Source organism: Microbacterium sp. GQ128 (assembly GCF_059758615.1).
In genome coordinates this window covers 283,189-339,275 of record NZ_JCAXDY010000003.1, presented here as the reverse complement: position 1 = coordinate 339,275, position 56,087 = coordinate 283,189, and the positions used below count along the sequence as shown (strand labels likewise).

At 69.1% G+C, this 56,087-nt stretch carries 59 protein-coding genes (1 of these 59 running past the window's edge); 19 read left to right on the top strand and 40 right to left on the bottom strand.

Going from position 1 to position 56,087, the window contains the following annotated elements; genetic code table 11:
• Positions 1-107 precede the first annotated feature (107 nt).
• Complete coding sequence (locus tag AC6CHX_RS11845; RefSeq protein ID WP_498272975.1) at positions 108-1,028, top strand: sugar kinase; 921 nt, start codon at positions 108-110, stop codon at positions 1,026-1,028.
• A gap of 100 nt (positions 1,029-1,128) precedes the next feature.
• Here the strand turns inward: AC6CHX_RS11845 and AC6CHX_RS11840 are convergent, their stop codons facing one another.
• From AC6CHX_RS11840 to AC6CHX_RS11820, 5 genes are read right to left on the bottom strand one after another with little or no spacing between them, the layout of a single operon-like run.
• Positions 1,129-1,998: a MurR/RpiR family transcriptional regulator gene (locus AC6CHX_RS11840; RefSeq protein WP_498272974.1), complete on the bottom strand. Its 870-nt coding sequence runs from the start codon at positions 1,996-1,998 to the stop codon at positions 1,129-1,131.
• Positions 1,999-2,013: 15 nt separating this feature from the next.
• Complete coding sequence (locus AC6CHX_RS11835; protein WP_498272973.1) at positions 2,014-3,522, bottom strand: glycoside hydrolase family 3 protein; 1,509 nt, start codon at positions 3,520-3,522, stop codon at positions 2,014-2,016.
• Complete coding sequence (locus AC6CHX_RS11830) at positions 3,519-4,352, bottom strand: carbohydrate ABC transporter permease (protein ID WP_136042923.1); 834 nt, start codon at positions 4,350-4,352, stop codon at positions 3,519-3,521. Before AC6CHX_RS11830 ends, AC6CHX_RS11835 begins: the two co-directional genes overlap by 4 nt.
• Complete coding sequence (locus tag AC6CHX_RS11825; protein WP_498272972.1) at positions 4,349-5,323, bottom strand: carbohydrate ABC transporter permease; 975 nt, start codon at positions 5,321-5,323, stop codon at positions 4,349-4,351. Before AC6CHX_RS11825 ends, AC6CHX_RS11830 begins: the two co-directional genes overlap by 4 nt.
• A 15-nt stretch (positions 5,324-5,338) precedes the next feature.
• The gene (locus AC6CHX_RS11820) at positions 5,339-6,625 is read right to left on the bottom strand and encodes a sugar ABC transporter substrate-binding protein (protein ID WP_091035297.1); all 1,287 of its coding nucleotides are present in this window, start codon (positions 6,623-6,625) and stop codon (positions 5,339-5,341) included.
• A 206-nt stretch (positions 6,626-6,831) separates the two neighbouring features.
• Between AC6CHX_RS11820 and AC6CHX_RS11815 the strand changes: the two genes are divergently transcribed.
• The 4 genes from AC6CHX_RS11815 to AC6CHX_RS11800 all read left to right on the top strand — a co-directional run bounded on the left by AC6CHX_RS11815 (position 6,832) and on the right by AC6CHX_RS11800 (position 10,196).
• Complete coding sequence (locus AC6CHX_RS11815) at positions 6,832-8,097, top strand: LCP family protein (RefSeq protein WP_498272971.1); 1,266 nt, start codon at positions 6,832-6,834, stop codon at positions 8,095-8,097.
• Positions 8,098-8,126: 29 nt separating this feature from the next.
• Positions 8,127-8,987: a spermidine synthase gene (locus tag AC6CHX_RS11810; RefSeq protein ID WP_498272970.1), complete on the top strand. Its 861-nt coding sequence runs from the start codon at positions 8,127-8,129 to the stop codon at positions 8,985-8,987.
• 145 nt (positions 8,988-9,132) lie between these two features.
• Entirely contained in the window at positions 9,133-9,660 is a 528-nt protein-coding gene (locus tag AC6CHX_RS11805) for a hypothetical protein (protein WP_498272969.1), read from the top strand.
• Positions 9,661-9,707: 47 nt separating this feature from the next.
• A complete protein-coding gene (locus AC6CHX_RS11800) occupies positions 9,708-10,196 on the top strand; it encodes a SprT-like domain-containing protein (protein WP_498272968.1) in 489 nt (162 codons plus the stop codon).
• Between the two features lie 6 nt (positions 10,197-10,202).
• Here the strand turns inward: AC6CHX_RS11800 and AC6CHX_RS11795 are convergent, their stop codons facing one another.
• From AC6CHX_RS11795 to AC6CHX_RS11740, 12 genes are all read right to left on the bottom strand, one after another.
• Positions 10,203-10,637: a DUF3054 domain-containing protein gene (locus AC6CHX_RS11795; protein ID WP_498272967.1), complete on the bottom strand. Its 435-nt coding sequence runs from the start codon at positions 10,635-10,637 to the stop codon at positions 10,203-10,205.
• Positions 10,638-10,801: 164 nt separating this feature from the next.
• On the bottom strand, positions 10,802-11,461 hold the full coding sequence (locus AC6CHX_RS11790; protein ID WP_498272966.1) for a 2-phosphosulfolactate phosphatase: 660 nt from the start codon (positions 11,459-11,461) through the stop codon (positions 10,802-10,804).
• An 18-nt stretch (positions 11,462-11,479) separates the two neighbouring features.
• Complete coding sequence (locus AC6CHX_RS11785) at positions 11,480-12,940, bottom strand: ABC transporter permease (RefSeq protein ID WP_452326082.1); 1,461 nt, start codon at positions 12,938-12,940, stop codon at positions 11,480-11,482.
• Positions 12,937-13,698: an ABC transporter ATP-binding protein gene (locus AC6CHX_RS11780; protein ID WP_136042932.1), complete on the bottom strand. Its 762-nt coding sequence runs from the start codon at positions 13,696-13,698 to the stop codon at positions 12,937-12,939. The genes AC6CHX_RS11785 and AC6CHX_RS11780 overlap by 4 nt, the downstream gene beginning before the upstream one ends.
• A gap of 213 nt (positions 13,699-13,911) precedes the next feature.
• Complete coding sequence (locus AC6CHX_RS11775) at positions 13,912-14,547, bottom strand: response regulator (RefSeq protein ID WP_136042933.1); 636 nt, start codon at positions 14,545-14,547, stop codon at positions 13,912-13,914.
• Positions 14,544-15,722, bottom strand: coding sequence for a sensor histidine kinase (locus AC6CHX_RS11770; RefSeq protein ID WP_498272965.1), 1,179 nt, complete (start codon positions 15,720-15,722; stop codon positions 14,544-14,546). Before AC6CHX_RS11770 ends, AC6CHX_RS11775 begins: the two co-directional genes overlap by 4 nt.
• A gap of 65 nt (positions 15,723-15,787) precedes the next feature.
• Entirely contained in the window at positions 15,788-16,579 is a 792-nt protein-coding gene (locus AC6CHX_RS11765) for a class I SAM-dependent methyltransferase (RefSeq protein WP_498272964.1), read from the bottom strand.
• A gap of 3 nt (positions 16,580-16,582) precedes the next feature.
• Positions 16,583-17,659, bottom strand: a complete 1,077-nt coding sequence (locus AC6CHX_RS11760; RefSeq protein WP_498272963.1) for a DEAD/DEAH box helicase family protein — start codon at positions 17,657-17,659, stop codon at positions 16,583-16,585.
• Positions 17,660-17,682: 23 nt separating this feature from the next.
• A complete protein-coding gene (locus AC6CHX_RS11755) occupies positions 17,683-18,837 on the bottom strand; it encodes an AMP-binding protein (protein ID WP_498272962.1) in 1,155 nt (384 codons plus the stop codon).
• 13 nt (positions 18,838-18,850) lie between these two features.
• Positions 18,851-19,771, bottom strand: coding sequence for a 1,4-dihydroxy-2-naphthoyl-CoA synthase (locus AC6CHX_RS11750; protein ID WP_498272961.1), 921 nt, complete (start codon positions 19,769-19,771; stop codon positions 18,851-18,853).
• Positions 19,772-19,853: 82 nt separating this feature from the next.
• Positions 19,854-20,849: a permease prefix domain 1-containing protein gene (locus tag AC6CHX_RS11745; RefSeq protein WP_136042939.1), complete on the bottom strand. Its 996-nt coding sequence runs from the start codon at positions 20,847-20,849 to the stop codon at positions 19,854-19,856.
• Position 20,850: 1 nt separating this feature from the next.
• Positions 20,851-21,183: a PadR family transcriptional regulator gene (locus tag AC6CHX_RS11740; protein WP_136042940.1), complete on the bottom strand. Its 333-nt coding sequence runs from the start codon at positions 21,181-21,183 to the stop codon at positions 20,851-20,853.
• Positions 21,184-21,455: 272 nt separating this feature from the next.
• Between AC6CHX_RS11740 and AC6CHX_RS11735 the strand changes: the two genes are divergently transcribed.
• A complete protein-coding gene (locus AC6CHX_RS11735) occupies positions 21,456-22,439 on the top strand; it encodes an o-succinylbenzoate synthase (RefSeq protein WP_498272960.1) in 984 nt (327 codons plus the stop codon).
• A 53-nt stretch (positions 22,440-22,492) separates the two neighbouring features.
• On the opposite strand, the gene AC6CHX_RS11730 is transcribed toward AC6CHX_RS11735, so the two are convergent.
• The gene (locus AC6CHX_RS11730; protein ID WP_376103514.1) at positions 22,493-23,116 is read right to left on the bottom strand and encodes a TetR/AcrR family transcriptional regulator; all 624 of its coding nucleotides are present in this window, start codon (positions 23,114-23,116) and stop codon (positions 22,493-22,495) included.
• Positions 23,117-23,247: 131 nt separating this feature from the next.
• Here AC6CHX_RS11730 and AC6CHX_RS11725 point away from each other — a divergent pair, with 131 nt between their 5' ends.
• A complete protein-coding gene (locus AC6CHX_RS11725) occupies positions 23,248-26,034 on the top strand; it encodes an MMPL family transporter (RefSeq protein ID WP_498272959.1) in 2,787 nt (928 codons plus the stop codon).
• A complete protein-coding gene (locus AC6CHX_RS11720) occupies positions 26,031-27,995 on the top strand; it encodes a YhgE/Pip domain-containing protein (RefSeq protein WP_498272958.1) in 1,965 nt (654 codons plus the stop codon). Before AC6CHX_RS11725 ends, AC6CHX_RS11720 begins: the two co-directional genes overlap by 4 nt.
• Positions 27,996-28,114: 119 nt before the next feature.
• On the opposite strand, the gene AC6CHX_RS11715 is transcribed toward AC6CHX_RS11720, so the two are convergent.
• Positions 28,115-29,620: a leucyl aminopeptidase family protein gene (locus AC6CHX_RS11715; RefSeq protein ID WP_498272957.1), complete on the bottom strand. Its 1,506-nt coding sequence runs from the start codon at positions 29,618-29,620 to the stop codon at positions 28,115-28,117.
• Between the two features lie 119 nt (positions 29,621-29,739).
• A complete protein-coding gene (locus AC6CHX_RS11710; RefSeq protein ID WP_498272956.1) occupies positions 29,740-31,401 on the bottom strand; it encodes an AbgT family transporter in 1,662 nt (553 codons plus the stop codon).
• A gap of 96 nt (positions 31,402-31,497) precedes the next feature.
• Between AC6CHX_RS11710 and AC6CHX_RS11705 the strand changes: the two genes are divergently transcribed.
• Positions 31,498-33,066: an SLC13 family permease gene (locus tag AC6CHX_RS11705; protein WP_498272955.1), complete on the top strand. Its 1,569-nt coding sequence runs from the start codon at positions 31,498-31,500 to the stop codon at positions 33,064-33,066.
• A 16-nt stretch (positions 33,067-33,082) separates the two neighbouring features.
• Here AC6CHX_RS11705 and AC6CHX_RS11700 read toward each other — a convergent pair whose 3' ends face one another.
• The 6 genes from AC6CHX_RS11700 to AC6CHX_RS11675 form a co-directional block, all read right to left on the bottom strand.
• Entirely contained in the window at positions 33,083-33,718 is a 636-nt protein-coding gene (locus tag AC6CHX_RS11700; RefSeq protein WP_376103497.1) for a response regulator, read from the bottom strand.
• Positions 33,719-33,868: 150 nt separating this feature from the next.
• On the bottom strand, positions 33,869-34,843 hold the full coding sequence (gene ccsB / locus AC6CHX_RS11695; RefSeq protein ID WP_452326089.1) for a c-type cytochrome biogenesis protein CcsB: 975 nt from the start codon (positions 34,841-34,843) through the stop codon (positions 33,869-33,871).
• A 4-nt stretch (positions 34,844-34,847) separates the two neighbouring features.
• Complete coding sequence (gene resB / locus AC6CHX_RS11690; protein WP_498272954.1) at positions 34,848-36,695, bottom strand: cytochrome c biogenesis protein ResB; 1,848 nt, start codon at positions 36,693-36,695, stop codon at positions 34,848-34,850.
• A complete protein-coding gene (locus AC6CHX_RS11685) occupies positions 36,676-37,461 on the bottom strand; it encodes a cytochrome c biogenesis CcdA family protein (RefSeq protein WP_498272953.1) in 786 nt (261 codons plus the stop codon). Before AC6CHX_RS11685 ends, resB begins: the two co-directional genes overlap by 20 nt.
• Before the next feature lie 16 nt (positions 37,462-37,477).
• Positions 37,478-38,128 carry a TlpA family protein disulfide reductase gene (locus AC6CHX_RS11680; RefSeq protein ID WP_498272952.1) on the bottom strand — a complete coding sequence of 217 codons (651 nt, stop codon included), beginning with the start codon at positions 38,126-38,128 and terminating at the stop codon, positions 37,478-37,480.
• Positions 38,129-38,191: 63 nt separating this feature from the next.
• Positions 38,192-38,596, bottom strand: coding sequence for a MerR family transcriptional regulator (locus AC6CHX_RS11675; protein WP_376103485.1), 405 nt, complete (start codon positions 38,594-38,596; stop codon positions 38,192-38,194).
• A 56-nt stretch (positions 38,597-38,652) separates the two neighbouring features.
• Here AC6CHX_RS11675 and AC6CHX_RS11670 point away from each other — a divergent pair, with 56 nt between their 5' ends.
• Positions 38,653-39,558: an NAD(P)/FAD-dependent oxidoreductase gene (locus tag AC6CHX_RS11670; protein WP_498272951.1), complete on the top strand. Its 906-nt coding sequence runs from the start codon at positions 38,653-38,655 to the stop codon at positions 39,556-39,558.
• Positions 39,559-39,627: 69 nt separating this feature from the next.
• On the opposite strand, the gene AC6CHX_RS11665 is transcribed toward AC6CHX_RS11670, so the two are convergent.
• Complete coding sequence (locus AC6CHX_RS11665; protein WP_498272950.1) at positions 39,628-40,257, bottom strand: histidine phosphatase family protein; 630 nt, start codon at positions 40,255-40,257, stop codon at positions 39,628-39,630.
• A 1-nt stretch (position 40,258) separates the two neighbouring features.
• On the bottom strand, positions 40,259-40,657 hold the full coding sequence (locus AC6CHX_RS11660) for a DUF5684 domain-containing protein (protein ID WP_452326094.1): 399 nt from the start codon (positions 40,655-40,657) through the stop codon (positions 40,259-40,261).
• 114 nt (positions 40,658-40,771) lie between these two features.
• Between AC6CHX_RS11660 and aspS the strand changes: the two genes are divergently transcribed.
• Positions 40,772-42,553 (top strand): aspartate--tRNA ligase, encoded by a 1,782-nt coding sequence (gene aspS / locus AC6CHX_RS11655; protein ID WP_498272949.1) that lies wholly within the window; start codon positions 40,772-40,774, stop codon positions 42,551-42,553.
• A 91-nt stretch (positions 42,554-42,644) separates the two neighbouring features.
• Here the strand turns inward: aspS and AC6CHX_RS11650 are convergent, their stop codons facing one another.
• Complete coding sequence (locus AC6CHX_RS11650; RefSeq protein ID WP_498273206.1) at positions 42,645-43,427, bottom strand: sulfite exporter TauE/SafE family protein; 783 nt, start codon at positions 43,425-43,427, stop codon at positions 42,645-42,647.
• Between the two features lie 109 nt (positions 43,428-43,536).
• On the opposite strand from AC6CHX_RS11650, the gene AC6CHX_RS11645 reads away from it, so the two are divergent.
• From AC6CHX_RS11645 to AC6CHX_RS11620, 6 genes are all read left to right on the top strand, one after another.
• A complete protein-coding gene (locus AC6CHX_RS11645) occupies positions 43,537-44,052 on the top strand; it encodes a GNAT family N-acetyltransferase (protein ID WP_498272948.1) in 516 nt (171 codons plus the stop codon).
• Positions 44,053-44,278: 226 nt separating this feature from the next.
• The gene (locus AC6CHX_RS11640) at positions 44,279-45,418 is read left to right on the top strand and encodes an ABC transporter substrate-binding protein (RefSeq protein WP_498272947.1); all 1,140 of its coding nucleotides are present in this window, start codon (positions 44,279-44,281) and stop codon (positions 45,416-45,418) included.
• The gene (locus AC6CHX_RS11635; RefSeq protein WP_498272946.1) at positions 45,415-46,353 is read left to right on the top strand and encodes an ABC transporter permease; all 939 of its coding nucleotides are present in this window, start codon (positions 45,415-45,417) and stop codon (positions 46,351-46,353) included. The genes AC6CHX_RS11640 and AC6CHX_RS11635 overlap by 4 nt, the downstream gene beginning before the upstream one ends.
• Complete coding sequence (locus AC6CHX_RS11630) at positions 46,350-47,144, top strand: ABC transporter permease (protein WP_498272945.1); 795 nt, start codon at positions 46,350-46,352, stop codon at positions 47,142-47,144. The genes AC6CHX_RS11635 and AC6CHX_RS11630 overlap by 4 nt, the downstream gene beginning before the upstream one ends.
• Entirely contained in the window at positions 47,141-48,232 is a 1,092-nt protein-coding gene (locus tag AC6CHX_RS11625; protein WP_136042959.1) for an ABC transporter ATP-binding protein, read from the top strand. The genes AC6CHX_RS11630 and AC6CHX_RS11625 overlap by 4 nt, the downstream gene beginning before the upstream one ends.
• An 88-nt stretch (positions 48,233-48,320) precedes the next feature.
• A complete protein-coding gene (locus AC6CHX_RS11620; RefSeq protein ID WP_136042960.1) occupies positions 48,321-48,500 on the top strand; it encodes a YegP family protein in 180 nt (59 codons plus the stop codon).
• A 101-nt stretch (positions 48,501-48,601) separates the two neighbouring features.
• On the opposite strand, the gene AC6CHX_RS11615 is transcribed toward AC6CHX_RS11620, so the two are convergent.
• The 11 genes from AC6CHX_RS11615 to AC6CHX_RS11565 all read right to left on the bottom strand — a co-directional run bounded on the left by AC6CHX_RS11615 (position 48,602) and on the right by AC6CHX_RS11565 (position 55,028).
• On the bottom strand, positions 48,602-49,357 hold the full coding sequence (locus AC6CHX_RS11615) for an amino acid ABC transporter ATP-binding protein (RefSeq protein ID WP_498272944.1): 756 nt from the start codon (positions 49,355-49,357) through the stop codon (positions 48,602-48,604).
• The gene (locus tag AC6CHX_RS11610; protein ID WP_498272943.1) at positions 49,354-50,151 is read right to left on the bottom strand and encodes an amino acid ABC transporter permease; all 798 of its coding nucleotides are present in this window, start codon (positions 50,149-50,151) and stop codon (positions 49,354-49,356) included. Before AC6CHX_RS11610 ends, AC6CHX_RS11615 begins: the two co-directional genes overlap by 4 nt.
• Before the next feature lie 34 nt (positions 50,152-50,185).
• The gene (locus AC6CHX_RS11605) at positions 50,186-51,004 is read right to left on the bottom strand and encodes a basic amino acid ABC transporter substrate-binding protein (RefSeq protein WP_136042963.1); all 819 of its coding nucleotides are present in this window, start codon (positions 51,002-51,004) and stop codon (positions 50,186-50,188) included.
• A gap of 173 nt (positions 51,005-51,177) precedes the next feature.
• Positions 51,178-51,480, bottom strand: a complete 303-nt coding sequence (locus tag AC6CHX_RS11600; protein ID WP_498272942.1) for a Dabb family protein — start codon at positions 51,478-51,480, stop codon at positions 51,178-51,180.
• Positions 51,477-51,773, bottom strand: coding sequence for a glutaredoxin family protein (locus tag AC6CHX_RS11595; protein WP_498272941.1), 297 nt, complete (start codon positions 51,771-51,773; stop codon positions 51,477-51,479). The genes AC6CHX_RS11600 and AC6CHX_RS11595 overlap by 4 nt, the downstream gene beginning before the upstream one ends.
• Positions 51,770-52,072, bottom strand: coding sequence for a rhodanese-like domain-containing protein (locus tag AC6CHX_RS11590; protein WP_498272940.1), 303 nt, complete (start codon positions 52,070-52,072; stop codon positions 51,770-51,772). The genes AC6CHX_RS11595 and AC6CHX_RS11590 overlap by 4 nt, the downstream gene beginning before the upstream one ends.
• 78 nt (positions 52,073-52,150) lie before the next feature.
• Entirely contained in the window at positions 52,151-52,249 is a 99-nt protein-coding gene (locus AC6CHX_RS11585; RefSeq protein WP_003792170.1) for a 30S ribosomal protein bS22, read from the bottom strand.
• Positions 52,250-52,361: 112 nt separating this feature from the next.
• A complete protein-coding gene (locus AC6CHX_RS11580; protein ID WP_498272939.1) occupies positions 52,362-52,847 on the bottom strand; it encodes a hypothetical protein in 486 nt (161 codons plus the stop codon).
• Between the two features lie 18 nt (positions 52,848-52,865).
• Positions 52,866-53,057, bottom strand: coding sequence for a helix-turn-helix domain-containing protein (locus AC6CHX_RS11575; protein WP_017204627.1), 192 nt, complete (start codon positions 53,055-53,057; stop codon positions 52,866-52,868).
• Positions 53,058-53,132: 75 nt separating this feature from the next.
• On the bottom strand, positions 53,133-54,056 hold the full coding sequence (locus tag AC6CHX_RS11570) for a cyclase family protein (RefSeq protein WP_498272938.1): 924 nt from the start codon (positions 54,054-54,056) through the stop codon (positions 53,133-53,135).
• A gap of 39 nt (positions 54,057-54,095) precedes the next feature.
• A complete protein-coding gene (locus AC6CHX_RS11565; RefSeq protein WP_452327007.1) occupies positions 54,096-55,028 on the bottom strand; it encodes a TetR/AcrR family transcriptional regulator in 933 nt (310 codons plus the stop codon).
• A 103-nt stretch (positions 55,029-55,131) separates the two neighbouring features.
• On the opposite strand from AC6CHX_RS11565, the gene AC6CHX_RS11560 reads away from it, so the two are divergent.
• Together AC6CHX_RS11560 and AC6CHX_RS11555 are read left to right on the top strand one after the other, a co-directional pair.
• Positions 55,132-56,025: an ATP-binding cassette domain-containing protein gene (locus AC6CHX_RS11560; RefSeq protein WP_498272937.1), complete on the top strand. Its 894-nt coding sequence runs from the start codon at positions 55,132-55,134 to the stop codon at positions 56,023-56,025.
• Positions 56,022-56,087 carry the 5' end (the start) of an ABC transporter permease gene (locus AC6CHX_RS11555; RefSeq protein WP_498272936.1) on the top strand. 762 nt of this gene lie beyond the right edge of the window, so 66 of the gene's 828 nt are visible here — the first part of the coding sequence; its start codon is at positions 56,022-56,024; the stop codon falls past the right edge of the window. The genes AC6CHX_RS11560 and AC6CHX_RS11555 overlap by 4 nt, the downstream gene beginning before the upstream one ends.

Below are 56,087 nucleotides of genomic sequence, written 5' to 3'. Positions count from 1 at the left end.
GCGACGGTGATGACTCGACGGTACCCAGCAGATCGGCAGATGCCAAACCAATACACGTTGCAATCCGGTATCGGCGTGAGCCGCGTCGATCGGGTAGTGTCCAGACCGTGCCCGACTCCACCCCGCTCGCCGTCTGCTTCGGCGAGGGCATGGTCGCCCTCGTCGCCGCCACCGCCGGACCGCTGGAGGACTGCCGCACCTTCCATCGCTCCCTGGCCGGCGCCGAGTGGAACACCGCGATCGCCCTGGCCTCTGCGGGCATCCGGACATCGGTGCTCTCCCGCGTGGGCGACGACGGTTTCGGTCGCTTCCTCACCGCGGAGCTGCGCGCGCACGGCGTGGACGACGCGGCGGTTGAAGTCGACGATCAGGCCCCGACCGGGCTTTACGTGAAGGAGCTCTCCGCCCGCTCCGATGGGATCGTGGACGGGACGATGCACTACTACCGGGCGGGCTCCGCCGCCGCTGCTCTCTCACCCCGGACGCTGGTGACGCCGACGGCATCCGCCCTCCTCTCCGAGGCCGCGCTCGTGCACACCTCCGGGATCACGCCCGCCATCTCGGCATCCGCGCTGGCTGCCCAGGATGCGCTGTTCACGGACCGTCGTCCCGATCGGCTGGTGAGCTTCGACCTGAACTGGCGGCCCGCCCTGTGGCGTGGGCGTGAAGCGGAGGGCAAAGCGACCGTCTCGGACTTCGCCCGCCGCGCCGACATCGTGTTCTGCACCCGACCGGATGCCGAGGCCGTGTTCGGGACCGGCGACCCGCAGGAGCTGCGCGCGCTGTTCCCCCAGCCTCGATACCTGGCGGTCACCGATTCCCGCGGTGCCGTCGCCTTCGACGGCGAAGAGCGGGCGGAGAGTGACGCACTCGACGTGCCGGTGGTGGAGACGATCGGTGCGGGCGACGCGTTCGCAGCGGGATTCCTCGCCGGAGTGCTGACCGGCTTGTCCCTCACGGGGAGCGTCGCCCGCGGGCACCGCATCGCGACCCGGGCGCTCCTCAGCACTCGCGACCACGTCGACTGAGCCGCGCGCCGCGGCGGAGAACTCGCCGTGGGGCGGACCTCTGCCTCGGGCTTCTCCGCCCGACACGGGGGACTCCTCCCCACGCGGGGAGGCATGGGGTTCAGCTGCGGCGGCGGCGGGCGGGCACCGCGTCGTGGGTGCGCTGCAGCGACACGGCGACCGGTTCGCCCCGGTGCTGCACCACGCGCACGAACAGCACGTCGACCAGAGCGAGCTGGGCGATCCGGCTCGACATCGCCGCCATCCGGAACGGCGACTCGTGCGCGTGGGTGAGGAGCACCACATCCGCCGCGAGCGCCAGGGCGGACTCCGCGACGCTGGTGACGGCGACAGCCAGCGCGCCGGCGTCCCGGGCGACTTCGAGAGCACGCAGGGTCTCTGCAGTCTCACCGCCGTGCGAGAACGCGATCGCGACGTCGTCCGAGGTCCGCAGCGAGGCCGTCGTCACCGCGAGATGTGGATCCGGCGAATGCGAGACCGAGCACCCGATGCGCGACAGCTTCAGCAGCAGGTCCTGCGCCGTCAACGACGAAGCCGCCTGGCCGAAGAGATCGATGTGTCGGGCGTCGACCACCGCACGGGCGACCCGGTCAAGGGCAGCGGCATCGAGAGCGAGCGCGGTCTTCTCGATCGCGTCGATCTCCTGCGCGGCGAGTTTCGCGGCGATGGCCGTCGGCCCGTCGTCCGGATCGATGGCCGTCGTGTCCAGACCGAACCGCGCCTGCTGCGCCTGTTCCAGGGTGATCGCGCGCGCGACCGCCACGCGCAGCTCCCGGTAGCCGCTGTACCCCAGCGACTGGGAGAAACGGGCCACCGTCGACAGCGAGGTGCGGCAGAGCTGGGCGAGGTCGTTGATCGCCAGGTCGACGACGAGTGTCGGGTCGCCGAGGATCGTCTCCGCGACACGTGCCTCCGCCGCGCTCAGCTTCGAGAGCGAGCGCCGCACACGTGCCAGAACGTCATCGTCCATGGAGTGATCCTGTCCTCAGCCGGCGCTGGTCCTCTGCTGCACTGCGAAACGTCCGAGAAGCGCATCGCGAGCCATCTGCGCACCGAGCCTACTGGCCGCGGCGACCTCGACGGTCGGAAGCGGCAGCGCGTTCGCCGTCGGAAGACCGACGTTCACGACGACCGCTGCCGGATCGCGCACCGCCGCCCGCTCGACGAGAGCCCGCTGCGCGTCATCCGTGTCCGGTCGGTCGATCAGCAGCACCGTCGTGCCCGGGGCCGCGGTGACCTCTTCCAGCACGCGGTCCTGCTCGGCGAGCGGGGCGGATGCGACATCGAGCCGCACGCGCAGTCCTTCATCGGCAAGGGCGTTCGCGACATACGAGCCGGCGCTGTCGACCGCGAGCGTCGAGCGGCGACGGGCGTCGATCACGGCGAGCTCGGATGCCGTAGCGGGGGCATCGCCGGTGACCGTCAGGACGCGACGCACGATCTCCGCGGCGTCGAAGTCGTCGGCGGGTCCCTGGTCGCGGTCGGCGGCGGCCCGGAGCTTCGCAGCGAGGTCGGCGACCCGGCGGGCCGCCTCTTCGACGCGCTCGCGCGAGAGCGAGCCGTCGCGCAGTGCGGCGACGATCCCATCGCGGGTAGCGCGGAAGTCCCGTTCATCCTGGTCGGGGAGCGCGGCATCGCCCGGGTTGGTCGGGTTGCCGATGCAGAGCAGGTCGGCGCCGGCAGCGAGTGCCAGGGCCGCTCCCCCGCCGAGCCCGACCGTCTCGCGGATGGCGGCCATATCGAGCGCGTCGGTGATGATGACGCCGTCGTAACCCCAATCCCGCAGCATGCCCAGCACACGCGGGTTGAGTGTCGCGGGCTGCTCACCCCACGCGGGGACCACGATGTGCGCGGTCATCACCGCATCCACGCCGGCATCGACAGCGGCACGGAACGGCTCCAGGTGCACGCGTTCGAACTCGTCGAGGTCGAGCGTGATCTCCGGGAGCGAGTGGTGCGAGTCCATGTGGGTGTCGCCGTGACCCGGGAAGTGCTTGACGCATGCAGCGACCGCTGCGTCCTGGATGCCGTCGATCGTGGCGACGACGTGCCGCGAGACGAGTGCCTCGTCGTCGCCGAAGGCCCGCACGCCGATGACCGGGTTGCGGGGGTCGGTGTTGACGTCGGCGACCGGACCGAGCACGACGTTGGCGCCGACCGCGCGCACGCGTCGGGCGAGCTCCGCCCCGGTCTTCTCCGAGGCCACCAGGTCGTCGAGGAGACCCAGCTGAGCGGCTCCCGGGACCGTCGACCCCGTGGCGGATTCCAGGCGGGTGACGCTGCCGCCCTCCTCGTCGATGCCGATCAGGGCGTCGGGGTTCGCGTCGAGGATCGCCGCGCTGAGCGCCGGGAGGCCTTCGCCGACGTTCTGACCGAAGTACACGACCCCGGCCAGGCCGTCACGCAGCTCGGCGCGCAGCCACTCCGGCGCCTCGGTGCCGAAGAATCCCGGCCACAGCACCCCGTTCGCGAGGCGCTCGAGCTCGTCGGTCATCCCTTCACGGCTCCCGCGACCATGCCGGAGGCGAGCTTGCGCTGCACCAGCACGAAGAAGATCATGACCGGGACAGTGATGATGGTCGACGCCGCCATGATGCTGCCCCAGTCGTTGGAGTGCAGGCCGAAGAACGACTTGAGACCGATCGAGACCGTGTACTGGTCGGTCTGGGCACCCAGGATCGTCATCGCGAAGATGAACTCGTTCCACGCCGTGATGAAGCTGAAGATGCTCGTCGCGACGAGGCCGGGCATGACCAGCGGCAGCAGCACCGAGCGGAACATCCGCCACCAGCTGGCGCCGTCGATGTATGCGGCCTCCTCGAGCTCGACCGGGACGGCGGCGACGAATCCGCGCAGCATCCAGATGCCGAAGGCGAGCGACAGGGCGACGTAGACGACCATGAGGCCCAGGATGCTGTTGAGCAGTCCGAGGCTCTTGACCTGCAGGAACAGCGGGATGACGAGCGCCTCGAGCGGCACCATCTGCACCACGAGGATCATCATCAGGATCGTCGTGCGGAACTTGAACTTGAATCGCGCCACCGCGACAGCCGCGAGCAGACACACCAGGGCACTGACGAGCACGGTGACGAGGGCGACGATGGCCGAGTTGCGCAGGTAGGTGCCGAAGCCGCCGTCGGTGAGGACGAACGCGAAGTTGTCCCACGTGAACTCCTGCGGGATGAGCGACTGCCCACCGCTGGAGGCCTTGCCGTCGAATGCGCTGGAGACCATCCAGTAGACGGGGAAGAGCGTGAAGATCAGGACCGCGGCGACCGCGATGCCGAGTCCGATCCGGGAGCGGAGCCGAGGGCGCGGGTTCACAGCTCGTCCTCCTTCATGAGGGAGCGGATGTAGACGATCGTGATGCCGATCAGCACGAGCGTGAGCAGCACAGCGAGCGCCGCGCCGAAGCCGTAGCGGTTCTGCCCGAACGACTCCACGTAAGACCAGACGCCGAGGTTCAGCACCTGGCGGTTGCCGCCGCCTCCGCCGGGCATCAGGTAGACCTGCGCGAAGACCTTGAAGTCCCAGATGGTCGAGAGGATGATCACGACCGAGAACACGGGACGCAGCGTCGGGAAGATGATCTTCCAGAAGCGACGCCAGGCGCCGGCGCCGTCGAGAGCCGCCGCTTCGAGCATCTCCTTCGAGACGCCGAGGAGTCCGGCGAGCACCGTGATCGCCACGAACGGGAAGCCGTGGTGCACGACGTTGAGGAGCACAATGGCGTAGAAGGACCACTGGTTCGTGAACCAGTTGACCGGGTCGTCCATGAGCCCGAGGTCGGTGAGGACCTGATTGAAGATGCCGCGGTCGGCGTCGAAGATGAAGGTCCAGACGTAGGTGCCGGTCACGGCGGGCATCGCCCAGGCGACCATGATGCAGCTGGAGACGATGACGCGCCACGTGGTGCCGAGCCGCGCGAGCAGCAGGGCGACGAGCGTGCCGACGGCGACGGTGACGAACACCGCCACGGCGGCGAAGCCGACCGTGTTGGGCAGCACCACCGTCCAGAGAGTCGGGTTGGTGAGCGCCTCGACGTAGTTGTCGAGACCTATCCAGTTGCTCTCACCGGTGTTGATCTCGCGCAGGCCGTAATCCTGCAGCGAGTACATGAACACCTGGACGAGAGGCCAGAGCATGAGCACCGCGAGGATGACCAGCCCGGGCGCGAGAAGAAGCCAGGGGCGGGCCGCGACGATCGAGAGACCGCGTCGCTTCCGGCCGCCGGCCACGGAGGCGGAGGGGGACTCCGCCTTCGTGGCCGGCAGTGGCGCTTGCACCATCGACATGGAAGGGATGCTTCCTTACTGGTTGAGCAGTTCGGTCATCTCGGCGGAGGCGTCCTTCGTCGCAGTGGCGACGTCCTTCTGCCCGCTGAGGATGGCCTGGATCATGGAGTTGGTCGTCTTCTTCGCCTGGACGGCGCCGAAGTTCGGGGTGACCGGGACGGATGCTCCGCCGTCGACCATCTGCTCGGCGAACGGTGCGACCAGCGGGTCGGTCGAGGCGAGGGCCTCTTCCATCGCGGACTGCACGCCCGGGAAGTAGCCGGTCTCGTCCGACCACTGCTCGGCGAACTCACCGGTCGTGACGAGCTTCACGAACTCCCACGCCAGGTCGGCGTTCTTCGTCGTGTTGAAGATCGAGAGGTGCGATCCACCGAGCACCGACGGGGCGATGCCGCCGTCCTGGCCGGGGATGACCGCGGCGCCGATCTTGCCCTCGAGGTCGGGGTTCGCCTCGATGAGCGAGTTCGGCGTCCACGAGCCCGAGAGCATCATGGCGACGTTGCCCTGCGTGAACGCGTCACGAAGGTCGGTCTCCTTCCAGGTGGTGGCACCTGCGGAGGAGAAGCCGTGCTCGGTGGCGAGGCCGGTGTAGAACTCGATGCCGGCCTGCGACTCGGCGCTGTCGAGCTCGCTGGTCCAGGTGTCGCCGTCCTTCGTGGCGATCTCGCCGTCGGCGCCCCACACCCAGGGGTAGACCTGGAACTCGGCGTCGCCCGGAACCGGGAACGGCAGCATGTCGGGCTTGGCGGCCTTGATGGCGTCACCGGCTGCGACGATGTCATCCCACGTCTTCGGAGCCTCGAGACCGAGCTCCTCGAACACGTCGGCGCGGTACATGAGAGAGCGGACGCCGGCGTACCACGGCATGCCGTACAGCTCGTCTTCGTAGGTGCCGGCGACCTCGAGGCCCTCGACCAGGTCGTCGCGCAGACCCTTCTCGCCGTCGACGTACTCGTCGATCGGGAGGAGCGCGCCGGCGTCGGCGAACTCTGCGGTCCAGGTGGTGCCGGTCTCGGCGATGTCCGGAGTCGTGCCACCGGCGATGGAGGTCACGAAACGGTCGTGTGCGTCGGCCCACTGGATCTCATCGATCTTGACCGTCGCGCCGGTCTCCTTCTCGAAGGCTTCGGCGACGTCGTCATAGAAAGCCGTCGCGTCGGGGTTGGTGCCCTTCATGATCCAGACGGTGAGCTCCTTGCCCTCGCCGTCGGTGGAGCCGGTGTCACCGCCGCCGGCGCAGCCGGCGAGGGCGAGCGTGGCCACGGCGCCGAGCGCCACGGCCGGAAGAATGCGCTTGTGCATGCGGGGATCTCCTCTTTGAAAAGTCCAGGCGAATATCGGGTACTCACCGGGGGTTAGGAAAAAGTATCCACGACTAACTAATTACCTGCAAGTTCCTCTCACAATCGTCATGTGGCCGTAACATCAGCTTCAACGCGGGCTCTCCCAGGTGTTGCCCAGGCTCGACCTGCGCGGCGCCTGCAGGGTCCGCAGGTAGGCTCGCGGGCATGCGCCGCCACGACGAAGCCGACCGCTCCACGGTCGCGCGCCATGCGACTCTCCCCACTCCCGGGCCCGCCAAGGGCTTTCTCAAAATCGCCGGGATCACGCTGGGCGTCATCCTCGTCTCCGCGATCGCCGTCGCCGCGTTCGTCGTGACGGACTACTTCAACCGGTTCAGCGAGGGTGCCGTCACCCTCGAAGACGCCCCCGAGGTGGAGCCGCCCCAGATCGGCGCCTTCCCCGGTGAGTTCAGCATGCTCATCATCGGCACCGACGAGTGCGGCGAGGTCTCGACCGGGTTGCTCGGTGAGCGCTGCTCGGAGGCCGACGGCGGAATCCTCAACGACGTGAACCTGCTCGTGCACGTCTCGGCCGAGCCCCGCAACGTCACGGTGGTGTCGCTCCCCCGCGACCTGATGATCGAGACCCCGGAGTGCACCCTCCCCGACGGATCCGTCGCCTCGGCGACGAACAAGACGCAGATCAACTCGATCTTCCAGCGCGCCGGGCTCTCCTGCGTCGCGAAGACGGTCACCCAGCTCACGGGCATCGAGATCCCGTTCGCCGCGAAGATCGCCTTCGACGGAGTGATGGAGGTCACCGACGCGATCGGCGGAGTAGAGGTGTGCATCGGCGGAGAGGGCATCCGCGACCGACACACGGCTATCAACTGGGAGCCGGGGCCGCGCACGGTCTCGGGCTACGAAGCGCTCCAATTCATCCGCACCCGTCACGGTGTCGGCGACGAGAGCGACATGGCCCGCGTCTCGAACCAGCAGCAGTACATGTCTCGACTGGTGAAGAAGATCATGAGCGACGAGGTGCTCAGCGATCCGGGCAAGGTGCTGGGACTTGCCAACACCGTCGTCGACAACATCGACCCGAGCGACGAGCTGGCCAATCCCGTCCGGCTCGCTCAGCTCGCGCTCTCGATCAAGGACGTGCCCTTCTCGGACTTCGTCTTCCTGCAGTACCCGGTGTTCGGCGACCCCGACGACTCCGATCGGGTCGTCCCGAACTATGACGCGGCAGCCACCATCTGGGACGCGCTGAAGGCGGGTCAGCCCGTCCAGCTCACCGGCGACGTCAGCAACAACGGGGGCGTCGAACTCGTCGAACCCGCACCGGGCACCGAACCTGAGGTGCCGGCGACCCCGCCGTCCACGGACGCCCCGGCGACGCAGACCCCGGCGCCGCGCGCGACGCTCGACCCGGCCATCTCGGGCCAGACGGTGGATCAGGAGACCTGCGCAAACGGCAAGCTGCGCTGACCTTCTCACCCGACGCGTAGGCTCGGCCCATGGGCCGAAACCGATCGCGCGACACCGAGCACCCGCAGGTCCGCTTGGACCACGGCGGCATCGCCAGCATCGTGCCGTCGGAGTTCACCAGCGGGTTCGAGCTCATCGTGGACGACACCCCGCAGTCCCACGTCGACCTCGATGATCCGACCCACCTGCATTTCGAGTACATCGTGCGCATGGGCGCGGTGATCGATCAGCTTGCACCCGGGCCGCTGACGGCGGTGCACCTCGGCGCGGGCGCCCTCACGATCCCGCGGTACATCGACGCCACCCGACCGGGTTCCCGCCAGCAGGTCATCGAGCTCGAGGCACCGCTCGCCCAGCTGGTCCGCGAGCACCTGCCGCTCCCGAAGGGCGCGGCCATCCGCATCCGCATCGGCGACGCGCGGGAGGGAGTCAGCAAGCTGCCGAGCGCCCTGCAGGCGAGCTGCGACCTCGTCGTCTCGGACGTGTACTCCGGCGCACAGACCCCCGCCCACCTCACGAGCATCGAGTTCTACCGCGAGCTCTCCGCCCTGCTCGCTCCCGGCGGCGTGCTGCTCGTCAACGTCGCCGACGGCCCCGGACTCGCCTTCGCCCGCCGTCAGGCCGCGACGATCGCCGAGGTGCTGCCCGAGATCGGCATCCTGGCCGACACGCAGGTGCTCAAAGGACGGCGGTTCGGGAACCTCGTGATCGCGGCATCCGCCTCTCCCCTGCCGTCCGAGTGGCTGCCGCGGATGCTGGCGGCAGGCCCGCACCCGGCGAAGATCGCGCAGGGAGCCGAGGCCGAGGCTTTCCTGCAGGGAGCAAGAGTCGTCACGGATGCCGATGCCGTCGCGTCGCCTCGCCCCGACGCCTCGCTGTTCCTGCGCTGACCTCGGCCGGCTCTGCGCCCCGTGACGATCGACACGGACCCGCGCGGCGGTATGTCGCAGCTCGGATGCGCCGCCCAGGGCGCGCCGCCCCGTCGAGCACGCGACCGGAAGGCAGACTGGACGGGGACGCTGCGGAAGGAGAGCAATGAGTTTCATCCGGGGATACGACCAGGAGACGCTCCGCGAGAAGGTCGATCTCGATGAGTGCGCGGCCCGCCTCGCGGAGATCGAGTCGCAGCGCAGCCTGCCCGCTCTGCTGGAGCGCGTGTGGCTGCTGAAGGTGCTCGACCGTCTGGACGAGGCACTCGTGCTCGCCGACGAGACCGTGCGCCAGGCGCGCATGGCCGGCACGCGCAAGGATGTGCTGCGCGCGCGAGTGCTGCACGCGACGATCCTGCAATACCGGGGTGCGCACGCCGCCGCCGAGCAGGAGCTGGCCACCTGCGCGACCGAGGCCGAGGGCCAGCGCTGGCTGTCGATCGCGGCATTCGCGTATCAGCACCACGGCAAGAACGCCTTCGACGCGGGCGACTACGAGACCGCACGTGACAGCTTCAAGCAGTCGCTGTTCCTGCGGCGTGAATCCGGCGCAGAGGACAGCGAACTCGAAACCGTGCTGCTCGCGATCGAGGCGGCAGAACGCCGCCGTCCGTCTCAGCTCGTCGCGGGTTGAGCCTGCCCTCGACCACGAATGTCGGTCGCAGGGCATAATCTGGGCGCATGGCGGAACTCGACCGTGTGCGCGTCTGGGGCGAAGCACTGATCACGCTGCATCTCGATGACAGCTGGAGCTTCGGCTTCGACCACGCCAAGCGGCGGGCCGGACAATGCGACTACACGAAGAAGCGCATCACGGTCTCGCGCTACCTCGCCGCGCGCTTCGAAGACGACGAGATCCACCAGGTGCTGCTGCATGAGGTGGCGCACGCCCTCGCCGGACACGCGGCCGCGCATGGGCCGGCATGGAAGCGCGTCGCGCACGACCTCGGCTACGTCGGCGGAACGACGCACCACGGGGAGACCGCTGTCGAGCTCGCCCCCTGGGTGGGTCTGTGCCCGGCCGGCCACGTGACCTACCGGCATCGGCGGCCGACGAGGGCCACCTCGTGTGCACGCTGCTCGCGCACGTTCGACGCCCGGCACGTCTTCGCATGGACGCGGCGAGAGATCCCGTCCAACGTGCGACTCGCCGCCCAGATGCCGCGCTGACGCCGCTCAGCGCGGGAGGTCGTGGGAGTCCTCGGCCTCAGTCTCGGTCTCAGGAGCGACGGATTCCTCGTGCTCGTCCGATGCGGTGCGACGTCGGCGCAGCAGGGCGGTGATGGCCCGCCAGCCGACCAGGAACACACCGAGCACGATCGTGGCCACAATGATGAACGGGACCTCGGCGGCGTCGCCGCTGAGCACGCGGATGAGCATGCCCCCGGCGACCGTCACAACCCACACCACCGCGCCCCACAGCACCGACCACGGTCGACGGGGCCTGCCGGGGAGCAATGCCGCGAGGAGATGGCCGACCACCACGGCGATCAGGAACGGCCAGGCGGTGAGCAGGAACCCCGCCGGATTCTCATCGTGCGAGGCACGACCGATCGCAGCGAAGATGAGCACGAACACGATGTCGACGACGACGGCGGGGAGGTACCTCATGCCACGACCCTACGTCGCGACGCCCGAACGCCCGCATCCCGCGCGGTGTCGGGCGGAGATCCGCGTGTGGGGAGGAGAGTCCAACGACGGGTGGCCGCCCGACGGGGAGAAATCCGCCCGAGCGGCGAGGGCGCGTTTCGGCCGCGGAGCGAATGCGGCGCGGTTCACTCGAACCGGGTGAACGACCCATCGCGCAGCACCGGGACGACGTCGACGGCATCGAGCACGGCGGCATCCGTCGTCGATGTCGGGGTCAGGCCGGATGCCTCGATACGCGCCGTGGACACCACGCGCTCGGCCAGCTCGCGCCCGGATCCGCTCGCGCCGATCATGTGCCGCAGCGCGCCGCGGAGGGCACGGAACCCCTCGGCGGCGACCGCCGCGTCCGGCGAAGTGTGATCGATGCCCCGATCCGAGAGCGCCAGGATGATCGCCCCCGCACCGAGCTGATCCTCGACCGCAAAGCGCAGCGTGCCCGTGGCATCCGCCTCTCCCGCAGCGATGACCGCGACCGAGGTCCGCGCCTGTCGACGCTCCTGGATGGTCTGCACCGCCCGGGCGACGGCGGAGGCGTTGCGGATGCCGCCGACGAGGACGATCGCCTCCGGGGAGGCCGCGGCGGCGACCGCTGCACCGTTCCGCGACCATCCCTCGGCTTCGGCCAGACTCACGTCGCCTCCGGCGGCTGCGGCATCGATCACCGTGGACGAGAACCGCAGCACATCCACGACCACGACGATGTCGGCGGGTGCGAGACGGGCGAGGCCCGCGGTACCCCAGTCGAGACGGACCTGGTACGTGAACTGATCGAGCGGCGACGGCATCCGACCAGCCTAGAGCCGTCAGTCGGCCGCGAGCGCCTCGACCGGAGCCACCCGGGTGGCCAGGCGCGTGGGCGTGGCAGCAGCGACCAGCGTGAGCACCGCCGTGGCGACGACGATGATGGCGACGGGGATCCACGGGACCTGCGGGGCCACGAGCCCGGCGGGTGTGAAGTCCGGCAGCGTCGGCACCGAGCCGAGCAGCGACTGCGCCGCGATCCACCCGTACACGATGCCCAGCACGAGACCGGTCAGCGTCGCGGCCACCGTGATGTGCGTGGCCTCGAGCAGCACCATCCGCCGCACCTGTCGGTTCGACAGCCCGATCGAGCGGAGCAGGCCGAGCTCGCGGCGACGCTGCACCACACCGATCGTGAGCAGGTTGACGAGGCCGACGGCCGCGATGACGGCGGAGACGGCGACCAGCACCATCATGATCGCCGCGAAGGCGTCGAACGGAGCGAAGAACTCCTCCGGGATCTCGCCGGTCACCTGACTCATCATCAGACGCTTCGCGGACTCGAGCGCGACGGCGAACATGGTCACGAGCGTCACGCCCATCACCACGCCGATCGCCATCCGCGACGACCGCTCCGGATAGCGCAGCGCGTTCTCGGCGGCGAGACGGGCGGTGGCGCTGGAGCCGAACATCCGGCCCACCAGACGCAGCACCGGCGGCATGAACAGCACGGATCCGAGCGCCAGCCCGGTGAACGAGAGGACTCCGCCGAAGAAGGCGATGACGACGCCGAGCGGGGTCAGGAGTCCGACGACCACCCCCGCCGCGAGGAGCACGGCTCCGGTGATCAGCAGGATCCAGGCGCCGACGTGGCGGCCGGGCTTCCCGGACACCTCGTCGTGGGTCCGTTCGACGGATCCGCCCAGCGCCTGCAGCGGCGTCACCGACAGCACCCGGCGCGAGCCGGCCCACGCCGCAGCCCAGGTCGTGAGTGCGACACCGATCGCGGGCAGGGCGATGAACGGCTGTGCGAGCGAGAACGAATCCGGCACGTTGTCGATCAGCTGCGACCCGATCTGCACCCCGATCACGGCCAGCACGATGCCGACGAGCAGACCGATCGCGGCGCCGAGCAGACCGACGACGAGACCCTGCTTGCCGACCTGAGCCCGCTGCGAGCGCGCGGTCGCGCCGATCAGACGCATGAGGGCGATCTGCCGCGTGCGTCCGGCGATGATCGTCGAGAAGGTGTTCGCCGTGACGATCGCGGCCACGTACATCGCGACGACCGTCAGCAGCACCGACAGCAGGGCGACCACGAACGCGAGCGTCTCGCTGTCTCCGATGAAGGGATCGGCCTGCAGGACCGCGCCGATGTAGGCGGTGATCTCGACCAGAAGCACGCCGAACGCGGCCGACAGCGCGGCGACGAGGATGCTGGCGCCCATGCCCCGGTCGCGCAGCCAGGCCAGGCGGGGTCCGGTCGCCCGCGACTCGGGGACGACCGTCGCGACCGCGGTCATGCCGCCACCTCCGCGGCGAGCATGTAGGCGGAGATCTCCTCCGCGGTCTGACGCGGGTGGTCGGCGACGATCCGACCGTCGCCGAGGTAGAGCACGCGGTCGGCGTGGCTCGCGGCGATCGCGTCGTGCGTGACCATCGCGATGGATTGGCCGTGCTCACGGCTCGCAGTGGCGAGCAGGCGCAGCACCTCGCGCCCGGTCTTCGAGTCGAGGTTGCCGGTGGGCTCGTCCGCGAACACGAGGTCGGGGGCGGTCGCCAGGGCGCGGGCGATGGCCACGCGCTGCTGCTGCCCGCCGGACAGCTGGTGCGGGCGGTGGTTCAGGCGCGAGCCGAGCCCGAGCGACTCGATCAGTCCGTCGATGCGCGCGCGTTCGATCGCACTCGGGCGGCGGCCGTCGAGCTCGAACGGCAGCATGATGTTCCCGAGCGCATCGAGCGTGGGCACCAGGTTGAAGGCCTGGAAGATGAAGCCGACGCGGCGGCGGCGCAGGATCGTCAGGTCGATGTCGCCGAGGCCCGTGATCTCCGTGTCACCGATCCACGCGCGCCCTTCCGTCGGGCTGTCGAGCCCCGCCATGATGTGCATCAGGGTGGACTTGCCGGAACCGGAGGGCCCCATGATCGCGGTGAACTGTCCGCGGCGGATGCCCACGCTGACGTCATCGAGCGCACGGACGGTGCCTTCGCCCGAGCCGTAGGTCTTCTTCAAGTGCTGGACGCGGGCGGCGAGCCCCAGGTCGGTGGTCGTGATCTCCATGCCTTCGACGCTATTTCCCGAGCCTCGCGCCGGTCATCGCCCGACCGGAGCATCTGCGTACATCGCAGGGATGATCTGCAGCGCCCCGCCCTCTACGCTCGCCGACCGGCCCCTCTGTGTGCGAACCGGCCCCCTACGCACGTCCCCAAGGGGCCGGGCCGCACACAAGGGGCCGGGTCGGCATGGAGTGAGGGCGGAGAACAGCGCCGCGCGTCAGGCGAGGCCGTGCTCGAAGGCGAAGACCACCAGCTGCACACGGTCGCGCAGCGCGAGCTTGGTGAGGATGCGGCTGATGTGCGTCTTGACGGTCGCCTCGCTCAAGTACTCCCGGCCCGCGATCTCGGCGTTCGACAGGCCACGGGCGGCGAGCGCGAAGATCTCCTTCTCCCGGTCGGTGAGCGTGGAGTACTGCGGCGGGACGGGCTTGGGCGCCTCGGCGAAATGCGCGAACAGATCACGCGTCGCCGAGGCGGCGATCACACTCGAACCCGAATGCACGGTGCGGATCGCGGCGAGCAGGAACTCGGGGTCGGCGTCCTTGAGCAGGAAGCCGCTGGCTCCCTGCCGGATCGCGCGCGCGGCCGCCTCGTCGAGGTCGAACGTCGTGAGCATGACGATGCGCGGCGGCTCCGGCCGGGCGAGGATCTCTGCGGTCGCCGTGAGACCGTCCATGACCGGCATCCGGATGTCCATCAGCACCACGTCGGGCCGCGTCGCGCGGACGACGTCGAGCGCCTCCTGCCCGTTGCCGGCTTCGCCCACCACCTCCAGGTCGGTCTGCGAGGCGACGAGCATCCGGATGCCGGCACGGAACAGCGCCTGGTCGTCGACGAGCACGACTCTGATCATTCGGGGACTCCGATCGGGAGCGTGGCGTGGACGACGAACTGTGCCCCTCGGCGCTCGGCTTGCAGACTACCGCCGACGAGCTGCGCCCTCTCCTTCATCCCAATGACCCCGTGCCCTCCGGACGCGATCACGGTGTCCCGCGACACGGTGTTGCGCACATCGACGTCGACCCGATCCGGGAACCAGGCCAGGTGCACGTCGACGGCCCCGTCGCCGTGGCGGATCGCGTTGGTCAGCGCCTCCTGGAGGATGCGATACACCGCGAGCTGGATCGCGCCCGGCGGCTCGCCCGGAGGCATCGGGTCGACCGTGACGCGCGGTTCGATCCCCGCCTGCCGCACCTGTGCGAACAGGGCTTCGAGGTCGGCGAGCGTCGGCTGCGGGCCGTCGCCCTGTCTATGCCGGAGCTGCGTGAGCAGCATCCGCACGTCACTCAGCGCCCCGCGCGCCGTCTGCGCGATCGTGCCGAGCGCTTCCGTCGCCAACTCCGGTTTCGCCGCGGCCGCGTATCGCGCACCATCGGCCTGGGCGATGACGACGGCCAGGGAGTGCGCCACGATGTCGTGCATGTCGCGGGCGATGCGCACGCGCTCCTGCTCCTCGACCGCGAGGGACTCGGCCTGCAGCTGGGCGGCACGGGTGCGGCGTGCGCGCAGCACGACCCGCCACAGGAGTCCGCACACCCAGGCGAAGCCCAAGGCCATCACCGACACGACGAGAAGGAGAGTGCCGGCCGTCACCTTCTCCCATCCGGTGCCGGTGCCGAAAGCGACGCCGTTCACGACCACCATGTAGAGGGCGGCGACGAGTCCACCGACGAGAGCGGAGGCGAAGCCCCACCAGAGCACCCGCCTCGTGCCCCACGCCGCCGTGGCGTAGAGCACGAGCAGGATCGCGAAGTCGATCGGGAGCGGCCCGAAGCCGGCGATCATCTGCAGGATCGCCCCGGCCCAGGCGGCCGCCAGGGACCAGCCCGGCGCGAGTCTTCCGATCGCGACCCCGCCGAACATCAGCACGGCCGCGAACACGACCGCGACGACGGACGCGCCTCCGATCGCCGTGTTCCCGGTTCCCGGCCCGTAGAACACCAGCGACATCGGCAACAGGACGAGGAAGAGCAGCGCCGCCCCGACGATGTCGAGCGCGAGCGCCGTGCGGGAGAGCGGGCGGATCACTCCCCCACGCTACGCGAGCACACCGCACGGGACATCCGTCCGTGGATGTATCCCTGCGGTGTCGGTCAGGCGCGAGCGAGGATCTCGCCGTGAGGCACGAGGAACCAGCCGTCGCCGTCGTCGGCCCAGCGCTTCCATGCGTCGCTGATCTCCTGCAGATCGGCACGTGTGGCCATATCGCTGTCCACCAACTGCCGGGCGAGCGCGGACTCTAGGATGCGGTCCGCCCACATCCCGCCCCACCAGGCTCGCTCCGCGGGAGATGCATAGCACCAGGTGGATGCCGTCGCGGTGACGTCGTCGAACCCTGCGGCACGCGCCCAGGAGAGCAGTCGGCGACCGGCATCCGGCTCGCCGCCGTTCGCGCGGGCCGCCGCCCGGTACAGAGCCAGCCACCGATCGAGCTCGGGCAGGACCGGGAACCAGAGGAAGCCCGCGTAGTCGGCGTCGCGCGCGGCGACGATCCCACCGGGCACCGCCACGCGACGCATCTCCCGCAACGCCTGCACCGGGTCGCCGACATGCTGCAGCACCTGGTGCGCGTGCACGACGTCGAAGGAGTCGTCGGGGAAGCTGAGCGCGTGCACATCTTCGACCGAGAAGTCGAGGTTCTCGATGCCGCGGTCCGCCGCGAGGGCACGCGACAGCGACAGGGCGTTCTCGTCGATCTCGGTGGCGGTCACGTGCGCGACGACGCTGGCGAAGTCGACCGTGATCGAGCCCGGCCCCGCTCCGACGTCGAGGAGCCGGGTCGAGGCGGTGAGGTGCGGACGGAGGTAGGCCGCGGAATTCGCGATGTCGCGCACGTTGTGCGAGCGGAGAACTGATTCGTGGTGTCCGTGCGTGTACGAGGCCATGCTTCAGTCTGGCAGAGCACCCCCGTCGGCCAACTCGATCACCCTGTCGACCACCTGCCTCACCGATGGCGTCGACGCGTCGATCAGGGTCTCTCCCGCGCGCAGCGGCGATGCACGCTGACTCTCTCCGATCCCGACGATCCTCTCGATCTCTGCAGCCGATGCACCCAGCAGGTCGTCGCCGGCGAGGAGCGCGCCGTCGGCACCTTCCGCCCTCCGGACCGCATGGTCGCGGCGCGTGCGATCGTCGGCATCGAGGCGGAAGAAGCGGACGTCCGCTCGTGGGAAAGCCGCGCGCACTTCTGCCGGATCCGCTTCGAACGGCGCGACGGCGATCAGGGTCTGCGCGTCGACCGCCGCGAACACCTGGTGGAGGACGGCGGCATTCTCGACTCCGCTGAGCCGCCCCGCGTTCCAGGCGAAACTCAGCTGAGCCACGTCCACGAAGCCCGTGCGCTCGCCCGCACTCCACCGAGTGCGGGCCACTTCCCAACCCACCCGCGAGGCGCCGGAGCACCGCGGACCGGTGACCCAGATGACCCGCCCGGGCCCGTGCCCATCACGGTTCCCCTCTTCTGCTGCGGGCGCTGCGCCGGCGGCCCGGTGGTCGAGCACAGCCTCCACGATCTCCTCGATCGTCGACCGCTCCGTGTCCAGGCGTTGCCAGGCGGGGTGCGCCACCGTCGCCTCCGCAGTGCCGGCGGCGAGCGCGGCGGCGACCTGTTCGCGTTCCCACCGGCGGGGAGCCAGACGCTTCCGTCTCGTCTCCTCCCCCGCGTCGAGCCAGAGAGAAACCGTCGGATGCCCGTTCATCGGAGGCGGCTGGGTCGGATCGGCGACTCCGGACACGATGAGCCGCTCGACGCCCGCGTCGCGGAACCGTGCGGCGAGCCGGGCGAGTGCGGTCTCCTTCAGCGCCCAGCGGTCGGGGTCATCGGACGGAGCGGGATAGCACATGCCGAGCTGATCGATATCGAGATACCCGGTCGGCACTCCGTCAGACGCCAGACGCTGGGCGACAGCCCACGCGACGGCGCTCTTCCCGACTCCCGGCACTCCTGCCAGCCGCAACACATCCATGCGACCCAGTCTGGCAGCGGCTCTCAGTGCAGGTCTGCGACGGCCCGCCGGATGGCCTCGCGGTCGGGCTTGCCTGAAACCAGGACATCCATCTCGTCGACCAGGATGAGGCGGGACGGGCGGGCGTGCTTGCCGAGTTCGTCCGCCACGGCCTCCCGCGCCTGTGCGAGCTGCTCGGACTCACTGCGCCGCAGCACCTCGCCGCGCGCCGCGACGATCACCGATGCCTCGCCCCAGTGCTCGTCCTCCACGCCCACCACGACGGCCTCGTGCAGCCCCGGGATGCGCCGGACGATCCGTTCGACCCGATCGAGCGAGATGTTGATGCCCCCGGACACGATCACGTTGTCGGCGCGGCCGTGCACGCGCACCACCCCGTCTTCCACGAGCCCGAGATCGCCCGTGCGGTACCAGCGGATGCCGTGCTCGTCCCGCACGAAGGTGCGCGCCGTCAAGGAGGCGTCACCGAGATACCCCTCGGCGAGCATGGGCCCGGCGATACGCAGCTCCCCGTCGACCGTGCGCACGCCGACGGTGTCGAGCGGCACACCGTCGTAGACACAGCCACCACTGGTCTCGGTCGATCCGTAGGTGCGGACCACCCGGACACCCAGGTCGGCCGCGCGCTCGCGCAGCGGCTCCGGCAGAGACTGTCCGCCGACCAGGATCGCCCGGTACGCCGTCAGCGCGGCACGCACGGCCGTGTCGTCGGCGGCATCGAGCAACGTCGCGATCTGAGCCGGGACCAGCGACGTGTACAGATCGGGAACCCCCGCCCCCGGCGACGGACGCAGCATCGCCAGGGTCGCCTCGGCGAAGGATGCCGGCGAGAAGCGGCCGTCGAGCACGGCCGGCCTGGTGTCCGCGAGGATCGACCGCACGATCACCTGCAACCCTGCGACGTAGCCGGCGGGCAGAGCGAGCAACCAGCGCCCGCTCCCGATCCGCGCCGCGGTGGCCTCGGCACTCGCGCGCAGCGCCTCACCGCTCAGTGCGACCCGCTTCGGGATGCCGCTCGACCCGGAAGTCGCGATCACCGCCGCGATGCCGTCCGCCACGTTCTCGGGCGCGCCGGCCACCATGCCGAGTCCCAGCGCGGGTCCACCCTCGAGGGCGCGCTGCAATGCATCCCGCAGCAGATCCGGATCTTCGGCATCCGTGGGGATCAGGGCGGTCATGCGGATCTCCGACTCAGTAGTGCCAGGGGAACGACGACCAGTCGGCGTCGCGCTTCTCGAGGAAGGAGTCCCGGCCCTCGACGGCCTCATCGGTGCCGTAGGCCAGGCGGGTCGCCTCACCGGCGAACACCTGCTGGCCGACCAAGCCGTCGTCGACCGCGTTGAAGGCGAACTTCAGCATGCGGATCGCGGTGGGCGACTTGGTGAGCACGGTGCGCGCCATCTTCAGCGCCTCCCGCTCGAGTTCGGCGTGCGGCACGACACGGTTGACGGCACCGGCCTCGTAGGCACGCTGCGCCGAGTACTCCTCGGCCAGGAAGAAGACCTCGCGGGCGAACTTCTGTCCGGTCTGCCGGGCCATGTAGGCGGAGCCGTACCCGGCGTCGAAGCTGCCCACGTCGGCATCCGTCTGCTTGAACCGGGCCTCTTCGGCCGAGGCGATCGTGAGGTCGCACACCACGTGCAGGGAGTGCCCACCGCCGGCCGCCCAACCCGGGACGACCGCGATGACGACCTTGGGCATGAAGCGGATGAGCCGCTGCACCTCGAGGATGTGGAGGCGTCCGACCGCCGCGCGACTCGCGCCGTCGACGATCGCCGTCTCGGCATCCGAGTACTTGTACCCGTCGCGACCGCGGATGCGCTGGTCGCCGCCCGAGCAGAACGCCCACCCGCCGTCCTTCGGACTGGGGCCGTTGCCCGTGAGCAGCACTGCGCCGATGCGCGCATCCTGCCGGGCGATGTCGAGAGCGCGGTAGAGCTCGTCGACGGTGTGCGGCCGGAAGGCGTTGCGCACCTCCGGCCGGTTGAACGCGATGCGCGCGACCCCGCCGTCGTGCGACACGTGCGCGGTGATGTCGGTGTAGTCCTCGGCGCCGGGCGCGAGGACCCATTCGGCCGGGTCGAACAGGTCGGAGACGAATGCGGTGGTCACGGCATCAGCCTATTCCTCGGTCCGCGCCGAGCACGCAGGAAGCGCCGCCCCGATCGGGACGGCGCCTCCTCGACCGCACTGGTCAGCGGCGACCTGCGCGGACCGTCTTCCTCCAGCCGTCGACGATGTCCCAGCCGACGCCCACGGCGATGCCGAACCCCAGCAGCACGGCGAGGATGCGGAACACCCCGCCTTCGTCGGCCGATTCCGCCTGCCCTGCCGCGAATCCTTCTCCGCCGGCCGCGGTGACCTGCGCGAGGAACTCCGGATTCACCAGGTCACCGGTCAACAGCAGCACGAGCACCCAGGCGAGGAACGCGACGGCGAGGACCGTGTTCACCACGGCCAGTCCGGTGCTCCAGCGCCCCCGGCGGTAGAGCACGATCGCGAACACGGCCTCCGCGACGATGAGCAGGAACAGGACGCCGATGCCCCACGGCCACAGCTGCGGGTTCAAGATCGGCAACGTCTCGCCGTCGACGTGGACGAAGCCACGGTAGCGATCCCACAGGAGAGCGCCGATCGCGATGCCGAGGAAGACGAGCGAGGCGATCAGCTCGCTGCGCCCCACTCCCTTCTCCGTCGGCTCCGGCAGCTGGTCGACGTCCCACTTCTCGATCGCCGTCGCACTGCCGCTGCGTTCCAGGATCACGAACACGAGCGTCGTCCAGAAGCAGATGTGCAGGATCGCGCCACCGGTCGCGAGGATCGAGGTCGAGATGATCTCACCCACGGGGGCGTTGGAGATGGTCTGCCCCAGTGCGACGGCTCCGAGCACGCACACCGGCACGATCGTGAGCAGCAGCTTGAGCAGCCGCCACCAGGTCAGATAGAAGCGCGGGCCGATGAGGTACAGCGGGCGATCCGCATACCCGGCGGCGAGCGCTGCGGGGTCTCCGAGCTCGGTGAGGACGGAGCGTTCGGCGTCTTCCGGCGCCTCCCCTTGCTCGATCCGCGCCTCGATCGCATCGGCGATGGAGGCTTCGAGCTCGGCGCGGACGTCGTCCTGCGCCTCGGGCCGGAGGCTGCGGATGGTCGCGCTGATGTAACGCTCGGTGAGCGTGGCTGTGGTGGTCATGTCAGTTCTCCTCTGCTGTGAGGGACGCGATCGCCGTGGTGAGCGACCGCCATTCGTCGGTGAGGGTGTCGGCCAGGCGGATGCCGGCATCCGAGGTGCGGTAGAACTTGCGGGGCCTGGCCTCGTCGGTGTTCCACTCGCTCGTGAGGTACTCCTGCTTCTCGAGTCGACGGAGCAGCGGGTAGAGCGTGTTGGCGTCGGTCGCGAAGCCTCGCTGCTCCAGCTGCTCGAGCAACGAGTATCCGTAACCCGGCGCGCGCAGCAGCTGCAGGCAGGCGAGCACCACCGTGCCGCGCCGCAGTTCCTGCAGGTGCGTGTCGAGTGTCTCGTTCATGTCGATCACATTACTGTGCGTCACACACCATTGTCAACCACACATCTATGGCTGACACACTCCCGCTTCCCGTGATCGCCGAGCGCACGGCTTCTCCTCGAGCGCACGGCTTCGTCGCGTGCACAGGCCGTGCGCTCGACAGCAAGTCGTGCGCTCGGCAGAGGGCGGGGCGGGGGACACAGAGGGCGGGGCGGGGGCAGAGGGCGGGGCGTGCGGCGACTCACCCGAGAGGCGAACCGCGCGGGGAGGCCACGACGGAGCAGAATGGGCACATGATCCCGCCGCTCGCAGACCTGCTCGACTCGGCCAGGGTCGTCGCCCTCCCGATGCACAGCCGCTTCCGCGGAGTCGAGGTGCGGGAGGCGCTTCTCTTCGAGGGGCCGGAGGGGTGGGCGGAGTTCTCGCCGTTCACCGAGTACGACGACACCGAGGCGGCGACCTGGCTCGCTGCGGCGATCGACTTCGCGTGGCGGGAGCAGCCGGCGCCCGTGCGCGACAGGATCGGCGTGAACGCGACGATTCCCGCGGTGGATGCCGCCCAGGTCGCCGAGCTTCTGGAGCGGTTCCCCGGGTGCCGCACCGCCAAGGTCAAGGTCGCCGAACCAGGTCAGAGCCTCGCGGACGACGTGGCGAGGGTTCGCGCCGTGCGCGACGCGATGGGACCGGAGGGACGCATCCGCGTGGATGCCAACGGCGCCTGGAACGTCGATGAAGCCGAGCATGCCGTCCACGCCCTGTGCGAGTACGACCTGGAGTACGTGGAGCAGCCCTGCGCGACCGTGCCGGAACTCGCGGATCTGCGCAAGCGGGTCAAGTACATGGGTATCCCCGTCGCCGCCGACGAGAGCGTGCGAAAGTCATCCGACCCGCTCGCGGTCGCCCGCGCGGGTGCTGCCGATCTGCTCGTGATCAAGGCCCAGCCGCTCGGCGGCATCACGCACGCACTGCAGATCGTCACGGCGGCGGGCCTGCCGGTCGTCGTCTCGAGCGCGCTCGACACGGCGGTCGGTCTGTCCCAGGGAGCCGCACTCGCTGCAGCCCTCCCGACGCTGGATTACGACTGCGGACTCGGCACCGCCTCGCTGTCCCTCGACGACGTGGCGGACCGACGCCCGGTCGACGGCTCGATCTCGGCCGACCGCGTGACCCCCGACGACGGAGCGCTCGACCGACTCGCCGCCTCTGACGAACGCCGCGAATGGTGGCTCGCCCGTCTCGCCCGCTCCCACTACGAGTTGTCGAGCCGCGTGCGCTGAACTCGAAGCGGTCGCTGCGGCGAGCGCAACCGATCTCGGGCGACCTCCGCGCTCTACGACTCGATGATCAGCTGCACGAGCCGACCGAGCTGCTCGCTGCCGGCCTGCCGCAACTGGGCGTCGTCCTGGCCCGCCATCGCTCCGCGCACCGTCATGCCCTCCCAGAGGATCATGAGCATGCGCGCCGCGGTCTCGGCCGGCAGACGCAGCTTCAGCGCACTCACCGAGACGATGTCGTCGATGATCTGCGCGATGCTCGACACCATCTCGCTCTCCTGTGCGAGGTAGGCCTCGCCGAACTTCGCATCGCGTAGGGCTCGGATGCGGATCTCGCTCAGCAGCATCACGCCTAAGCGATCGTCGCCGCCGAGTTCCATGATCTGCTGCACGAGCTCGATGGGATCGCACCCCTCGACCAGGGCGCCCTCCGCCGTCAGCTCTTCGACGCGGGTGCGCACTCCGCTCACGCGCACCTCCGAGACGCTCGCGGCGAGCATGAGGAACAGCTCGTCCTTGGATTCGAAGTTGGAGTAGAACGCACCCCGGGTGAAGCCGGCTCGTTCACACACGGCCTCGACCGAGGCGCCGTCGAGACCGACCTCGGCGAAGACCTGCGCCGCTGCCTCGAGCAGCCGGGCGCGCGTGTTCTCACGGCTGCGGGTTGCGGGTGTCGACATCGAAACCTCCTGACCCTTCACTCTCGCACGATTCACACCCGGCACACAGACTCACGCGTGCGGGTCAATTTACGATACATGTATGTATCGGATACACCTGTGTATCCAATCAGCACCCCTCGGAGGAACGCGTGTCCACACTCCTGTCCTCGCTCGGCCGCTGGTCCTTCCGGCACCCATGGCGAGTCCTCGTGTCCTGGCTGCTCGCACTCGGCATCGCCGGAGCCGGAGCACTCGTGCTGGGAGCGGGAACCGACAACACGTTCTCCATCCCCGGCACGGAATCGCAGGCCGGTCTCGAGCAGCTCTCGCGCTCGTTCCCGCAGGTGAGCGGGACCAACGCGCAGTTCATCGTCGTGGCCGCCGACGGTGACGAGATCACGGACGACGACTACCGCGACCACATCGAGGATGCCGTCGACGAACTCGGCGACCTCGACGGCGTGCTCGCCGCCACCTCGCCCTACGACGAGATGGTCGAGGGCATGATCAACGACGACGACACGGCGGCCATCGTGCGCGTGCAGTTCGACGGCGAATCCACCGACGTCTCGGACGAAACGAAGGATGCGCTGCGCTCCGTGGTGAGGGACCTCGACGCCGAACTCCCCGACGGCGCGCAGACCTCCCTCGGCGGCGACCTCTTCGCGATCTCGATCCCGGGCGTCACGCTCACCGAGGCGGTCGGCCTCCTCATCGCGCTGCTCGTGCTGATCGTCACATTCCGCTCCTTCGTGGTGGCCGGCCTGCCGCTGCTCACGGCGATACTCGGCGTCGGCATCTCGATGGCGGGGATCTTCACCGCGACCGCCTTCGCCACCGTGTCCTCCACCACCCCCCTGCTCGCGCTCATGCTCGGACTCGCGGTCGGCATCGACTATGCGCTGTTCATCATGGCGCGACATCAGGACCAAGTCCGCGAGGGCGTCGACCCCGAAGAGTCCGCCTCGCGCGCCGTCGGCACGGCCGGGTCGGCCGTCGTCTTCGCCGGTGTCACGGTGCTCATCGCCCTGATCGGTCTGGGCTTCGCCGGCATTCCGTTCCTGACGACCATGGGCATCGCCGCCTCCGTCTCCGTAGCGGTCGCCGTCGCGATCGCGGTCACGCTGACGCCCGCCTTCCTCGGCTTCATGAAGGGGAAGGTCGTGGGCCGTCCGAAGCGCGCGCCGAAGGCGAAGAAGAAGGCCGACGACGACGATGCTCCCGCAGCCCCCGCCCGCGCGAAGGGCAGTGCCCGGTGGGTGAACGGCGTCACCAAACGCCCGATCCTGGTCTCGCTCGCCGTCGTGATCGGCCTCGGGATCGTGGCGATCCCGGCGCTCAGCCTCAACCTCGCGCTCCCCAACGCGGGCGTGCTGCCGAAGGACTCGGAGGCGCGTCAGACCTACGACCTCGTGGGCGAGGAGTTCGGACCGGGGTTCAACGGCCCGATGATCCTCACCGGCACGATCGTCACCTCGACCGACCCGCTCACTCTGATGGAAGACCTCGGGGACGCCGTCGCCGAGGTTCCCGGAGTCAAGGAGGTCGCGCTCGCGACCCCGAACGAGACCGCCGACACCGGCATCGTGCAGATCATCCCCGAGACCGCTCCAGACGACCCGGCGACGGCAGACCTCGTCCGCGAGCTGCGGAGCCACCACGACGAGTGGCTCGACGAGTTCGGGATCGACCTCAAGGTCACCGGCTTCACGGCCATCGGCATCGACATCTCCGACCAGCTCGGCAATGCGCTGCTGCCGTTCGGCATCTTCGTGATCGGGCTCTCGCTCATCCTGCTCACCATCGTGTTCCGCTCGCTGTGGGTGCCGATCACCGCAGCCGCCGGCTACCTGCTGTCGATCGTCGCCGCATTCGGCGTGGTCGGCGCCGTGTTCGAGTGGGGCTGGTTCGCCGACCTGCTGCACGTCGCCAAGGTCGGACCAATCATCAGCTTCATGCCGATCATCCTGATGGGGGTGCTGTTCGGCCTCGCGATGGACTACCAGGTGTTCCTCGTCTCGCGGATGCGCGAGGACTTCGTGCACGACCCCGACTCGAAGAGCCCCGATCGGGCCACGCGCCGCGCTGCCGCGCTGCGCACCGTCCGCAGCGGCTTCACCGGCTCGGCCAAGGTCGTCACGGCCGCGGGCCTCATCATGTTCGCGGTCTTCGTGGCGTTCGTCCCCGAGGGCGACTCGTCGCTGAAACCCATCGCTCTCGGGCTCGCGGCCGGCATCGCGATCGACGCCTTCCTGGTGCGGATGACGCTGATCCCCGCCCTCATGGCGATCCTCGGCGAGCGCGCCTGGGAACTGCCGGCCTGGCTCGAGAAGATCCTCCCCCGGGTCGATGTCGAGGGCGAGGCCGTGGAGCGCGAACGACACCTGGCCGAGTGGCCGGGAGACGGCTCGATCGTCGCCGCCGATGATCTCGACATCAGCGCCGATGCGCCGATCGTCGAGAACCTGTCCCTGCGCATCCCGGAAGGCGGAGCGCTCGTCGCGACCGGTGGCGATGTGCGGGCCCGACGGGCACTCGCGCTCACGATCGCGGGCCGGGTGACGCCCACCGACGGCCGACTCCGTGTCGCCGGCCACCTGCTGCCCGGCCGCGGGGCGTGGGTGCGCTCGCACGTCGGGTGCGTGCTGGTCGACGACGCCGATGCCGCCCTCGCCGATCTCGCCGAGGCGCTGCGCGGAAAGTCGCAGATCGTCGTGATCGACGGGATCGATCGCCTGACCGGCGGCCAGCGCGACCAGGCGGCCGCGATGCTGCGTGATGCCGCGGCGTCGCGCACACTCGCGGTGTTCGCCACCGCCTCCGATGCCGATGTGGCACGGACCACCCTCGCGGAAGCCGGCTGGCCCGCCCCCGAAACTCTCGACACGCGTGCTCCTCGCCGGAGCGCCGCAGAATCCACCGAGGTGACCGCATGACCCTCCCCATCGAGCGCGCGCGCTCCCGCAAGCCCATCACGTGGCTGACCATCCTCGGCGTGCTGCTGCTTCCCGCGGCGGTCGGCGGCATCCTGGTCGCGGCCCTGCAGAACCCGACCGAGCGTCTGGACTCGATGACCGCGGCGATCGTCAACCTCGACGAGCCGGTGACCATCGACGACCAGGTCACCCCGCTCGGGCGCCAGCTGGCCGCGGGTCTCGTCGAGGGGTCGGACGACCTCGACTCCAACCTGACCTGGGTGATCTCGAACGAAGAGGATGCGGCCGACGGTCTCGCCGACGGCTCGTACCAGGCGGTCATCACCATCCCCGAAGAGTTCTCCGCTGCGGCGACCTCGGCCGGTCAGGCGATCTCGGACGGCGGCGGCGAGGCCGAGCAGGCCACCATCACCGTGACCACTCCGGACGACGGTCTCGTCGCCGACGACCTCATCACCGGCCAGATCGCCGATGTCGCGGCCTCGACGATGGGCACCATGCTGTCCGAGGCGACGACCGAGAACATCCTGGTCGGCTTCACCACGATCGGCGACCAGATCGGTGAGGCGGCAGACGGCGCACTGAAGCTCGCCAACGGTGCACGGGACGCCGCGACCGGTGCCGCGGCGATCCCCGAGGGCGCGACGAAGCTGGCTTCGGGCGCGGGCGAACTCGGCTCCGGAGCGTCGTCGCTGGCCACGGGACTCGACACGATCGCCGGCAAGACGCGGGAGGCGGCGGCGGGTGCGGCGCAGATCGGTTCGGGGCTGACCGGCGGCGCCGCGACGCTGTCGCAGAACGGGCTGGTGCCTGATCGCCTGTTCGAAGGCGCGAACGGTGCCTCCCAGTTGGCGGGGGGAGTCGCGAAGGGCGTGACCGGACTCTCGGCGGGTATCGATGGCCTCGTCGCGAAGTGCGCTGCGGCAGCCACCCCGGAGTTCTGCAACGAACTCAGTGCGCTCGCGACGAACGCAGACAAGCTCGTCGGCACGGCGAACACCTCCGCAGGCGCCGCAGCCGGAACGGCCGCAGGGCTGACCGCATTCGACACCGAGGCCACATCGCAGCTCTCCTCCCAGATGACCCAGGCGGGCGCCGGGGCGACACAGCTGTCGGGTGGACTCACGCAGCTCGCCGACCAGGGCATCGCCGCATCCGCCACCGGCGCCCGTGGCATCGCCACCGGTGCGACCCAGTTGTCCGACGGTGCGACCGCCCTCGCCGACGGCACGACCGAACTCGCGACCGGGATCGACACCCTGGCGACCGGAACCGGCGACCTCGCGGGTGGGCTGCGCACGGCATCCGACTCGCTCCCCTCGTTCAGCGACAGCGACTCGAAGTCGCTCGCCTCGGTGATCGCCGACCCGGTGTCGTCGAACTCCTCGATGGACACGATCTTCGGTCCGACCGCGATCCCGCTCCTGGCTGCCGTCGTGCTGTGGTTCGGCGGACTCGCCACCTTCATCGTGATGCGCGCCCACACGGCGCGCACCCTCACCTCCCGACGCTCGTCCGCCGCGCTGACGCTGCGCGCGTTCGCACCCGCGGCCCTGATCGGCGCGGGACAGGGGCTGCTGGTGTCGCTGATCGTGCAGATCGTGGCGAGCTACGACGCCGCCGCGTGGTGGGCGTTCGCCGGAACAGCAGTGCTCGCTGGCGTGGCGTTCGCTGCCGTGAACCAGGCACTCGTCGCACTGTTCGGCGGCGTCGGACGCTGGATCTCCGCGCTCGTCGGGGTACTCGCCGTCGCGACCGGTCTCATCTCGACCGTGCCCGGGTGGCTCTCCAGCATCGGCGCCGCCCTCCCGACGGCTCCCGCGTTCGCCGGGCTGATCGCCGGAAGCGGTTCGGCGGTCGCGGCACTGGTGGTCTGGGGTGTGCTGTCGCTGATCGCCACGACGCTCGCGGTGACGCTGCGACGCACGACCTCGGCCAAGGCGGTCCTCGCCACCGCCTGACCTGCTCCTTCCTCTGCCAAAACGGAGACCATCCGCTCCCGGCCCGGCGTGTCACGTCATGACGCGCCGGGCCGACCGCGTTCCGTCTCCGTTTCGCCGCGCCTGCGAGGCCGAGGAGGTCAGGATGCCGGCGCGAAGGTGCGCGCCGCCTCCAGCAGCAGGCGTGCGCCGAACCCGGTGGCCCCGGCGGTGCGCCAGGAGTCATCCTTCTCGGTCTGCATCGTGCCGGCGATGTCGACGTGCGCCCACGGGGTGTCGCCGACGAAGTGCGCCAGGAACAGGGCTGCGGTCGTCGCCCCGGCGAACTGACCACCGAGGTTCGCGATGTCCGCGATCTCGGAGTCGAGCTGCTTGCGGTACTTCTGCTCCAGCGGCAGCTGCCACACGGATTCGTCGACGGCAGCGGACGCCGCGCGCACCAGGTCGACCGTCGACTGGTCGTTCCCGAACACCGGCGCGGTCGCGGCCCCGAGCGACACCAGCGCGGCGCCGGTCAGGGTGGCGATGTCGATGATGGCATCCACCTCGTCTTCGTTCGCGAGCACGAGTGCATCGCTCATCACGAGGCGACCCTCGGCGTCGGTGTTCTTCACCTCGATCGTCGTGCCTCCACGCGCGGTGAGCACATCACCGAGTTTGTACGCCGTGCCGGAAGGCATGTTGTCGGTGCACATCAGCCAGCCCGAGACCTTGGCCTCGACCCCGGCGTCGCGCAGCCCGACGAAGGCACCGAGCACGGCCGCCGCCCCTCCCATGTCCATCTTCATGAGCAGGTGCATCGGGTCGCTGGGCTTGAGGCTGATGCCGCCGGAGTCGTACATGATGCCCTTGCCGACGAGACCGAGATGCCGCGTGCCTCCGCCGTCGGGGGTGTAGACCAGCTTGATCATGCGAGGCTCCTCCACGGAGCCCTGGTTCACGCCGAGCAGCCCGCCGCAGCCGAGATCGATGAGCGCCTGCTTGTCGAAGAGCTCGACCTCGAATCCGAAACGGGCGCCGAGCTCCACGGCGATCTCACCCATGTTGACCGCGGTCAGGTGTCCGGGAGGCGTGTTCGCCAGGTCGCGGGCGACCACGGTGGCCCTGGCCGCATTGCGGGCGGCCTCCACCGGCGCGGCGCTCGCCCCGGGGACGTCGATCGTGAACGCGGACAGCGGGACGTGCTTCGAGGAGGCGTTGAGCACCGTGTAGCGGTACCGGGCGAGCAGGGCACCTTCGGCGAGTGCCCGCGCGGCGTCGGCCGCGTCCACACCCGCCAGGTCTTCGATCCGCAGCCCCAGTGTCGCGCGCCGCGATGCCGCACGGGCGAGCGTGGCCGCGGCGTCGCGGAGCCCCCGCACCCCCGCGTCGTCACGGGCGCCGAGTCCGACCAGCACCAGATCGGGCTCCCCGGCGCGGGGCAGGAGGAGCGACGTGCCGGGAGCCGCCGTGAAGGCCGCGTCTTCGAGGCCTGCGCGGTCGAATCCCAACCCGGCCGGAACATCGCCGTCGGAGTACACCCCGACCCCGAGGGCCTCGACATCTGCGCCGATCTCCCCCACCCGCACGTCCACGGCGTCGAGCGCGTCCAGGCCGGGGGTCGTCTTCAGATCCGCGGGGATCAGCTTGTTCGGTCTGCGGTCCATGGGCTCTGCTCCTCATGTTGCGGTTCTTCGTTGCGAGTGTTCGTCGTAGCGAGTCTTCGTCGTGGCGAGTTCTTCGTGGATGGCGCCGTCCGTGTCGGCGCCTGCCGGGCGGGGCGTGCTCAGCCGACCATGTCGACGGGCGAGCCGGGCCCCCAGGGGATGCCGAGGAGGAACCACACCACGTACAGCGCGGTCCACGACAGCAGCATCCAGACGGCATACGGGATCATCAGCGCGATGATCGTGCCGATCCCGGCTTCCTTCTTGTATCGCTGCGCGACGGTCACCATGAACGGCAGGTAGACCATGAGCGGGGTCAGCACGTTCACCGGCGAATCGCCGACGCGGTAGGCCGCGAGCAGCGTCTGCGGCGCCACATCGAGCGACGCGAAGATCGGGATGAAGACCGGCGCGAAGATCACCCACTTCGGCACCAGGCCCGGAAGGATGAAGTCGAGGATCACGATCACGACGATGAACGCGAGCAGCAGCACGATCGCGGGCACGTTCGCCTGCTCCAGCAGTTCGGCGGCCGAGATGGCGGCGACGGTGGGCAGGTTGCTCCAGTTGAACAGGGCGATGAACTGGGCGATCATCAGGAACATCACGAGCAGGCCGCCCAGGCTCCCGAACGTCTTCGCGATCGCCCCGACCGCGGCCGAGCCGCCCCGAAGCGTCTTTGCCCCGGCGCCGTACGCGATACCGCACACGAGGAACGCGAGCGAGATGATGAAGACCAGGCTCGCCATGAACGGCGTTGTCCCGATGATGTCGCCCGTCTCCGGGTCGCGCAGCGGTGCGCCGGGCGGCAGGGTGAGCGCGAGGATCAGCGCGACGAAGCCCAATAGCGCCCAGAACGAGAACTTCAGCCCGCGGGCCTCGGCATCGTTGTCGACGCCCTCGCTCTCGTCGGCGATCGTCATCTCCTTGCGATCGTAGGAGCCGAGGCGCTTCTCGGTCACGAAGACGGTCACGATCAGCGCCACTGCCGTGAGCAGGAACGTCGACACGATCCCGAAATAGAAGTTCTGCGTCACCTCGATCGGCTGCATCCCGGCGCTGGTGAGCACCTCGTTCGTGATCTCGGTGAGCATGCTGTCGCTCGGGGTGATCAGGATGTTCGCCCCGAACGCCGCGCCGACGCCCGCGAACGCGCCGGCGAGACCCGCGAGCGGATGCCGCCCGACCGTGAGGAACGCGGCCGCGGCGAGTGGCACCAGGATCAGGTACCCGGCATCCGTCGCGACCGACGACAGCACACCGACGAAGATCAGGATGAACGCGAGCCACCGACGCGGTGCGACCTTGACGACGCGGCGGATCATCGCCCCCATGAGCCCTGCGTGCTCGGCCACGCCGACACCGGCCATCGCGATGAGCACGACCGCGACCACACCGAAGCCGGCGAAGTTGTCGACGAAGGACGAGAAGAAGAAGCGGATGCCGTCGATCGAGAGCAGGTTGCGCACCTCGAACGTCTGCTCCTCGATCGTGTAGTCGGGGATCTCCGCGGGCATCCCGGTCGTGGTGTCGTAGACCTCCCAGTTGCCGCCGAAGCGCTCGTTGACCTGGGAGAACTCGTCCTTCGGGACCGGGATCACGACGTCGTCCGTGACCGACACCCCGATCCAGGACAGGATGGCGGAGAGCACCGCGATCAGGCCGATCAGGTAGACGAACATGATCGTCGGATCCGGCACCTTGTTGCCGACCTTCTCGATCCAGTTCAGAAACCCTTTGCTCTCGGCATCCGAGGCACCCACCGACTTCTGCGCAGCCATAGCCCCCATGATCGTGTCGAGCGAGAAGCTCCTGCAAGCACACCCCCTAGAACTAGGGGGGTCGCCGCGATCCGGAGCGCGCCCTATCGTGGGGCCGTGGACCCGATCGTCGCGACCCTCGTCATCCTGCTGTGCGCGGTGATCGCCTTCGTCTCCAACCGCATCCCGCTCGGCGTCGTGGCCGTCGGCGTCTCGGTGGCTCTGTACCTGACCGGGGTGCTCGATCTGGGGTCGGCTCTCGCCGGATTCGGTGACCCGACGGTGCTCTTCATCGCCTCCCTGTTCGTGGTCAGCGAGGCGCTCGAATCGACCGGCATCATCGCGTGGGCGGGGCAGGAGGTCGTCGCCCGCTCCGGCACCGGCCGTCGACGCCTGCTGTTCACGATCGGGCTGCTGACCGCCGCGATGACGGCCGTGATCAGCGTGAACGGCTCGGTCGCGTCGCTCCTGCCCCTGGTCGTCGTGGTCGCCGCCCGCGCCGGTATCCGCCCCTCGCAGATGCTGATGCCGCTCGCCTTCTCGGCCCATGCCGGGTCGATGCTCGCCCTAACCGGCACCCCGGTGAACATCATCGTGTCGGAGGTCGCCACCGACAACGGCGCCCGGCCGTTCGGCTTCTTCGAGTTCGCCCTCGCCGGGCTCCCGCTGCTCGTCGGCACACTCGCGATCATCCTGCTCCTCGGCAACAAGCTGCTGCCGGAGCGCACTCCGGCCTCCGCGCCCATCGATCTCGAACGGCTCGCGTCTACGCTGCGGGCCGACTATGCCCTCTCTCCCGACCGGGCGCTCGTGTCCGCCTCGCGCGGGGTCGCCGAGGTCGTCGTACCCCCGCGTTCGAGCCTGATCGGGCTGCATGTGTTCCCCGGCATGTGCACGCCCTCCGGGGACCTCGTCGTGCTCGGGGTGCGGCGTGGGCAGGAGGCGCTGGACGAGTCCGGCACCGATCTGCAGGCCGGCGACGCCCTGCTTCTCGACGGGTCCTGGGACGACCTGCACCGGCACACATCGAGGCGCGACGAGGTGCTGGTCGTCGACGCCCCACTCACCCTCCGCCGCTCGGTGCCTCTCGGGACGGGGGCGAAGCGCACCGCCGTGATCCTGGTCGCGATGATCGTGCTGCTCGCGACGGGGATCGTGCCGGCCGCCATCGCGGGTCTTCTCGCCGCCGGAGCACTGATCCTCACCCGTGTCGTCTCGATCACTCAGGCCTACCGCGCGATCTCCTGGACGACGGTCATCCTCGTGGCGGGCATGATCCCCCTCTCCACGGCTTTCCAGGAGACCGGCGCCGCGCAGCTGATCGCCGACGGGCTCCGCTCGCTCCTGGGCGACGCGGGACCGCACGCGGCCGTGGCGGTGATCGTGTTGATCACGCTGGTGCTCGGACAGCTCATCAGCAACACCGCGACGGTGCTCATCGTGGCTCCGGTGGCGGTCGCTCTGGCCGCCGCGATGGATGCGTCGATGCTCCCGTTCCTGATGGCGCTCACGATCGCCGGAGCGGCGGCGTTCCTCACCCCCGTCGCGACGCCGGCGAACCTCATGGTGATGGAGCCCGGCGGCTACCGCTTCGGCGACTATGCTCGCTTCGGCTGGCCGCTGATGATCTTGTTCTTCGTGGTCGCGGTGTTCTACGTGCCGCTGATCTGGCCGTTCACCGGCTGACCGGCCTGCTGGTCGGTCACAGGTTCTGCAGGACCAGCCCGTCTTCCACGGCTCGCCGGAACAGGTCGACCTTGGTCGGTGCGGCCCGATCGACGGCCGCGTACTTCACCCGGATGCGACGGATATGGTCGAGGACGGTCTCGCGCGACAGGAACAGGGTCTGCGCCACCCGCTCGGCCGTCTCCCCCGAAGCGTAGAGGGAGAGCACCTCGGACTCGCGGCGGCTGAGGTGCGCCGCGACGAACTGATGGTCGGAGTCGAGCGCGGCGGCCCATTCCGATGTCGCGAGGATGTGGCCCTGAGCCGCCCGCCGCACGGATGCGGTGATGACTTCGAGCGAGTCGGACTTGTTGATCATGCCGGCGGCCCCCGCCCGCGCAGCCTCGCGCAACTGATGCGGCTGGTCACCCGCGGTGTAGGCGACGACGCTCGCTCCGAGCGGCTCGAGGGTGCGCAGATTGTCGGCCGGTGTGGACCCGTCGGACAGTGCGAGATCCAGCAGGATCACGTCGAGTCGCCGAGAGAGGCTCGCGACCTCGGCAGCCGTCGCTCCGCTGGCCGCCACCCGGATGCCGCCGCTGCGGTTGAGGATCGTGGCCATGCCGAACAGCATCGCGGGATGGTCTTCGACGATTCCGACGAGTACGGGCATGTGGGCTCCTGCCTCCGGCGCGCTCCCCTGCGATGAGCATACAACCGCGTATCGCGGGCGTCGTCGGCATGTTTCCGCACGCGTCAGACGCACGAGACCCGTCCGGCGGCTCGTGCCGCGGACAGGTCTCGGGTCAGTCTCCGAGGAGACTCAGCTCAGGCCGGAGTAGGCGTGCAGTCCCTTGAAGAACACGTTCACGATGGTGAAGTTGAAGATCACGGCCGAGAAGCCGACGATCGCGAGCCAGGCCGAGGGGTTGCCGCGCCAGCCGCGGGTCGCGCGGGCGTGGATGTATCCGGCGTAGATGACCCAGATCACGAAGGTCCAGGTCTCCTTCACGTCGAAGCCCCAGAAGCGGCTCCAGGCGTAATACGCCCAGATGGATCCGGCGATGAGGGTGAAGGTCCACAGGATGAACCCGATGATCGTGAACATGTACGCCAGGCTCTCCAGGCGCACCGCGTTCGGGAACGTGCGGAGGAACCCGGGCCCGGTCTTCGCGGCGCCCTCTCCGACGAGACGCTCACGGCGCGACTGCATGAGCTGGATCACCGAGAGGGCGAACGCGAGCGCGAAGAACGCCGTGGCGAGCGACGCGACGAACACGTGGATGACGAGCCACACGCTCTTGAGCGGATCCATCAGCGGCGAGACGTCGACGTAGAAGTTCGTCGCCCCCAGGCCGAGCAGCACCACGACGAGCCCGGTGATGAAGGTGCCGAGGAAGCGCAGGTCCAGGCGCGTGAGGACGACGAGGAACACGGCAACGATGAGCAGCGTGCCCATCATCGCGAACTCGTAGAGGTTCGCCCAGGGCACGCGGCCCGCGGCGATGCCACGGGTGACCGCTGCCGCGAGGTGGAAGACGAAGCCGAGCACCGTCAGCGAGGTGCCGATCCGCGCCATCACGAAACGCTGCGTCGGGACCTCTGCACCGGGGGCGCCCGAGGCGGCGACGGTGGATCCCCCGCCGGCGCCGACGAGCACCGACTCGCGGACCGTCTGCGCGTCGGCCGTGGCCTGCGAGCGCCGCGCGAGATCAAAGGCGTAGGCCACGAAGGCCGCCGCGTAGATCGCGATCGCCGTCCACAGCAGGACCGGCGAGATCACGTTGAGCTCGAGCATGGTGTCAGTCTACTTTCCGGGTGTCTGGGGCCGGGGCGTCCGACGCTGCGGACTCCTCCGCGGTGTCGTCGTCGGCGGCATTCGTCTCGGTTCGCACGGTGGTGCCGCCCGCCGCGTCGAGCAGTCGTGCGTGACCTGCGACCAGGTCGTCCACGGCGGCCGCGAGCGTGGGGTCCTCACCGCGGGCGAGCGCGGCATACTCGAGAGCGATCTCGCCGTCGTGCGCGGTGGCCTTGACCCACACGCGTCGACGCGGCACGAACAGCGCGATCATGAGCCCGCCGAGGGCGAGCAGCGCGAAGCCGAGCACCCACACGCCGGACTCGTCGCGGTGGATCTGCAGCGACGCGAACCTCTTCACCGATTCGGAGGCATCCGTCGCCCCCGCCGGCGACTCGTCGTCGAAGGTGACCGAGCCGAGGCCGTTCGGCAGCTGCGCGGTCTGCCCGGGGACGAGCTCGATCGATTCGACGTCGGTGCTGCGACCGGTGAGCTTGGTCATGCCGGTGGTGTCGAGCACGTAGACCGAGCGCGGCACGCCCTCGTTGATGCCGAGGTCGCCGGTGTACACATCGAGCGTGAGCGTCGGGTTCGTGAGGTCGCCGTAGGCGGAGAAGAAGGCGCCGCTCTCGAGCACACCCGTCGTCGGGTAGAAGAACCCGACCAGTCCGACCTGCTCGGCCAGGCCGTCCGGAATCTTCAGCACCCCGAGCGAGGTCATGTTCGTGTCCTGCGGGAGGAACGGCGTGCTGTTCGTGAAGACGACGTTGCCGTCCGGGTCGCGCACGGTCACGGTCGGCGCGTAGCCGTTGCCGAGCAGGAACACATCGTCGTCGGCGACCCCGAGCGGCTCGTTGACCTTGACGGCTCCTGTGCGCTTTTCGCCGTTCTCCTGCACGGTGACGTTGGCCGAGAAGTCGCCCGCCTGGCCCGAGCCCGGCTCGCCGAAGGGCTGGTAGGTCACGTCGAACGAGTCGAGCCGCATCGAGTACGGCGAGAAGGCGTCGTCGCCGACGAAGCGGCCGCGGTTCATCGAGTCGTAGTCGAGCAGGGTGTTCGCGAAGGTCTCGCCTTCGACCAGCACGCGCTGGCCCGTGTACGAGAAGCCGCCCCCGACGCCGACTGTGACCAGCACACCCACGAGCGCGAGGTGGAAGAGCAGGTTGCCGGTCTCGCGCCAGTACCCGCGCTCGGCGGAGACCGAGAACGTGCGGCCGCGGTCGTAGCGCTCGACCCGGTAGCCGAGAGCCTTGAGCTGCTTGGTGGCGACGTCGATGGATGCCGCAGCCTCAGGTTCGGCGTCCCCCGTCTTCGTCCCCGAGTCGGCGGCGGGATCGCGGGTCACGGCACGGTAGTCCTCGAGCCGCTGCAGCCGTGCGGGGGTGCGCGGCGGACGGGCGCGCAGCGCCTTGGCGTGATGCTTGATGCGCGGGATCACGCAGCCGACGAGCGAGGCGAACAGCAGCAGATAGATCGCCGAGAACCACGGCGAAAGGTACACGTCGAACATCTTGAGTCCGTCGAGCACCGGGAAGAGGTCGGGGTTGTCGCGCTCCCACTGCGTGACGCCGTTCGGGTCGGCCATCCGCTGCGGGAAGATCGAGCCCGGGATCGCGGCGATCGCGAGCACGAGCAGCAGGATCAACGCGGTGCGCATCGAGGTCAGCTGACGCCAGCCCCACCGCAGCCAGCCGACGAACCCCAGCCGCGGCTGGGTGATCGAGTCGTCGCCGTCGACGTGGTCGGACGGGCGGAGCGGATCGCTGGAGTCGCTGTTCACGGCACCCTTGTTCTTCGTGGTGGTCTTCTCGGGGCGGGTCTTCTCGGAGTGGTCAGAGCGGGAGGATGACACTGCCCATCACCGCCGTCAGTCGAGACATGATGTCGGTCCACAGGCCGGTGACCATCAGGATGCCGAGGAGGATCAGCAGCACCCCTCCGATGACGTTCACCACACGGATGTGGCGGCGGAGGAAACCGATCGCCTTCGTCGCCCAGCCGAAGCCGAGTGCGACGAGCAGGAACGGGATGCCCAGGCCGAGCGAGTAGGCGAGCCCGAGGAAGCCCGCGCGCACCGGGTCGCCGGCGTTGAACGACAGCGCGAAGATCGCCGTGAGCGTCGGGCCGAGGCAGGGCGCCCAGCCGATGCCGAGCGCGATGCCGAGCAGCGGAGCGCCGATGATGCCGGCCTTGGAATCGACGTGGAAGCGGAGCTCGCGCTGCGCGAAGCCGAACAGGCCGAGGAAGACCAGGCCCATGGCGATGATCACGACACCGAGGATGCGCGTGATGATCTCGCCCCACTGCAGCAGGAACACGCTCGCCACGCCGCCGAGTGCGGTGATGGAGACGAACACCAGGCTGAAACCGAGGATGAACAGGAGTACGCCCAGCACGAGTCGGCCCCGTGTCGTCGTCTCGGCCGCCTGGGTCGTGGTGCGTCCTTCGCCGTCGGCGATGACGGCAGGGCGCGGCGCGACCGCACCGCCGAGGAATCCCAGGTAACCCGGAACGAGCGGCAGCACGCACGGCGACAGGAACGAGACGAGTCCCGCGAGCATCGCGACCGGGATCGCGATCCAGAGAGCGCCGGAGCCGATGATCGCTTCGGGGTTCACAGCACTACCGGCCAGGTCACGAGTCCTCCGCGAGCGCGTCCTTGACGAGCGTCGAGAGGATCGAGGGGCCGTCGATCGGACCGATGATGCGCGCGGCGACGCGACCCTGCTTGTCGAGCACGAGCGTGGTCGGTGTCGCGGCGATCGGCGTGACCTTCGCGAAGGCGAGCTTGGCCTCGGCGGTGTCCACGTCGATCAGACTCGGGTACGTGATGGCGTACTCCTCGGCGAACGCGACGGCGGTGTCGGCCTGGTCGCGGGTGTTGATGCCGACGAACGAGACGTCTTCGTCGCCGAACTTCTGCCACACGGCTTCGAGGTCTGCGGCCTCGAGCCGACACGGTGCGCACCCGGCGTACCAGAAGTTGACGACCGTGACGTTGCCGGCGATGTCCGCGCTGTCGAACTTCTCCCCGGTCTCGGTGACTCCACCGAACGCCACGGGCTCGCCGCGCTCGGCGACGGGGATCTCGACGACCGCTCCGTCGGCGGCGACGTAGCCGGTGTTCTCACCGTTCAGGAACGATTCGCTGACCGGATCGGGAGCGCAGGCGCTCAGACCGATGGCGAGCACCGCAGCGAGCGCGGCACCGACCGCACGGCGTGGAAGCCGGGTGCGGGAGGAGCGGCCGCTGCGGATCTGACGGACCGTCGAATCGCGTGGCACGACTCCGAGTTTACGCAGAGGAACCTATGCGCGAGGTGGATGCAGGACGGCCTGCGAGGGGCGTCAGAACCGCGCCAGGACGTCGTCGACACCGGCCCGGAACCGCGGGCAGGTCGCGATGTCGTGGGCCCGGCACCCCATCGCATGCTCGGTCATTTCTCGCGACCGACGCATCTCCTCCATGCGCCGATCGAGGTCGTCCAGGTGCTGTTGCAGCACCTGATGCCGTCCGGCGCTTCCGTCGTCCAGCAGCACGGCGATCTGCTCGAGGGTCATCCCCGCCGCTTTGCTTCGCTGGATCACGGCGATGCGCACGACCTCGTCCTCGCCGTATCGGCGGCGTCCGGCCGAGTCGCGCGGCGGCCGCAGCAGACCCACCGATTCCCAGTGCCGCAGGACGTTGGTGGGCAGCTCGAATCGGGCGGCGACGTCTCCGACGGACCACGGATGCTCAGCGCTTGACTTCATGTTGACATGAAGTCACAGACTGACGGAGAACGCAACCTCCATCGGGAAGGACACCCATGTACGACGCCATCGTGATCGGCGCAGGACCGGCAGGACTGCAGGCCGCTCTGACCCTCGGACGCATGCACCGCTCGACGCTGCTCCTCGATTCGGGCGAGTACCGCAACGGCACCGTCCTGCACATGCACAACATGGTCGGCGAAGACGGCGCACCGCCGGCGGAGTTCCGCGCCACCGCCCGCGCGGAGCTCTCCGCCTACGCCGACGTCGAGATCCGCGACACCGGAGCGACCGGCATCTCCGGAAGCGAGGGCGCGTTCCGAGTCGCCCTCGCCGACGGCTCGACGGTCGAGGGACGTCGGGTCATCCTGGCCACCGGCGTCGCCGACGACCTCCCCGACGTCCCCGGACTGCAGGGCCTGTGGGGAACGCTCGCGTTCAGCTGCCCGTTCTGCGACGGACACGAGCATGCGGACAAGCCCATCGGCATCCTCGGCGCACCGCCGCGGGCCGCCCATCTGATCGGGCTGCTCGGGCGCATCGTCGGCGACATCACCGTCTTCCCCGTCGACGAGGTGTTCTCCGACGAGGACATGCGGATGCTCGAAGCGACGGGCGCACGGGTGAGCAGCACCCCGGTGACCTCGGTCGAGAAGGACACCGACGGTGTGCGGATCCGCACGGACAGCGACGAGCGCGCGGTCGCCGGCATCTTCGTGGCCTCGGGGGCGATGCGCCAGCGGGCACCCTTCGCCGCGGACCTCGGGCTGGCCATGCTCGAGTCCGGATCGATCGAGATCGACGACTTCGGCCGCACCTCGATCCCGGGTGTCTTCGCCGCCGGCGACCTCGCCCACCGCGCCAGCCTCCCCGCCCCAATGGCCTCGGTGCTGCTGGCAGCGGCGGCCGGTCAGCTCGCCGCGGTCGGCATCATCCAGTCACTCCTCGCGGCCGAGCACTGACCCGCCTTTCGAATCGCGCAAACGGTCGCATCCCAGACGCGAGAAGACCATCTGCGCGATTCGAACGGGTCAGACCGCGCCGACGTCGATCGCGGAGCCCGTCGCGGCGGGCTCCGCGTAGGCGACCTCGCGCCAGACATCGCCGACGCGCTCGAACGAGGTGACGCTCGACAGAGCGCAGCGCCGGGTACGCGGGTCGTGCCGCAGCGGCAGACCCGCGACGCGGAGGTGCGTGATCCAGATCGGGGCCTGGTGCGACACCATCACGACATCGCCGTCCGGCGCTGCGTCCCACGCTTCGTCCATCACTCCGAGCATCCGCTCCGCGATGGAGGTGTACGGCTCACCCCAGCTCGGCACCGAGGGCTGACGCAGGTGCCACCAGTTGAACGGGTTGAGGAGGGAGCGACGCATCTGCGTGCCCTCGAACACGTTGGCCGGCTCGATCAGGCGGATGTCGATCTCGGGCACGAGGTCGAAGCGCTCGGCGAATGGCTCCGCCGACTCCTGCGCCCGCTCGAGCGGCGAGGCGTACAGGGCGACGACGGGGCGATCGAGCGATCCCACGTGGTCGGCAGCGGCCGCAGCCATCCCCCGGCCGGCCTTGCTCAGGTGATAGTCGGGAAGCCGACCGTAGAGCACGCGAGCCGGGTTGTGCACCTCGCCGTGTCGGACGAGATGCAGTCGAGACGCCGTCATGTCACGCCTTGCGGTAGCGGGAGTCGCCGAAGCCGAGGATGAAGTACCCGATGAACGAGAACACGAAGAGCAGGAAGAAGGAGAAGAACCCGCCCTTTCCGAAGCGGGCGCCGACCTTGACGGCGACGACGATCGCGAGCACCACGTTGGCGATCGGCACCAGGTAGAGCAGCACCCACCAGCCCGACATCCCGGCGATGCGCAGCAGGAAGATGGCGTTGACGATCGGGATGAGGGCGAGGATGCCCGGGTAGCCGGCCTTGGTGAACACCTTCCACCAGGCGACGGCCAGGAGGATGTAGAAGATCAGCGCCACCACGCCGGTGGTCCCGGAGAAGAACTGGCTGAGGAAGTCGGGGACGACCGGGACGTCGGCCGCGGGGACGAGGGCGAGATTCATGGGGCACCTTTCGTTCACAGCCACCCTACTGACCGACGGACCCCCGCCGGGAGGAGTCGCACACCCCCGTAGAATGGCCGGGTTCCCCATTTCCCAGATCAGAAGGAATACTCCGTGCTTCGCACCCACTCGGCAGGCTCTCTGCGAGCCGAGCACATCGGTCAGACCGTCACCCTCTCGGGTTGGGTCGACCGCCGTCGTGACCACGGAGGAGTCGCTTTCATCGATCTGCGGGATGCCTCGGGCATCGCCCAGGTCGTCATCCGCGACGAGGAGATCGCCCACCCGCTGCGCAACGAGTTCGTCCTGAAGGTGACCGGCGAGGTGTCGCTGCGCCCCGAGGGCAACGCGAACCCGAACCTGCCGACGGGCGAGATCGAACTCATCGCGACCGACGTCGAGGTGCTGAACGAGTCCGCACCCCTCCCCTTCCAGGTCTCCACGGCTGTCGCCGACACCGAGACCGTCGGCGAGGAGGCGCGCCTCAAGTACCGCTACCTCGACCTGCGTCGTCCTGCCCAGGCCGCCAACCTGCGCCTGCGCTCGAACGTCTACAAGGCGATCCGCGACGTGCTGCACGCCGAGGACTTCACCGAGGTCGAGACACCGACCCTCACCCGCTCGACGCCCGAGGGCGCCCGCGACTTCCTGGTGCCGGCCCGCCTGAGCCCGGGCAGCTGGTACGCCCTGCCGCAGTCGCCACAGCTGTTCAAGCAGCTGCTGATGGTCGGCGGTGTGGAGAAGTACTTCCAGATCGCGCGCTGCTACCGCGACGAGGACTTCCGCGCCGACCGCCAGCCCGAGTTCACGCAGCTCGACATCGAGATGAGCTTCGTCGACCAGGAAGACGTCATCACGCTGATGGAGTCGCTCATCGTGGCGATGTGGAAGACGATCGGTGTCGAGGTCGCCACCCCGCTCCCGCGCATCACGTACGCCGACGCCATGGCCAAGTACGGTTCCGACAAGCCCGACCTGCGCTTCGGCCTCGAGCTCGTCGAGGCGACCGAGTACTTCCAGGACACCCGGTTCCGTGTGTTCCAGGCGGAGTACGTCGGTGCGGTCCGCATGCCCGGTGGCGCGAGCCAGCCGCGCAAGCAGCTCGACGCCTGGCAGGACTGGGCCAAGCAGCGCGGCGCCCGCGGTCTCGCCTACGTCCTGTTCAACGAAGACGGTTCGCTCGGCGGCCCCGCGGCCAAGAACCTGTCCGAGGCCGAGCAGGCCGGACTCGCCGCTTTCGTGGGCGCCGAGCCGGGCGACTGCGTCTTCTTCGCCGCCGGTTCCACCAAGGAGAGCCGTGCGCTGCTCGGTGCCGCCCGCGTCGAGATCGGCCGTCGCCTCGGCTACCTGAACCCGGACGAGTTCGCGTTCACCTGGGTCGTCGACGCTCCGATGTTCGAGCCTGCGGCCGACGCCGTGGCCTCGGGTGACGTGGCTGTCGGCGCCGGAGCGTGGACCGCCGTGCACCACGCGTTCACGGGTCCGAAGCCCGAGTTCCAGGACACGTTCGACACCGACCCCGGATCCGCTCTCGCCTACGCGTACGACATCGTGTGCAACGGTTCCGAGCTCGGCGGTGGCTCGATCCGCATCCACCGCGAAGACGTGCAGAAGCGCGTGTTCGAGGTCATGGGCATCAGCGACGAGCAGGCCGACGAGCAGTTCGGCTTCCTGCTCGACGCGTTCAAGTTCGGCGCTCCGCCCCACGGCGGGATCGCGCTCGGCATGGACCGCGTGCTGCAGCACCTGTCGAAGACCGAGTCGATCCGCGAGGTCATCGCGTTCCCGAAGTCCGGAAACGGCTTCGACCCGCTGACCTCCGCTCCCGCGCCCATCACCGACGCGCAGCGCGCCGAGGCCGGCGTCGACTTCGAGCCCGAGGGCGACGAGGCCTGACGCCGAGACCCCGCTTCACCGCCGAGACCCCGGGCAACCGCCATCCGCAGCCCGGGGTCTCGGCGCGTATCCGGGGCCTCGGTGGTGAGGGTCAGCGCATCGCCGCGAGCGCGGGGACGATGTTCTCGTTCCACACGTCGATGCCGAGCTTCGCGATCAGGGCGACCACGACCACGAGGAACACGACGCGGATGAAGGTCGTGCCGCGCGAGATGGCCATCCGCGAGCCCAGGTAGCTGCCTGCGACGTTCGCCACCGCGAGGATGCCGCCCAGCAACCACAGCACCGCCCCGTGCGGGATGAACAGCATCAGGGCACCGGCGTTGGTGGCGAGGTTCACGATCTTCGCCTTGGCGCTCGCCTGCAGGAAGTCGTAGCCGAGCAGCGCGACCAGCGTGATGACGAGGAAGGTCCCCGTGCCCGGGCCGATCATCCCGTCGTAGAAGCCGATGCCGAGCCCGGCCGCTCCCGCCATGATGTGGTGCTTGTGCCCGTGGAAGCGCAGCTTCGTCGCCGCGCCCATCTGCGGCCGGAACGCGGTGAACAGGGCGACGACCAGCAGGGCGATCACGATGATGGGTTTGAACGCGGCGGGCGGCAGCACCGTCGCGACGGCGGCGCCCCCGAACGATCCGATGAAGGCGATCGCCGCCATCGGCAGCGCCGTGCGGATGTCCGGTTTCGCGCGGCGGTAGTAGGTGACGCTGCTGGTCGCGGTGCCGAAGACGGAGGCGAGCTTGTTCGTCGCGAGGGCCTGCACCGGTGAGATGCCCGGGATCAGCAGCAGCGCCGGCAGCTGCAGCAGGCCTCCCCCGCCCACGACAGCGTCGATCCATCCGGCGCAGAACGCGGCGATGACGACGAGGAGGAGCATTCCCCACGTGAGGTGCTCCAGTCCGAGCACGGCGCCGATATCCACCCGGCCATGATTCCAGAGAGTCGGACCGACCGGCATCCGCCCCGCCCGCTGGCAGACTGGTCGCATGCTCGACGCCCTCCCGCTGCCCCACTCGTTCGAATCGCGCATCGGCACGGCGGTGCTCCGGCGAGCGACGGTCGACGACGCGGATGCCGTGATCGGCCTACTCGCGGACGACCCGATCAGCGCGGCGCGCGGCGATGTGGCATCCGACGAGGACCGCCCCGTCTACGCGCAGGCGCTCACCGAGATCCTGGCCGAGCCCTCGAACGACCTGCTCGTCGTCGAACTCGACGGGGCGGTCGTCGGCACGCTGCAGCTCACCTCGATCCCCGGGATGTCCCGCCGTGGTGCGCGGCGCCTTCTGGTCGAGGCCGTCCGAGTCCACAGCAGTCTGCGCTCGTCGGGCATCGGTTCGGCGGTGATGCGCTGGGTGGGTGAGGCGGCAGCCCCCGCGGTCGGAGCCGCGATGGTGCAGCTCACCTCGGATGCCGCCCGCACCGATGCGCACCGTTTCTACGAGCGCCTCGGCTACGTGGGCTCGCACCGCGGCTTCAAGTACAACGTGCCCTCAGCCTGACACCGCCCCGTTCGCGCGGCCAATCGCAGCATCCGCGGCCCGATCCTCGGATTCCGGCCGAGCGAAGCGCAGAAAGCCGAGTGAACTGCGCGCCGTACTACCCCCGTCCCGCCACCGCCGCGTCATTCCCCGTTCACCCGACCCGGGACGGTCGGCAACCTGCGCCTCATAGTGTCCTCTCGCAACCCGAAACCGGCTCACAGCGCCGGACACCGAGAGGACACTCATGGCTCGCTTCACCCGCCGCGCGCGCATCGGCGCCGGCATCGCCCTGGCCACCACGGCCGCACTCGCGCTGACCTCCTGCGCGTCCGCAACCGATGCGCCCGCTTCGAGCAGCGAGACGGTCGATGCCGCTGCCGCCACTTCCGTCGAGGACTTCGGCACGTTCGCCGACCTCGAGGCCGCCGCCAAGGAGGAGGGTTCGCTCAACGTCATCGCGCTTCCTCGCGACTGGGCGAACTACGGCGAGATCCTCGACCTGTTCGCCGAGAAGTACCCGGAGATCACGATCAACGAGGCCTCGCCCGATGTCTCCAGCGCCGAGGAGATCCAGGCCGCCGAGACCAACAAGGGCCTCGACACCGCTCCCGACGTGTTCGACCTCGGTCTGACCGTCGCGCTGCAGAGCACCGACACCTTCGCTCCCTACAAGGTGCAGACGTGGGACGAGATCCCGGACGAGCTCAAGGAGCCGACCGGCCTCTTCGTCGGCGACTACGGCGGGTACATGTCGATCGGCTACGACTCGTCGAAGTTCGAGGCGCCGACCGAGCTCGCCGACCTGCTGTCCGCCGACTACAGGGGAGCCGTCGCGATCAACGGCGACCCGACCCAGGCCGGCGCCGCGTTCGCCGCCGTCGGTCTCGCGACCGTGCAGTCCGACGGCACGCTCGACGACTTCCAGCCCGGCATCGACTTCTTCGCCGACATGCAGAAGGCCGGCAACCTGCTCAAGGTCGACGTCACCACGGCGACCATCACGAGTGGAGAGACCCCGGTCGTCTTCGACTGGGACTACCTGAACGCTTCGCACACCGCCGACAACGAGGACTGGAAGGTCGTCGTGCTCGACGGCACCGGGTACGCCGGCTACTACAACCAGGCCATCAACGTCGACGCCCCGCACCCGGCGGCGGCTCGCCTGTGGCAGGAGTTCCTCTACAGCGACGAGGTGCAGAACCTCTGGCTGAAGGGTGGAGCGCGCCCCGTGCGCATGGAGGCGATGACCGAGGCCGGCACGATCGATGCCGACCTCGCGAGCGCACTGCCCGAGGCACCCGAGGAGACCGTCGTCCCGACGGAGGAGCAGTCGACGAACGCCGGCACGCTGCTCGGTGAGAAGTGGGCCGCGGCGGTCCAGTGACCACCCTCACGGCAACGGGAGCGGATGCCGCGGCATCCGCTCCCCCCTCCCCCGCCGGGCCCTCGCCGCATGCGAGGGCCCGGCGGTCCGCTCCGACTCTCGCCTGGCTCGGGCTCGTCCCGTTCGCGGCCTACATCGTCCTGTTCCTCGCCGTCCCGACCATCCTCGCGATCGGCTCGGGGTTCTTCACGAAGGACGGCTCGTTCACGTGGGCGAACATGTCGGCCCTCGCCGACCCCGTCGTATTGAACACGTTCGCGAACTCGGCCGGACTCTCGCTGCTCACCGCCGTGGTGGGCGCCCTGGCCGGAGCGCTCGTCTGCTACGCGCTGCTCGGCATGGACCCCGAAGGGCGAACGCGCTCCGCCGTGGATGCCGCGGCCGGAGTGCTGGCCCAGTTCGGCGGCGTCATGCTGGCGTTCGCGTTCATCGCGACCATCGGCATCCAGGGCGTCGTCACGGTCTTCCTGAAGGATTCCTTCGGGGTCGACATCTTCGAGAACGGCACCTGGCTCTATGAGCTGCCCGGGCTGATCCTCCCGTACATCTACTTCCAGATCCCGCTCATGGTCATCACGTTCATGCCCGCCCTCGCCGCGCTCAAGCCGCAGTGGGCCGAGGCCAACCTCACGCTCGGCGGCACCCGCGCAAGCTTCTGGCTGCGGATCGGCATCCCCGTGCTCGCTCCCTCGTTCCTCGCGAGCTTGCTGCTGCTCTTCGCGAACGCGTTCTCGTCGTACGCCACTGCCGCCGCCCTCGCCAGTCAGGGCGCGCAGATCGTGCCGCTGCAGATCCGCACGGCGCTCACCAGCGAGACGGTGCTCGGGCGGGAGAACCTCGCCGGCGCCCTCGCGCTCGGCATGATCGTCATCGTCGGCATCGTGATGGCACTGTACTCCCTGGTGCAGCGACGCGCGGCGAGGTGGCAGTCGTGAACCGGCTCGGCCCCTCCCTCGCGACGCGGTGGGTCATCGGCATCCTGATCGGCGCGTTCTTCGCCGTGCCCCTGGTGTCCACTTTCCTCTTCACGCTCCGCGATCCCGAAGGCGGGCTGTCGTTCGTCCGCTGGAGCGCGCTGTTCGACCCCGCGGCAGCGGCGACCCTCAAGCCGATCTGGACGGGCCTCGGCAACTCCCTGATCCTCGCGGTCGTCACGGTCGCCATCGTGCTGCTGCTGCTCGCGCCGACCATGATCCTGGTCAACCTCCGTTTCCCGAAGCTCAAGCCCGTGTTCGAGTTCGCGGTGCTGCTGCCGATCTCGATCCCCGCCATCGTGCTCGTGGTCGGTCTCGCCCCGATCTACCTGCAGATCGGCCGCGCCTTCGGAACCGGCACCTGGACGCTCGCCTTCGCCTACGGCATCACCGTGCTGCCGTTCGCGTTCCGGTCCATCCAGGCATCGATCGATGCGGCCGACCTGCGCACCCTCTCCGAGGCGGCGCGATCGCTCGGTGCGAGCTGGCCGACGGTCGTGCTGAAGGTGCTCGCCCCGAACCTTCGTCAGGGCCTGCTCGCCGCATCCCTCATCTCCATCGCCGTGGTGCTCGGGGAATTCACGATCGCCTCGCTCCTGAACCGCCAGGTCTTCCAGACCGCCATGGTGGTCGTGAACAAGCAGGACCCCTACGCGCCGGCGATCTTCACCCTGCTGGCACTGGTGTTCGTCTTCCTCCTGCTCCTCGTCATCGGCCGCGTCGCCCGCGGCACCGGAAAGGCCCGCTCATGACCCTCGACCACGCGCTGCCGCGCACCAAGGACAATCTGCTGCTCGCCCAGGCGGGCGAGGGCACCCGCGTCGAGCTTCAGGGGATCGTCAAGAGCTACGCCGGCACGCGTGTGCTGCACGGGGTGGACCTCGACATCGCGCCCGGCGAGTTCGTCTCGCTTCTCGGCCCCTCGGGATGCGGCAAGACGACGCTGCTCCGGGTGCTCGCCGGACTCGAGGGCGCGGACGCCGGTGCCGTGCTCCTGGGCGGTGGCGACGTGTCGCGAGTGCCCACGAACAAGCGGGACATCGGAATGGTCTTCCAGTCGTACTCGCTGTTCCCGCACCTGCGGGTCGCGGAGAACACCGCCTTCGGCCTGCGCCGGCGTGGGATCGGCAAGGCGGAGGCTTCGCGCCGAGCCGTCGATGCGCTCGCTCTCGTCGGTCTCGCCGACTTCGCCGACCGCTTCCCGCACCAGCTCTCCGGCGGACAGCAGCAGCGGGTCGCACTCGCGCGGGCGCTGGTCACCGAGCCCAAGGTGCTCCTGCTCGACGAGCCGCTGTCGGCGCTGGATGCGAAGGTGCGCGTGCAGCTGCGCGATGAGATCCGCCGCATCCAGCTGCGCCTCGGCATCACGACCGTCTTCGTCACCCACGACCAGGAGGAGGCGCTGGCCGTCTCCGACCGGATCGCGGTGATGAACGCGGGGCGGATCGAGCAGATCGGTTCTCCGGAGCAGCTGTACACGACCCCGTCCACAGCGGGGGTCGCGGCCTTCGTAGGTCTTTCCAGCGTCGTCTCGGGTGTCGCCGAGGGCGACCACGTGCTGGTGTGGGGTCAGCGACTTCCGCTGCAGTCCCCGGCGGATGGCCCGGTCGACGTGTATCTGCGACCCGAGAACGTCTACTTCGCTTCCGCAGCCGACGCCGCCACCGAGGCCCTGGTCGAGGAGAGCACCTTCCTCGGCAGCATGCGGCGCACGCTGGTCCGCACCGAGTCCGGCGAGCTGGTCCGGGTGCAGCACGCCCCCGGCATCCATCCGTCGTTCGGCGAGCGCGTGCGTATCGCCGTCGCCCCGGAGCCCGTCGCCGTGCACCCACGCGGGTGAGCCTGCTCTTCCCTCCGATATACCGGGACCACTAGCGTGAGCCGCGAGGGCGGACTCCCCCCATCGAAGAGAAGAGAAAGGACGCCTCATGGCAGGCACGTTCGAGCTGTACACCGACAAGTCCGGCGAGTACCGGTTCCGTCTGAAGGCCGGCAACGGCGAGGTCATCGCGACGGGTGAGGGCTACTCGTCGAAGGCTGCGGCCCTGAACGGCATCGATTCCGTCCGCCGGAACGCCGCCGACGCCGAGGTCGTCGAGACCGACTAGCTCGACACCCCCACTTCACGCCGAGACCCCCTGCTGCAGACATCTGCAACAGGGGGTCTCAGCGTGAAGGCGGGGTCTCGGCGGACCGTGCCGCCGCACCCTCAGAGCACGCGGGAGAGGAAGTCCTGCGTCCGCGGATGCTGCGGGTTCGCGAGCACCTCGCGGGGGTCTCCCTCTTCGACGATGTGCCCGCCGTCCATGAAGATCAGGCGCGAGCCGACCTCCCGGGCGAAGCCCATCTCGTGCGTGACCACGAGCATCGTCATGCCCTCGTCGGCCAGCGACCGCATCACCTGCAGCACCTCGCCGACCAGTTCGGGGTCGAGTGCCGACGTCGGCTCATCGAACAGCATCATGTCGGGGTTCATGCACAGCGCACGGGCGATCGCGACGCGCTGCTGCTGTCCGCCGGAAAGGTGTCCGGGGTAGGCGTCCGCCTTCTCGGACAGCCCCACGCGCTCGAGCATGGCGCGTGCGATCAGCTCGGCTTCCTTCTTCGACCGCTTCTTCACCCGCTGCTGCGCGACCGTGAGGTTGCCGAGCACATCCAGATGCGGGAACAGGTTGAAGCTCTGGAACACCATGCCGATGCGGGTGCGCACCGCGTCGATGTCGACGTCGGGGTCGGTGATGTCGATCCCCTCGATCAGCACCCGACCGGCGGTCGGCTCCTCGAGCAGGTTCACCGAGCGCAGCAGGGTCGACTTGCCGGAGCCCGAGGGTCCGATGACGCAGACGACCTCGCCCTTGGTGACCGTGAGGTCGATGCCCTTGAGCACCTCGTTGTCGCCGAACGACTTCACGAGCCCCTGCACGTCGATCGCGGGGGCGTGCACATCGATCTTCTCGGTGATCATCGCTGCCTCGACATCCGTCGCTCCAGCCACGCGCTGAAGCGCGTGAGCGGAATCGTCACGATCAGGTACAGGACCGCCGCCATGATGAGCGGGGTCGCATTCGCGTTCTGGGTGCTCGCATCGCGGGCGAAGTTCGTGAGCTCCTTCGACCAGATGAAGGACCCGGCGATGAACAGCAGCGACGTGTCCTTCAAAAGCAGCACGAACTCGTTGGTCAGGGGCGGGATGATGATCCGGAACCCCTGCGGCACGATGATCCAGAAGGTCGTCTTCAGGGGCGACATGCCCAACGATCGCGCGGCCTCCGTCTGCCCCTTCGGGACTGCCTGGATGCCGGCGCGGATCGTCTCGGCCATGTACGCCGAGGCGACGAGGACCAGACCGATCAGTCCGAGCACGACCGGTCCGCCGAGCTTCGTTCCGGGAACGCCCACCGCGATCGGCAGGATGAAGGCGATGCCGAAGATCGTGAGGATCGCGGGGAGCCCGCGGAACAGCTCGATCCACACCGTCGCGATCCATCGGAACGGCGCGATGACCGACAGCTTCATCAGGGCGAGCAGCACCCCGAGGAGCAAGCCCCCCGCGAACGCCACCGCCGTGAACCACAGCGTGTTCACGAGGGCGGTCGTGATGATCCCGGGGAACATCTTCGCCGCGACCTCAGGGTTGAAGAACAGCGGTCCGATCTTCGCCCAGTCGGTGGTCAGGATCGCCCAGACGGCGATCGCGAGCAGCACCGCATACACGGAATACCGATACAGCTTGGCCTTGGTCGTGCGCCTCAACGCCATCGTCGAGGTCCTCCCGCTCTACCGACTCCGCCGGTCACTTGGCCGCGAGGTACTCGTCGTAGATCTCCTGGTACGTGCCGTCGTCCTGGAGCTCCTTGAGTGCCTTGTTGATGGCCTCGCGGAGTTCGTCCTTCTCACCCTTGGCGAAGGCGAACCCGTAGGACTCGTCGGTCGGGTACGTCTCGACGATCTTGTAGTCGGAGTTCTCCTGCTCGTGGACGTAGTTGACGGGCTGGTCCTGGAGGATGGCGTCGATCTGACCGGCCTGCATCGCCGGCCACAGCTCACCGTCGCCGCCGTACTGCACCAGCTGGGCGCCCTTGGCGTTCTCGGTCGCGTAGGACTCGCCGGTGGTGCCCTGCTGCACGCCGACGTTCTTGCCGTCGAGGTCGTCGATCGACTCGATGCCCGAGTCGGTGCGGACCAGCAGCGACTGCAGCGAGTCGACGTACGGGTCGGAGAAGTCGATGTTCGCCTTGCGCTCCTCGGTGATCGTCATCGCGGAGGCGCCGATGTCGCACTGGCCCGAAACGAGGATCGCGCCCGACTGCAGCGGGTCGAAGGCCACGTCCTGGACGGAGATCTTGAGGTCGAGCTTCTCGGCGATCGCTGTGAGCAGGTCGATGTCGAAGCCCGAGTAGCCGGACTCGGAGCTCGTGTCCTCGATCTCGAAGGGCGGGTAGGGCACGTCGGAGCACACGGAGAGCGTGCCCGCCTCCGCCAGGCCGTACTCGTCGCCGGCGGCGGGAGCGTCGCTGCTGCCCGCATCGGACGAACCGGTCGCGCAGCCGGCGAGCGCGAGAGTGGCGGTCGCCATGAGGGCGAGACCGGCGATGAGGTTACGACGAGTCATGTCGGCTCCTGAAGGACGAGGGCGGGGTATGCCCACGGACGGGTAGGAGAACATCTAAACATGCGGCTCGTCGCGTGACCAATGACATGGGGCAGCGGACGTATCACGTTTGGGTTGCAAGTGCACGGCGCCCAAGCCGTGAAATCGAGTGCCGCAGGGGATGCGACGCCGTCTCAGAGCTCGAAGTCGACCGCGACGCGGGAAGCGACCACCGAGCGGATGTAGCCGGCGACTTCCTCATGCGCAGGGTGCACCTGGTACGCATCGATGTCGGTCACCGAGGCGAAGTCGGCCACGAGAGTGACGTCCCAGTTCGTCTCCGGGTAGGCCGCGTTGGCGCCGGCCGAGATCGACAGCAGCTGCGGCACGACGCCATCCAGGGCGTTGAGGCGACGAGCGACCTCGGCCGCCTGCTCTGCCCGCAGGGCGGCGTCTTCGGCCGCGAGCTTCCACGTCACGACATGGCGGATGGTCACAGGGACTCCTTCGTCTCGATCTGCGCCTCGCCGCGAACCGCGGCCTCCAGCGCCTCGCGCAGCCGGTCGGGCGACACCCGCCAGTGCGCGTGCAGGTCGCCGTCGATCAGGACGACGGGGATCTTCTCCCACCACAGTTCGTACAGCGCGGGGTCATCCTGGATGGACGCCTCGACGATCTCGATCTGCTCCGCCGCGGCGTCGGGCAGCTCGGCGACGACAGCGTCGATCACGTCGAAGGCCACCTCGCACAGGTGGCAGTCGGGCTTGCGGATCAGCGTCAGCGTGGTCACGCCGACGGCACCTCGACAGCGCGCCCCTGGGAGATCCACTCCCCCGTGCCGCCCTCGACGTTGGTGGCATCGAAGCCGCGCAACTCCAGCGCCTCGACGACCCGAGCCGAGCGACCGCCGGCCTGGCAGATCACGTCGAACGATTCCGCCGGCAACTCGTCGAGCCGGTTGCCGATCTCGGACATGGGGATGTTGACGGCGCCCGGCACGTGACCCGCGGCGAACTCGTCCACCTCCCGCACATCGATGAGCGGGACACCCGACCGCTCGGCGAGTTCGGTGACGGTGATCGACTTCATGGCTTCCTCTCGGCGGTACGGAGCTGCGGGCAGAGACACAAAGCGCCCGTCCGAAGACAGGCGCTCGTGTCTGGTCGCTTACTTCTTGTTGCGACGCTGGTGGCGAGTCTTGCGAAGCAGCTTGCGGTGCTTCTTCTTCGCCATGCGCTTGCGGCGCTTCTTGATGACAGAACCCACGGAAACCTCACTAAGTCAGTGGCTGGGTGTCGCCGAAATCGGACACCCGGGTACGGGCACGGAAAATGCCTCGGGTCAGTCTAGCAAATCCGACGGGCTCCGCCGTCCGGCCTCACTCCGGAACCTCGTCCGTCACCAGGAACCGCCACACGAGGGCGTGCCCGAGGGCGACGAGCCCGATGAGCAGGAGCGCTTCGACCTGGATCCCGGTGAGTCCGAGCGGGGCGACGAGGTGCGGCGCTACTCCGATCACGGCGACCGCCGCGTACACCACCACGGTGCCGGCCTGGATCCAGCGCACCGACCTCGGCGTCCCGTCTTTCCCGGCCTGCGCGACCAGGCGAATCATGGAGACGCCGCCCACGATCGCGACGACGACGAAGGACAGACGCCACAGGATCGGCGTCTCGGCGCCGCCGACCTGCGCGAAGAGCCCCATCAGGGCGGGCAGCAAGAAGGAGAGGTAGATGCCGCCGATGGTCCGGCGCATCGCGGGATTCGCGGTCCAGTCACGGCGAGCGCGGACGACGTTCCACCAGAGTCCCGTGAGCGTGAAGCACGTGGTGGAGAAGAGAGCGTAGAACGTGCTGACGTCCACGGCGGCTTCTCCCGGGATTCAACCGACGTCGGCGATGGGCCGCTGCAGCGCGTCGGCCACGGCGGATTCGGGCACGCGATAGCTGCGGCCGAAGCGAACGGCCGGCAGCTCCCCGGCGTGGACCAGCCGATAGACGGTCATCTTCGACACGCGCATCAGCTCGGCGACCTCGGCCACCGTGAGGAATCGGACATCTGGAACCTCGGGCATCCCACGTACCCCTTTCTCGATGTGCACACTCTATGGGGTAGCTGGGACGCATGTAAACCCGTGTGGCTCTTGTGATCAGCGGGAAGAGCGCACGGTCGCGAACGCGCGGACGGGGAACGTACCGAACCCGCGCACCGCGGGCGGTGCCGCCGTGAAGTGAGCGCCCCGAGCCGGAAGAGCATCCAGGCCGGTCAGATGCTCCACCACGTGCACTCCGGCCGCCAGCAGGATGCTGTGCGCCGGGCGCTCCCCTCCACTCTCGGTGTCGTCGATATTCAGAGAGTCGATGCCGACGAGACGCACCCCGGCGTCGGCCAGGAAGCGAGCGGCGTCCTCCGCCAGGTACGGCGCGCCGTGGGCATACTCGGGCGCGCCGAAGTGTCGGTCCCACCCCGTGTCGAGCAGGACAGCAGACCCGCGAAGATCGCGGTCGGCGAGGGTGGCCGCGCGGATGCCGCGCTGCTCCGGCGTCCATGCATCGCGGAGGTGGAACACTTCGGCGGGCAGCCCGACGAGGGTCCGCAGGTCCAGCGAGGCGAGGTCGCCACCCTCGGCGTATCGGTGGAAAGGCGAGTCGAGATACGTGCCGGTATTGCCGATCATCGTGATGACGTCCATCGCGAACTCGGTTCCCGGCGCGTACTTCGTGCGGGAGTCCTGGCGAGTGAGGAACGGGGTGATCGTCGGCGCGGGGAGCCCGGGGTACGTCACCAGACCCGCCTCGATGGGATGGCTCAGGTCGATCACCGCGTCCTCCACCGAATCGCGGACCGCCTGCACGCCTCGACTGCCCCGGTGGGGTTCTTCGACGATCCGGAGACCGTGAAGATCGACGGTGCTCACAAGCGCCAAGCCGAGATGCCGGATGAGGAGCGCGCCGATCTCCTCGGACGTCATGTCCGGATGCGGGAGGTCGAGACGGAATCCGTCGCCGGTGATGCCGCCCCCGTTTGCGAAGGCGATCGTGAAGTCGAAGTGCGCTCTGTATTCGGCCGTCATGTCCTCATCATGGCGAAGACTGCCGACGCCGCGGGAGGATCAGACCGACTTCTTGGCCTTGGCCAATCGCTCCCGCGCATCGCGAAGCGCCTGCCGCTCGATCTTGTGAGCCGTACGCAGAGCCTTCTCCGCGTCACGCACAGCCTTCTGCGCGTCCTTGAGCCGGCGATCACCGGCGAGCTCCGCGGGATCGAGATCGACCCACTCGGCCGCCGCGGACCGTGGCTCGGCGCGATCGAGTCCGGCGATGTAGGCGGCCACGCCGTCGAGTGTCCGCTCGACCCCGAAGCGGAACGGATCGGCCGCGGAGAGGAACACGCCTTCATCGATCGCGCGCCGCAGAGCCGGGAATTCCTCCGACGTGATCACCCGGTCGAAGAGTGCCGCCTCCCGAGCCGAGACCTCGTCCGGTGTGAGTCCGCTGCCGCGGGCCTGTTCCGTGTAGCCGGCCTGCACGATCCCGCACCAGCGGGCGTGCCCCGTCATCGCGAGCGCGACGGCCAGCCGCTCCTCTGCCGTCAGCGGCGTCTCTTCCAGGGCCGTGAGCCCCGCATCGATCCATGCGGAACTGTTCGGCGTGATCGGTGAGCCGGTGATCGGCAGCGACAGCATCCAGGGGTGACGGAGGTAGAGCAGGATCTGCGCCTCGTACAGCGCCAGCAGTCGCCCGCGCCATCCGTCGACCTCGAGGTGACTCTCGGGAGGAAGACCCGTCGCCTCCTCCTGCATGAGCAGCAGCAGGTCGTCCTTCGCGGTCACGTAGCGGTAGAGCGACATCGGCGTGAAGCCGAGTTTCGCCGCCACCGCTGCCATGGACACGGCGCCGATTCCCTCGGCATCCGCCAGTTCGACGGCCGCGTCGACGATCTTCTCGACGCTCATCTCCCGCTTGGGTCCGCGCTGCGGATTCGCGGCGACGCCCCAGGCGAGCGCGATCCCCCGTGGCAGCTCCGGCGGCTCGGTCTCAGTCATGCGATCATCCTACTTCTGTTTATTTAATAAACAGTGTGTTATCGTCATACACAGTTGCGTTGCCCATATACAGTTTTCTCCATACACAGAAAGGGATCACCTGATGGATACAGCCATCGAGGTACGAGGCCTGCACAAGGCATTCGCCAAGAAGACCGTCGTCGACGGCTTGGATTTCACCGTCGGACGCGGGGAGGTCTTCGCCCTGCTCGGACCCAACGGTGCCGGCAAGACGACCACGATCAACATCCTCACCACCCTCACCGCCGCCGACGCCGGCACCACGACCGTCGCCGGGTGGGACGTGCGCACGCACGCGCTCGAGGTGCAGCGCCGCATCAGCCTCACCGGTCAGGCGGCCGCCGTCGACGACGCGCTGACGGCGACGGAGAACGTGGTGATGTTCGCGCGCCTCGCCGGACTCGGCCGCGCCGCGGCCAAGCGTCGCGCCGCCGACCTGATCGCCCAGTTCGACCTGACCGATGCCGCCACTCGCACCGTGCGCACGTTCTCCGGGGGAATGCGCCGCCGCCTCGACCTCGCCCTGAGTTTCGTCGTGACACCCGAAGTGCTGTTCCTGGACGAACCGACCACGGGCCTCGACACCCGCAGCCGCCGCGATCTGTGGGACATCATCCGGATGCTCGCCGCTTCCGGCACCACGGTGTTCCTGACGACGCAGTACCTGGAGGAGGCCGATCAGCTCGCCGACCGGATCGCGGTGCTGCACGACGGTCGCATCGCGGCGCTCGGCACACCGGCGGAGCTGAAGGCGCGCATCGGCGGGGACACGGTCGAGCTCCATGACGACCACGGGGTGCTCCACCGCGAGATCCCCACCGACGGCACGGTCGCCGACCTGCGGCGAGCGCTCGACCTGCTCGACGAGGAGGGCGCCGACGGCGTCGTCACGCTGCGCCGCCCCACCCTCGACGACGTCTTCCTCGCCGTCACCTCCCCTGCCTCCGCCCCTCGCCCCGTGAAGGAGCACGCATGAACATCACCCTGGCCGCGCCTCGAGCGACGGCATCCGCCCCCTCCGCTCCCACTCCCCGTCCG

Coding starts and splice junctions, on each gene's coding strand:
- AC6CHX_RS11700 (WP_376103497.1), bottom strand. CDS start 33,718: ATGCCCGTACTCGTCGGAATCGTCGAAGACCATCCCGCGATGCTGTTC.
- AC6CHX_RS11645 (WP_498272948.1), top strand. CDS start 43,537: ATGCTCGACGCCCTCCCGCTGCCCCACTCGTTCGAATCGCGCATCGGC.
- AC6CHX_RS11735 (WP_498272960.1), top strand. CDS start 21,456: ATGATCCCGCCGCTCGCAGACCTGCTCGACTCGGCCAGGGTCGTCGCC.
- AC6CHX_RS11710 (WP_498272956.1), bottom strand. CDS start 31,401: ATGGCTGCGCAGAAGTCGGTGGGTGCCTCGGATGCCGAGAGCAAAGGG.
- AC6CHX_RS11665 (WP_498272950.1), bottom strand. CDS start 40,257: ATGACGGCGTCTCGACTGCATCTCGTCCGACACGGCGAGGTGCACAAC.
- AC6CHX_RS11775 (WP_136042933.1), bottom strand. CDS start 14,547: ATGATCAGAGTCGTGCTCGTCGACGACCAGGCGCTGTTCCGTGCCGGC.
- AC6CHX_RS11570 (WP_498272938.1), bottom strand. CDS start 54,056: ATGACGGCCGAATACAGAGCGCACTTCGACTTCACGATCGCCTTCGCA.
- AC6CHX_RS11755 (WP_498272962.1), bottom strand. CDS start 18,837: ATGACCGCCCTGATCCCCACGGATGCCGAAGATCCGGATCTGCTGCGG.
- AC6CHX_RS11790 (WP_498272966.1), bottom strand. CDS start 11,461: ATGCCGTCGCCGCTCGATCAGTTCACGTACCAGGTCCGTCTCGACTGG.
- AC6CHX_RS11660 (WP_452326094.1), bottom strand. CDS start 40,657: ATGAATCTCGCCCTCGTCCCCGCGGCCGACGTCCCGGTCGTCCCCGAC.
- AC6CHX_RS11560 (WP_498272937.1), top strand. CDS start 55,132: ATGGATACAGCCATCGAGGTACGAGGCCTGCACAAGGCATTCGCCAAG.
- AC6CHX_RS11820 (WP_091035297.1), bottom strand. CDS start 6,625: ATGCACAAGCGCATTCTTCCGGCCGTGGCGCTCGGCGCCGTGGCCACG.
- AC6CHX_RS11625 (WP_136042959.1), top strand. CDS start 47,141: ATGACCCTCGACCACGCGCTGCCGCGCACCAAGGACAATCTGCTGCTC.
- AC6CHX_RS11785 (WP_452326082.1), bottom strand. CDS start 12,940: ATGACCGCGGTCGCGACGGTCGTCCCCGAGTCGCGGGCGACCGGACCC.
- AC6CHX_RS11715 (WP_498272957.1), bottom strand. CDS start 29,620: ATGGACCGCAGACCGAACAAGCTGATCCCCGCGGATCTGAAGACGACC.
- AC6CHX_RS11800 (WP_498272968.1), top strand. CDS start 9,708: ATGGCGGAACTCGACCGTGTGCGCGTCTGGGGCGAAGCACTGATCACG.
- AC6CHX_RS11740 (WP_136042940.1), bottom strand. CDS start 21,183: ATGAACGAGACACTCGACACGCACCTGCAGGAACTGCGGCGCGGCACG.
- AC6CHX_RS11795 (WP_498272967.1), bottom strand. CDS start 10,637: ATGAGGTACCTCCCCGCCGTCGTCGTCGACATCGTGTTCGTGCTCATC.
- AC6CHX_RS11825 (WP_498272972.1), bottom strand. CDS start 5,323: ATGTCGATGGTGCAAGCGCCACTGCCGGCCACGAAGGCGGAGTCCCCC.
- AC6CHX_RS11780 (WP_136042932.1), bottom strand. CDS start 13,698: ATGGAGATCACGACCACCGACCTGGGGCTCGCCGCCCGCGTCCAGCAC.
- AC6CHX_RS11730 (WP_376103514.1), bottom strand. CDS start 23,116: ATGTCGACACCCGCAACCCGCAGCCGTGAGAACACGCGCGCCCGGCTG.
- AC6CHX_RS11815 (WP_498272971.1), top strand. CDS start 6,832: ATGCGCCGCCACGACGAAGCCGACCGCTCCACGGTCGCGCGCCATGCG.
- AC6CHX_RS11650 (WP_498273206.1), bottom strand. CDS start 43,427: ATGCTCCTCCTCGTCGTCATCGCCGCGTTCTGCGCCGGATGGATCGAC.
- AC6CHX_RS11805 (WP_498272969.1), top strand. CDS start 9,133: ATGAGTTTCATCCGGGGATACGACCAGGAGACGCTCCGCGAGAAGGTC.
- ccsB (WP_452326089.1), bottom strand. CDS start 34,843: ATGCTCGAGCTCAACGTGATCTCGCCGGTCCTGCTGTGGACGGCGATC.
- AC6CHX_RS11605 (WP_136042963.1), bottom strand. CDS start 51,004: ATGACTCGTCGTAACCTCATCGCCGGTCTCGCCCTCATGGCGACCGCC.
- AC6CHX_RS11745 (WP_136042939.1), bottom strand. CDS start 20,849: ATGACCACCACAGCCACGCTCACCGAGCGTTACATCAGCGCGACCATC.
- AC6CHX_RS11565 (WP_452327007.1), bottom strand. CDS start 55,028: ATGACTGAGACCGAGCCGCCGGAGCTGCCACGGGGGATCGCGCTCGCC.
- AC6CHX_RS11575 (WP_017204627.1), bottom strand. CDS start 53,057: ATGCCCGAGGTTCCAGATGTCCGATTCCTCACGGTGGCCGAGGTCGCC.
- AC6CHX_RS11765 (WP_498272964.1), bottom strand. CDS start 16,579: ATGGCCTCGTACACGCACGGACACCACGAATCAGTTCTCCGCTCGCAC.
- AC6CHX_RS11640 (WP_498272947.1), top strand. CDS start 44,279: ATGGCTCGCTTCACCCGCCGCGCGCGCATCGGCGCCGGCATCGCCCTG.
- AC6CHX_RS11835 (WP_498272973.1), bottom strand. CDS start 3,522: ATGACCGACGAGCTCGAGCGCCTCGCGAACGGGGTGCTGTGGCCGGGA.
- AC6CHX_RS11675 (WP_376103485.1), bottom strand. CDS start 38,596: ATGAAGTCAAGCGCTGAGCATCCGTGGTCCGTCGGAGACGTCGCCGCC.
- AC6CHX_RS11610 (WP_498272943.1), bottom strand. CDS start 50,151: ATGGCGTTGAGGCGCACGACCAAGGCCAAGCTGTATCGGTATTCCGTG.
- AC6CHX_RS11810 (WP_498272970.1), top strand. CDS start 8,127: ATGGGCCGAAACCGATCGCGCGACACCGAGCACCCGCAGGTCCGCTTG.
- AC6CHX_RS11670 (WP_498272951.1), top strand. CDS start 38,653: ATGTACGACGCCATCGTGATCGGCGCAGGACCGGCAGGACTGCAGGCC.
- AC6CHX_RS11760 (WP_498272963.1), bottom strand. CDS start 17,659: ATGGATGTGTTGCGGCTGGCAGGAGTGCCGGGAGTCGGGAAGAGCGCC.
- AC6CHX_RS11615 (WP_498272944.1), bottom strand. CDS start 49,357: ATGATCACCGAGAAGATCGATGTGCACGCCCCCGCGATCGACGTGCAG.
- AC6CHX_RS11620 (WP_136042960.1), top strand. CDS start 48,321: ATGGCAGGCACGTTCGAGCTGTACACCGACAAGTCCGGCGAGTACCGG.
- AC6CHX_RS11840 (WP_498272974.1), bottom strand. CDS start 1,998: ATGGACGATGACGTTCTGGCACGTGTGCGGCGCTCGCTCTCGAAGCTG.
- AC6CHX_RS11720 (WP_498272958.1), top strand. CDS start 26,031: ATGACCCTCCCCATCGAGCGCGCGCGCTCCCGCAAGCCCATCACGTGG.
- AC6CHX_RS11590 (WP_498272940.1), bottom strand. CDS start 52,072: ATGAAGTCGATCACCGTCACCGAACTCGCCGAGCGGTCGGGTGTCCCG.